Below are 53,260 nucleotides of genomic sequence, written 5' to 3'. Positions count from 1 at the left end.
CGACGTCCCTCCCGGCCCCGACCGGCGCTTAGCCCCTCCCGGCCCGCGGGACACGCGGTCCACAAGCGCCGGACGGGCTGCGAATGCAGCCCGTCCGGCGCTTGAGGACAGCCCCTCAGACCCGCCGGAAGTTGAGCGTCTCGCCCGTGGCGCCCGCGCGCCAGAGGTCCTGGCAGGCTTCCGCCATCTCGTCGAGGCCCTCGACGATCGAGCCCCAGACGATCCCGGGGATCCACCCCGTGTCGCCGTTGACCAGCAGGTTGTTGCGCTCGTAGAACAGCGCGAGGTCGACGACGGTACGGCGGCCCCGGTGCGCGGCCTGCTCCTCGTACCCGTACGACGTGGTGCCGAGCACCGTGTCCGAGAAGGTGAAGTAGCACAGATCACCCGGAATGGGGGTGACCGTCGGGTTCTCCAGCGGGGGCTCCTCGGCGGCGAAGCCGGGCATCAGCGCGTAGATCTCGTTGCGGGCGTACTTCGCGTGGTACACGTCACCGCCCAGCGGCAGCGCCTCCCATACCGCGGCGCAGGTGATCGGGGCCAGGTCATCGAGGAGCTTGGCGGTGCAGCGGACGCCGCGCTTGTCCAGGGACACTTCGATGAAGCGGTCGCTCATAAGTCTTCGCGCCCTTCCGGTCAGTTCGTACAGCCTGTGTCCGGCCATGAATACCCGCACCCGCCGCACGAATGCGGGGCCGAAGGGCCCCGTCTCTCCTAAGTGACGAGTGCACAACGATAGGCATATCGGTCCGAAAATAATCCGCATACCCTCGGTCGTTTCGGGTAGCCGCGCGCCTATGGCTCCACTAAAGGGGAACAACACAAGCACGGGAAGAGGGCTCCGACGGCGTTCGCTGCTCGCGGGTGCCGCGGCACTCGGTGTCGCGGGCGCTGTCGGGGCCACCAGCGGATGCAGCCGCGTGGCCACCGCCGACACCGGGGACGGGGGGACCCTCCTCGATCAGTTGCGCGCCAAGGGGACGGTGCGCCTGGGGCTGGCCGGCGAGCAGCCGTACAGCTACATCGGCAAGGACGGTGAGATGACGGGCTCCGCCCCGGCCATCGCCTCGCGCATCTTCAGGGAGCTGGGTGTGGACAACGTCCAGCCCTTCGCCACGGAGTTCGGTTCACTGATCACCGGACTGAACTCGCTCCAATTCGATGTGGTCGCCGCCGGGATGTACATCAACCCGGAGCGCTGCGAACAGGTCATCTTCGCCGACCCCGAATACCAGATGCTCGACGCGTTCATCGTGCCGAAGGGGAATCCGAAGAATCTCCACACGTACAAGGACATAGCCGACGCCGGCGCCAAGATGGCGACGGGCGTGGGCTACGCGGAGATCGCCTACGCGGAGGAGGCCGGGGTCAAGAGCATCACGACCCTGCCCGACCAGCTGGCCGGACTGCTCGCCGTCGAACAGGGCCGCGTCGATGTCTTCGCCGGTACGGCCGTCACGGTCTTCAACGTCATCAAGGAGACGGACAGCACCAAGGCCGAGGCGACCAAGGAGGTCACACCGATCGTCGACGGCAAGCCCGTCATCGACGTCGGCGGCTTCGCCTTCCGCTCGCCGGAGACGAACCTGCGCGACTCCTTCAACCGCGAGCTGCACAAGCTCAAGAAGAGCGGTGAGCTGCTGGAGATCATGCGGCCCTTCGGTTTCACGAAGGACCAGATGACGACCATCACGGCGAAGGAGAAGTGCGCGCCATGAGTGAGATCACCTGGGGCCTGTGGAAACTTCTCCTTGAAGGCGTCTGGATCACCGTCCAGCTGACGATCTTCAGCTCCGCGCTGGCCGCCGTGGTCGCGCTGGTCGTCGGACTCGCCCGCGCCCACCGTCTGTGGATCGTGCGGTTCATATCCGGGGCCTACTTCGAGATCTTCCGCGGCACGTCCGCGCTGATCCTGATGTTCTGGATCTTCTTCGTACTCCCGCTGGGCTTCGGCTGGCAGCTCGTCCCCATGTGGGCGGCGACGCTGGCGCTGGGGCTCACGTACGGGGCGTACGGCTCCGAGGTCGTCCGCGGCGCGGTGCAGGCCGTGGCTCCGGCTCAGCGCGAGGCGGGGATCGCACTGAGCTTCACGCCCGCCCAGCAGCTGCGGAAGATCATCCTGCCGCAGGCCTGGCCGGAGATGATCCCGCCGTTCAACAACCTGCTGATCGAGCTGCTCAAGGGCACGGCACTGGTCTCCATCATGGGCGTTGCCGACATCGCCTTCGGTGCGTCGCTGGTGCGTAACGCGACGGGGCAGAGCGCGCCCGTCTACACGGTCATCCTGCTGATGTACTTCGTGCTCGCCTTCGTGCTCACGCGCGGCATGCGCGTCCTGGAACGCCAGGCGAAGGCCGGAATCGGTCAGCGCCCCGAGAAGACGCGGGGCGTCGCGCGCAAGCTCGATGTCTCCCGCCGGAACGCCGTTTCGGCGAGCACGGGAGGTGAGAGCTGATGGAGTGGAACTGGTCCGCGGTCGGCGACTTCATGCCGATGTTCTGGGACGGCCTGCTCGTCACGCTCCAGGCGCTGGTCCTGGGCGCGCTGCTCGCCTTCGCCCTCGGTCTCGTCTGGGCGATGGCCCAGCGCTCCAGCCTGGCGGTGGTGCGGTGGCCGGTGAACATCCTCACCGAGTTCGTCCGCAACACCCCGCTGCTCGTGCAGCTGTTCTTCCTCTACTACGTGCTCCCCGAGTGGGGTGTCACGCTCAGCGCCATGGTGACCGGTGTCGTCGGCCTGGGTCTGCACTACTCGACGTACACCGCCGAGGTCTACCGGGCCGGCATCGACGGCGTCCCGGCCGGCCAGTGGGAGGCGGCCAAGGCGCTCAGCCTGCCGCGGTCCCGCACCTGGGGTGCGGTGATCCTCCCGCAGGCGATCCGCCGCGTCGTGCCCGCACTGGGCAACTACGTCATCGCGATGCTGAAGGACACTCCGATGATCTTCGTCATCGGAGTGATGGAAATGCTCGGCCAGGCACGGCAGTTCGCCTCCGAGACCTTCCTGACCGTCGAGGTCTTCACCGTCGTGGGTGTGGCCTTCATCGTCATCTCCTATCCGGCATCCCTTCTCATGCGAGCATTGGAGCGTCGCCTTGTCCGCTGACAGCACTCCCCTCAACACCTCCAAGGAAACGGCCAATCCCGCCGCCGACGGCAGCGAGCTGATCCGCTTCGACAAGGTCACCAAGCGCTTCGGGTCCAACACGGTCCTGGACTCACTGGACTTCACGGTCAACTCCGGCAAACACGTGACGCTGATCGGTGCCTCGGGATCGGGCAAGACGACGATCCTCAGACTTCTGATGACGCTGATCAAACCGGAGGAGGGCACCATCAAGGTGGCCGGTGAGTACCTCACGCACCAGGAGAAGGACGGCAAACTCGTCCCCGCCGGCGAGAGCCATGTCCGTGAGGTGCGCAAGAACATAGGCATGGTGTTCCAGCAGTTCAATCTCTTCCCCAACATGAAGGTGCTGCGGAACGTCACCGAGGCCCCGGTGCATGTGCTCGGCCTGTCCAAGGACGAGGCCGACGAGCGGGCGCGCGGCCTGCTCGACCTGGTGGGTCTCGGGGACCGCTGCGACGCGTACCCGAGCCAGCTCTCGGGCGGGCAGCAGCAGCGGGTGGCCATCGCGCGGGCGCTCGCGATGCGGCCGCAGGTCCTGCTTCTGGACGAGGTCACCTCCGCGCTCGACCCGGAGCTGGTCGCGGGCGTCCTCGATGTGCTGAGGGACATCGCCCACACGACGGACATCACGATGCTGTGCGTGACGCACGAGATGAACTTCGCGCGCGACATATCCGACGACGTACTGATGTTCGACGCGGGCCGGGTCATCGAGTCCGGACCGCCGGAGAAGATCTTCAGCGACCCGGAGCACGAGCGCACGCGGGAGTTCCTGAGCGCGGTGCTGTAGGCGTACGCCCGGCGCATTGCAGGGGCGCCCGCCTCGCTGTATTCGGGGGAACCCGGTCCGACAGAGCGGACCGGGTTCCCCCGTTTCTCCGGCCGGTTCTCTGTGAGAGTCATTGACCCTGGCATATGCCAGAGCGATACGCCCCAGATGAGGCCACTGTGACGGGCGTCATTCTGCTCAACAGCCGCTCCGGAAAAGGCCCTTGGCGGCTATCGTGGTAGGGAAGCTTGCGGTCACAACCTGGTAGGGGGAAACCGTGGCGCTGAAGCCGGAGCCGACCGCGCCGTTCCACTCGGTGCAATACGTCCTGCGTGTCCTCGAGACGGTTTCCAAGTACACCGGCGGTGTCACCGACGTCCAGATCGCCCGCGAGACGGGCCTGCCGACCGGCCATCTCGCCCCGATGCTGGCGATGTTGCGGCGCGAGGGCTATGTGGAGCAGGTCTCGGACGGCGCGTACGTCATAGGTGACTCGCTGGTCCTGCTCGGCACCGGCACCACGCGCGAGGAGGCCCTGGAGGCCAAGCTCCAGGACACGCTCACGGAGCTGCGCGACTCGGTCGGGGCGGCGGTCTACATCAGCCGGTACATCGACGGTGAGGTCAAGATCACGCAGTACGCCGACGGGCCGGACGCGCCCGCGGTCAACGAGTGGGTGGACTTCCGCTCGGCCGCGCACGCGAGCGCCGTCGGCAAGTGCCTGCTCACCCAGCTCGACCAGAACAGCCGCCGGGACCATCTCTCCCGGCACAAGATCGCGCGCCTGACCTCACGGACCATCACCAGCGAACGGGTGCTGTTCTCCAAGCTGGACAGCCAGCCGGCCACGGTCCCGATACTGGACCTCCAGGAGTACGCGGTGGGCACGGTCTGCGCGGCGGTGCCGCTGACGGCGGGTTCGGCGGTGGGCTGCCTGGCCCTGTCGATGCCGATCGAGCACGCGCACCGGCTCCGCTCGGCGGCGGAGACGCTCAACCGGGGCGCCGGGCCGATGGCGCTCTCGCTGGCCTTCTGACCAGGCACTCCGGCCGGCCGGCCCCGCGCGTGCGGGCCCGGAAAGCCCAGGACCGGGCCGTGGTGAGCGGGTTGCGGCACACACCCCGCGCGGACGGCCCGGCCCGGTCAGCGATGAATCAGACCCTCGCCGGTCACATGCTGATGGAACTTGATCGGACTGATCAGAACTTGACGTCCGAGCAGGCGTAGAACGCGTTGGTGGTGTCCGCGACGTTCCAGACCGCCAGGACGATGTGCTTGCCCGTCTTCTGGGTCGGCATGCTGCCCTGGTGGACGAGCGTGGCCGGCGGCTGCTGGTTGCCGTACGGCACGGTCATGAACGGCTGCGGATCGAGGTCCGCGCGGGTGAGCGGCTTGGTCGGGTCCCAGCCGTTCTTGGTGATGTAGTAGCGGAAGTCGGACGTGGAGTGCCGGGCGGTGAACTGCCAGCGGAAGCTGTAGCCCTGACCGGCCGTCACGTTGGTGGCGGGCCAGTTGCCGCCACGCGGGTCGTCGAGCTGCGCGAACTGGCCGTTGCCGCCCGAGCAGATCTTTCCGTCGGCGGGACCCGCGGCCGGGAAGCCCTTGGGCCCCTCGACACTCTGCGGCTCCCACTGGATGTTTCCGCATCCGGTGACGGTGCCGTTCTGACACAGCTTCTGACGGCTGATCGGTGAGTCGGTGTAGCCGTGGCTGCTCGCGCTGCCGGTGGCGAGCAGGGACACGCCCGCCACCGCGAGACCGAGTACCGCGGCGCTGATTCTCTTCTTTCGCATGCTCTCGCTCCTGGGGACCGTGGGGAGTACGTGCGGTGACTCCTGACTGCGCAATCAGGTCTAGACCAAGTGACACAGTATTGACGGACGTTGATCGTGTCCATAACAACGACCAAGAAAGGTCCAGACCAATCAACGGTGCTTGAACATCGGTCAGCTCCCTTCGTTCAGACCGTGTCTGCCGGTGTAGAACGCGACGGTCAGGTCCTTCACCAGCACCTTGCGCTCGTAGTCGTCCAGCTCCACGAGCCCCCGCGACGTCAGCCGGTGCACGGTGTCGTCCACCGCGTCGACCACCGACGTCAGCACGGTGTCCCGGTGCCTGGCGTCGATCGCCGCGATCCGGCTGCGCTGCATCGCCGCCGAGATCTCCGGCGCGTACTCGATCCGGGTCGGCTGCGCGGAGAAGACGTCGAGCCCGACGGGCCGGCACTCGGCCGACAGCATCCGGGTCAGCGCCTCACCGACGGCCTCGGCGTTACGCAGCGTCGGCGCGGTCTCGTGGAAGGCGTCGGCGGGCAGTTGGGAGAGCACGCGCGCCATCGCCGCCTCGACCTGCTCGCGCAGGTACTCCTCGTGGTCGCGCACCCCGAGCGCCGCCCGGACGGTGTCCCTGACCCGCCAGACCACCAGGACGACGACCCGCAGCGCCGTACCGTTCGCGTCGACCGCGGACATCGGCTCGCTGCGCCAGTGCCGCAGCCGTACGTCCACCCGCCGGCGCAGCAGGAGCGGACTCACCCAGAGAAGTCCCGTACGGCGCACGCTCCCCCGGTACTCGCCGAAGAGCGTCAGCACCCAGGCGTGACCGACCCGGCCGCGGCCGAGCCCGCCGAAGGCGAAGAGCGTGAGGGTCACGGCGACGGTGAGCAGCGCCCACATCCCGATGCCGATGCCGTGGTAGTGATTCGAGTCCAGCCCGAACATCTCCGTCAGCGCCTCCGGCACGGCCCCGACCCACCAGAGCACCGTCAGACAGCCGATCAGCCCGGCGACACCGACGAGCGCCGCCGCCCAGCCGGGCAGGGTGGGGCCGGGCCGCTCGACGAGCTTGGCGTCCACGGGCACCGCGGGCCGCGAGACCGAGCTGGGGGCAAGCGCCGGCGATACGACCGGAGTGGGGGCGACGGGCCCGCGCCGGGTCCCGGGGCGCCCGGCGGCCGGGTCGGCCGACTCCTGGTCGCGGAAGAGGAGATGGACGGGGATCTCGTGGGTGGCCTCGCCGACGATGAGCGGGCTCCACCGGTGGCTGTCGAAGGTGAGGGCGGCGCGCGCGGGTACGGCGGAGCCGGAACCGGCCCGCACGGAGACGTTCCACACGGGGGCGGGGATCCCACTCGACGAGCTCGACGCGCTCGGCCCGGCGGAGTCCGCCGGTTCGGCGGGGGCGGTCACGCCCGCGTCGTGCGACGCGTGGTCGTTCTCGGCCGGTGCTGCCGGCGCGTCCGTCCCCGCGTCCGGGGTTGACGGGCCGTCACCGTCCGCGGGCGCGGCGATGTCGAGTGCCTCACCGCCGTCCTGCGCCGCGCCCTCCGCCGCACCCTCCGGACCGTCCTTCGTCGGCATCGCCCACGACTCGCCCCGCGAGTGCGGCACATCGGCGGCCTCGGGCTCCACGACCGGCTCGGGCCCGGCGTACCCGGTGGGCGCCGGAGCTACGGCCCCGTACTCCGGCTCCGCACCGGCGGTGTACAGCGAGGCACCCGCCTCCACCGACGCGGACTCCAGCTCCCGCTCCGGGCGGGCCTCCTGCCCGGCGTACGCGGCCGGGGCCGTGAACAGCGAGGCGCCCGCCTCCACCGGCAGTTCCACCGACACGAACTCCGGCTCGGTCCGCGGCTCCTCCCCGGTCACCGTCCCGCCGTAGCAAGCCTCCGGCCCGGCCCCGAGGCCGGGCTCCGGCTCCTCGGGCCGCTTCGCGAACATGTCCGCACGTCCCGGCGGCTCCCCCTCGTGCGGTGGTCCGGGCTCGGACAGCGGCCCCGTCAGAAGGCGTACGTTCTGGTGCCAGCCCGCCTCGTTCCAGCCGGTCGCCCCGGCTTCCCGGGGCTCCGCCCGTACTTCGGGACCGGGGGCCGCGACGGGCTCCGCCGACTCCACCGGCTCCGTCGACTCCATCGGCTCGGTGGGTTCCATCGGCTCGGTCGGCTCCGTCGGTTCACGCGCCTCGCGTGGTTCCACCGGCTCCACAGGCGGTTCCGCCGGCTCCACCGGCCCTCGTGCCGTCAGCGCGTTGCGTGCCGCCGCCCGGAGCGCCGGAGCGCCCCGCAGCATCTGCCCGTCGCCGTTGGGTTGCGATGTCTGAGTGGTCATCCTTGCCTCCGTCGTCATGCGAAGAGTCGTCGCCAAGTCTCGGGGCCGGGGTACCCGTCGGCCGCGCTGCCGCGCCAGCCCTGCGCCCGTTGGAAGGCCTCGACGTTGCGCCGGTCGGCCTCGCCCCACTTCGGGCCGGGGCCCGAGACGTAGTGACGGCCGTAGCCGCGCTTCACCAGCCGCTTGCCGAGCTGGGTGACGTGGGAGTTCGACCGGCCCGGCCGGAACCGGTCCGCCCCGGGGAACGCCGGCCGCGCTCTCGTACCGCCGGCCGCCCCCGCCTTCGGAATGTCCTTGCCGCGCCCCTTCACGAGGTACCGCCAGGTGTCCGGTCCCGGCAGCCCGTCGGCCTCCGCGCCCCGCCAGCCCTGCGCCCGCTGGAACGCCCTGGTGGCACGCCGGTCGGCATCGCCCCAGCGCGGTCCGGGGCCCACGTCGTAGAAGCGCCCGCCGCCCCGGTCGACGAGCATCTCGCCGAGCCGGGTCACATGCGCGTTGCGGGTGCCGGGCCCGAAGGACTTCGCACCGGGGAAGCCGGCCGCCGTCGACGTGTTCGCCGAACTGCCGCCGGTGCCTCCGGTCACGCCGTTGTAGCGGTACGCCACATAATTCGCGGAATTGTTCCAGTACGCCATCGGCGTCGACTGCGCACGGGTGTTCGGCTTCGTCTGTTCGTACGCGACGTAGTAGTCGTGCGTGTAGTCCGTCCAGCCGCCGAAGATCGTCACGTGCGACCCCTTGGTGGGGTCGGACGGGTTGTGGAACAGCAGGATGTCGCCGGGCTGGAGTTCACTCCTGTCGATCCGGGTGCCGAAGCGGGACAGGCTCCCCGTCCACTCGTTGTCGTCCAGGTTCCAGGCCATCGAGACATAGCCCGAACAGTCCTGGCGGTAGCCGTCGGACCAGTACTTCGTCATGGAGTACGGGACCTTCGCGCTCACCCAGCGCTTCGCGCGGTTGATGATGTCGGCGCGGCTGGTGCTGCGCAGCGTGTCGGCCGAGTGGTTCGACGACGGGCGGTGCAGCGGGCCGCTCGCTCCCTGCGGGGTCTGGGGATCCGGTTTGGCGACCGGCGCCGCCGCGGTCACCACTCCCTCGGCCCGCGCCGTGCCGAGCGCACGGGCGGCGTCCGCGTCGGCCTCGCCCGCGCCGGCTCCGGTGACGCCGAGGGCGACACCGGCGGCGGTGGCCATAACCAGCACACGGCGCGCGCCGTGTGCTGCGGGGTGGCCGCCCGCGCGCAGGGACAGGCCCTGGGCCAGCAGACGGCGCTGCTCGGCGCATCCGCCACAAGGGCAGTCGCAAGCGGGTTCGTACTCCTCGAAGACCGGTACGTTCATGCGATCCCCTCGACTCGACAAGATGCTGTGCCGTGTTGCACGCACGTCAGGAGCCAACAGTCCTGACTAATCACACTTTGACGGATCAAAGGTAAAAAACGACCATCCGACAGGCCACATCACTCATCAAATGGTCGGGAGCACTCCGGAGTGTCGGGTAGAGTTCTCCAGGTCAGCAGGCGCCGCTAGCTCAGTTGGTTAGAGCAGCTGACTCTTAATCAGCGGGTCCGGGGTTCGAGTCCCTGGCGGCGCACGCACGGCTGAGGCCCTCTCGTGATCACACGAGAGGGCCTCACTCGTTCGCCCGTATCACCGCCCGGGAGCGGGCGACCTTCGCGGCAACTTCACAGTCCGGCCACAGCTCCGCCTCCAACAGACCCCCAATGGGGTCATATGACACGCAAGTAGTATCTTTCACTCTTGCGATCATGGCGGGGGTCGTAGAACCTATCCTGAGGCCGACGAGTCCAAGGAAGCACGCGTTGCTTGTAGTTGGGGCAGCTGAAGAGTTTGCTCCGGTTTGCATACCGAGCGGGGTGGGGGTCCCGTTCAGGGGCCGATGCCACGAACGGCGTCATGCAACCGGAACGTCCCGATGCGTGTCTGTACTGAGGGCGGCGCGTGACCAGGCGGGCCACCACCGGGCGGCCCGCCACCGACATGTCCGGGACGGGTGGTCTGCGGGGGCCCTCTCCGGACGAACCGACCGACCAATCACGCAGCCAGCATGCGTGCGGGGGGATGACTGATGACGTCGACGCCGAACGGCGAGCGGCCGAACAACGACGCGTCCCGGACCACTCAGCTCCGGGTTCCCTCGCAGCTCAGGAATGCCAGGGCCCGCCTCCGGCCCAAGGCCGAACTACCCAAGTACGACTACGAGCACTACAGCCGGCTCGCCGGGCCGCTCACCCAGCCGGACCCGAACAAGCCGTACAAGGTGCAGTACCGCTCGCTGCTCTCGCAGGAGCCGCACCGGATCCGGGCCGCCCTGCTGCTCGGCGCCGCCCCGCTCCTCTCCCTCGGCCTCTTCGCCTGGCTGATGCAGCCTCAGCACTGGACCGAGCGCGACCCGAACCTGAAGAACGACACGCTGCTCGTCCTCGACATCGTGATGCTCGTCTCGATCGGACTGATCGAGCTGTTCCGCACGATGAACGTGCTGTCCAACGCGCACGCGACGCTCGTGGCCCGTGACCCGGTCCCCGTCGTACCCGCGAGCGGCACCCGCGTCGCCTTCCTCACCTCCTTCGTGCCGGGCAAGGAGCCCCTCGAAATGGTGACGAAGACGCTGGAGGCCGCCGTCAAGATCCGGCACCGCGGGCTGCTCCACGTCTGGCTCCTCGACGAGGGCGACGACCCCGCGGTCAAGGAGGTCTGCGCCCGGCTCGGCGTGCACCACTTCTCCCGCAAGGGCGTGGCGAAGTGGAACCAGGCGAAGGGCGCGCACCGCGCGAAGACCAAGCACGGCAACTACAACGCCTGGCTCGACGCGCACGGAGACGACTACGACTTCTTCGCGTCCGTCGACACCGACCATGTCCCGATGGCCAACTACCTGGAGCGGATGCTCGGTTACTTCCGCGACCCGGACGTCGGCTTCGTCATCGGCCCGCAGGTCTACGGCAACTACGACACGTTCGTCACCAAGGCGGCCGAGTCGCAGCAGTTCCTCTTCCACGCCCTGATCCAGCGCGCGGGCAACCGCTACGGCTCGCCCATGTTCGTCGGCACGAGCAACGCCGTACGCATCTCGGCGCTCAAGCAGATCGGCGGGCTGTACGACTCGATCACCGAGGACATGGCGACGGGCTTCGAGATGCACCGCGCCACGAACCCGCAGACGGGCAAGAAGTGGCGCTCCGTGTACACCCCGGACGTGCTCGCCGTCGGTGAGGGCCCGACGGCCTGGACGGACTTCTTCACCCAGCAGCTGCGCTGGTCGCGGGGCACTTACGAGACGATCCTCAAGCAGTACTGGCGGGGCTACACCACACTGCCGCCCGGCAAGCTCTTCAACTACACGATGATGATCATCTTCTACCCGATGTCGGCGCTCAACTGGATCCTGGCGGCGCTGAGTTGTGCGCTGTTCCTGGGGATGGGCGCCTCGGGTGTGCAGATCGACCCGGCGATCTGGATGATGCTGTACGGCAACGCGTCGGCCCTCCAGATCGGCCTCTACATCTGGAACCGGCGGCACAACGTCTCCCCGCACGAGCCCGAGGGGTCCGGCGGTCTCGCCGGCATGGCGATGTCCGCGCTCTCCGCGCCGATCTACGCGCGCTCGCTGCTCGACGCCGTACTGCGGCGCAAGAGCGGCTTCGTGGTGACGCCCAAGGGTGACTCGTCCAGTCCGGACACCCTGTTCGGGACGTTCCGGATCCATCTGTTCTTCATTCTCGTCTTCGCCGGATCGCTGATCTCGTCCTTCTTCTTCGGGCACGACCATCCGGCGATGATCACCTGGGCCACGCTGGCGCTGCTGATCACGGCGTCGCCGATCATCGTCTGGCGTCTGGGCATGCGCGCGGAGAAGAAGAAGCGCCGGAAGCACGGGGCGCACCGGGGCGGCGGGGGTACGCCTCCGGGATCCCCGCCGGCCGCTGGACCGTCCCCTCGGTCCCCCCAGGTCCCGGGCGCGTCCCAGACCTCGCAGGTTCCACAGCAGGCGCCCCCCGGGGCTCTCGACCAGACCATACAGATTTCCCTTGGGGGACCTAAGCAATGAGCGCGCTTCCCGTCCGGCCGAACCACCGCAAGAACCGGGCCCGTCGCTTGGCGATAGGCGCCGCGGTGGTCGTCGTGGTGGCCGGGATGAACGGGCCGGCGATGTGGCGGTTCGGTTCGGAGCAGTACCACGATTACAAGATCAACCGGCCTGATTACAAGGCCGCGAACGGCCACTGGGACTTCCTCGACATCCCGGCGAAGTTCAAGATCAATTCGATTCACGCGTCACTTCTGCACACCGGCAAGGTGCTGCTGATAGCCGGGTCGGGCAACAACCAGAAGAACTTCGACGCGAACAAGTTCGAGTCGGTCCTCTGGGATCCGGCGACGAACGACTTCAAGATGATCCCGACGCCCAAGGACATGTTCTGCTCCGGGCACACCCAGCTGCCGGACGGCAAGCTGCTGGTGGCGGGCGGTACGAAGCGCTACGAGAAGCTCAAGGGCGACGCCACCAAGGCCGGCGGCCTGATGGTGGTCCACAACGAGGACCCCGACAAGCCGATGACGCTGCCGGCGGGCACGATGTTCACCGGGAAGAAGAACGGCAAGACCTTCGAGTCCAAGGACCCGGTACTGGTCGAGAAGGCCAAGAAGATATTCGACCCGGCGACCGGCGCCTTTCTGCGGACCGAGCCCGGCCTCGGCCGTATCTATGTCGAGGCCAGGAAGTCCGGGAAGAAGTACGAGACCGGCACCGAGGACAATTACCGGGTGCAGGGCATGAAGGGCGCCGACGCCCGTAACGTCTACGGCATCGCGCAGAAGCTCGCGCTCGACAAGAAGGACTTCCAAGGCATCAAGGACGCCTTCGAGTTCGACCCGATCGCCGAGAAGTACATCAAAGTGGACCCGATGAACGAGGCCCGCTGGTACCCCACGCTCACGACGCTGGAGGACGGCAAGGTCCTCGCGCTCTCGGGCCTGGACGAGATCGGGCAGATCGTCCCGGGCAAGGACGAGATCTACGACCCCGAGACCAAGGAGTGGGAGTACACGGGGATCATCAGGAAGTTCCCCACCTACCCGGCGATCTTCCTGATGGACAACGGCAAGCTGTTCTACAGCGGTTCCAACGCCGGATACGGCCCCGCCGACGTCGGCCGCAAGCCCGGCATCTGGGACCTGGACACCAATAAGTTCCAGAAGATCCCCGGCCTGAGCGACGCGGACACGATGGAGACGTCGGCGACCGTCATGCTGCCGCCCGCGCAGGACCAGAAGTTCATGGTCATCGGCGGCGGTGGCGTGGGTGAGTCCGAGAAGTCCAGCGAGAAGTCCCGGCTGGTCGATCTCAAGGCGGACAAGCCGGAGTTCAAGGACGGCGCCGCGCTCGACAAGGGCACCCGCTACCCCAGCGCGTCGCTGATGCCGGACGACTCGGTGCTGGTCACGGGAGGCGCCGAGGACTACCGGGGCCGCAGCGGCTCCAACATCCTCGAAGCGAGGATGTACGACCCGAAGGCGGGCGAGTACAAGCGCGTCGCCGATCCCCAGGTCGGCCGCAACTACCACTCGGGCTCGCTCCTGCTCCCCGACGGGCGCGTCATGATCTTCGGGTCCGACTCGCTCTACGCCGACAAGGCGAACACCAAGCCGGGCGTCTTCGAGCAGCGGGTCGAGATCTACACCCCGCCGTATCTCTTCCGGGACTCCAAGCCGACGCTGACGGACGGACCGAAGCGGATCGAGCACGGCGAATCCGGGGTCTTCAAGACCGAGGACGCCGCGTCGCTCAAGTCCGCGAAGCTGCTGCGGCCGAGCGCCGTCACGCATGTCACGGACGTCGAACAGCGGTCGATCGCACTGGACATGGAGAAGACGGCGGACGGGGTCGAGGTGACCGTGCCGAAGAACAAGGCGCTGGTGCCGGCCGGTTGGTACATGCTCTTCGTGACGGACGACAAGGGGACGCCGTCCGAGGGCAAGTGGGTCGAGGTGCCGTAACCCGCCTGGTAGCGCACGACTGAACGATGAGGCCCCCGGCTCGCGCCGGGGGCCTCATTCGTTGTGGGTACTACTCAGTCGCGCCTACTACTTGGCGTTGCGGGCCAGTTCGAGGGCGTACTCCGGATACCAGTCTCCGGCCTTGGGCCCGCCCTTGCAGTCGCCGTCCGACTCCCCCGGCCGCTTGACCCACAGATAGGCCTTCACCAGCGGGTCACCGGTCTTGGTGGTCGGCGGCTCGCCGAGCGCGCGGCCGGGCGGGTTGCACCAGTTCTCGCCCGGATCGCCCTCCGTGTAGGGGCCGTTGCCGTTGCGGCTGGTGTCGATCACGAACGGCTTGTTGCCGACCTTCGCCGACAGCTTCTTGCCGAACTCCTGACTCACGTCGGTCGGGAAGAAGTTGGAGACGTTGACCGAGAAGCCGTCCGCCTTGTCGATGCCCGCCCACTGGAGCGGCTCGAACAGCGAGTCGGGCGACTGCCAGCCGGCGTTGCCCGCGTCGAGATAGACCGTGGTGGCCGGCTGCTGCTTGAGCCGTTCGATGGCGCCCTTCAGCAGGTCGTACCGCTCCTCGTGGAACTCCTCGGGTGTGCACCCGTCCACCAGGTGCAGCAGCGCGTCCGGCTCCAGGACGACCGTGGCCCGCCGGTCACCGATGCCCTTGGCGACCTTGTCGACCCAGTCCCGGTACGCGTTGCCGTCCGCGGCGCCGCCCTTGGAGAACTGGCCGCAGTCGCGGTGCGGGACGTTGTAGAGGACCAGCAGGGCGTCCCGGTCGGCCTTGGCGGCGGCTTCCGTGAAACCGCGGGCCTCCTGCTCGGGGTTGTCCGGGCCGATCCACTCGCCGACGGGCTGTGCGGCGATCTTCTTGATCAGGCCGGCGTTCTTGTCGTCGCCGTCCTTGGTGTAGTCGGCGACCTGCTTGGCCGCGTTGCCGTCGGGGTTGACCCAGTACGGATCGGTCGCCTTGGGCTGCTGGCTCGTGGCGGGGTTCTTCTCGCCCTTGTCCTCGCCGTCGGAGGAACACCCCGCGACGAGCAGTGCCGCTCCCGCGGCCGCCGCGCATGCCGTCACTCGAAGACCGCGACCGGAATTACTGCCGTACATCCACTCCCCCTCGGTGCCTGTTCGCCGGTGCCGCCCCCCAGGCGCCCCGCTCCTGCCCTGCCTGCCGCCCACCTGCCCGGACAAGACCGGTCGAATCCATCCTGGCACACGGCCCGGAGCCGTAAGGCCGCCCGCCCGCGTTCGTGTGCGAGCTGTGACAGCGGGGCCGCGGAGACGTTCCGCTGATGCCGGATCAGCCATCGTGACGCGCCTCTTCCACATCGGTGAGGTACGCCGAGACCACCACGTTCGCCGTGTACGTACGGTTCTGACGGTCGAAGGTCCCGCCGCAGGTGATCAGCCGCAGTTCGGCACGGTCCGGCTCGTGGGGGCCGTACACCTTCCGCGCGTCGAACTTCTCCCGCGAGTAGACGCGTACGTCGTCGATGGTGAACTCCGCGACCGAGCCGTCTGACCTGGTCACCCTGACCTTCTCGCCGGGCCGGGCCGCGCTCAGGTCGTAGAAGACGGCCGGTTCGGTCCGGGTGTCGACGTGGCCGACGAAGAGCGCAGTGCCGGTGGCGCCGGGCCGGGCGCCGCTGCCGTACCAGCCGACGGTCCCCGATTCCTCGTACGGCGGCGGCTCGACCGCCCCCGTGACGTCCAGGCCGCGTGAGACGACCGGCGCCTCTATCCCGACGGAGGGGACGTCCACGCGGCGCGGATCGGCGGGCTCCAGCGGGTCGCGGGCCACCGGGCGCTCCGCCATCGGCCGGCCGACAGCGGCGATGTCGCCTGTCATGGGACCGGAGGTGCCGACGACGGCGTCGTGGCCCCAGCCCCAGAGGCCGAGCAGCAGGGCGGCGAAGGCGGCCCCGGTCAGCAGTCGGCCGGATCCGGTCCGGCGGTCGGTGTCGGACATCTCAGCCGTCTCAGTCGGAGTCCCGCGCGGCGGAACGCTTCCGGCGCGCGCTGCGGATGGCCACGGCCACGGCGGCGACGCCGGCGAGGACGAGACCGATCACGGTGTGCGGGGTGCTGGGGCCGGCCTCGTCGGCGGCGGCGGTACTGACCGTCCGGCCGCCACCACCCGCCCGCACCGGCGCGACGGGCGAGGCTTGGCGCCCGCCGGGGTCGGCGTGGGCCTGGGAGGAGCGGGGCTGGGAGGACTGGGGCACCGAGGACTGCGGGTGCCGACCGGTCTGGACGGTCTTCGGCTTGGACTCGGGCCGGGTTTCGGGCTTGGTTTCCGGCCTCGACTCGGGCTTCGATTCGGGCTTGGTTTCCGGCCTGGACTCGGGCTTGGTTTCCGGCCTGGCGGAGGGCTTCACCGAGGGCTTGGCCGAGGTGGACCGCGGCTTCGCCTGGGGCTTGGTGGAGGCCGTGGCCGTGGCCGAAGTCTTGGGCTTGGGCTTCGCCGAAGCCGCGGCGGAGGCCGAGGTCTTCGGCTCGGTCTTGGGCTTGGGCTTCGCGGAAGCCGTGCCGGAGGCCGAGGTCTTCGGCTTCGGCTTTGGCTTTGCGGAGGTCGAGGCCGACGTCCTGGCGGAGGGCTTGGCCGAGTTCTTGGGCTTCGCCTTCGGATTGTGGTCCACCTCGAAGACCGCCGCGCGCCGGTGCTCGTGCCCGTCGCACCAGACGTCGACCGCGTACCTGCCGTCCTTCGCCGAGGACTTGACCTTCGCCTCACCCTGCAACGGCGACTTCCGGTCGCCGCCCCGGCGGGCTTCGAGTTCGGAGTCGGCGACGAAGACGTCCGACCGCGCCGCCCCCGCGCGGGGGTTCTCGCAGCCTGCGACCTTGATCTTCACCTCGCCGCCGGGGCGGACGGGGGACGGCGTGACCGTCGCTTTCACGGAGTCGTGGGCGTCGGCGGCGCTGGTACCGAGCACGGGGACCGCCACCATGGCGGCGACCAACCCTGCGGAACGGAGTGTGAGCAAGCCTGAACGCATCGTGAACCTCCTGACGAAGGAAGCCTCACCCGTCCGGCCGGATCCCGCATCCGCAGGGAGCCCAGAAAACCGTCACATACGGCTTTGACCTGCGACTATTCAGCCAGATCCGGTCAGATCAGATCCACCAGATCGGCGATCGAGTCGACGATCGTGGAGGGCCGGAACGGATAACGGTCGACATCCTCCGGCTTTGTCAGACCGGTCAGTACCAGGAAGGTCTCCATACCTGCCTCCAGCCCGGCCAGGACGTCGGTGTCCATCCGGTCGCCGATCATCGCGCTGGTCTCGGAGTGCGCGCCGATGGCGTTCAGCCCGGTCCGCATCATCAGCGGATTCGGCTTGCCCGCGAAGTACGGGTCCTTGCCGGTCGCCTTGGTGATCAGCGCGGCCACGGAACCGGCGGCGGGCAGCGGCCCCTCGGCCGACGGGCCCGTCTCGTCGGGGTTGGTGCAGATGAAGCGGGCGCCGTCGTTGATCAGCCGGATCGCCTTGGTGAGGGATTCGAAGCTGTACGTGCGAGTCTCTCCGAGCACCACGTAGTCCGGTTCGTGGTCGGTGAGGATGTAGCCGATGTCGTGCAGCGCGGTCGTGAGGCCGGCCTCGCCGATGACATACGCGGTGCCGCCGGGGCGCTGGACGTCCAGGAACTTGGCGGTCGCGAGCGCGGAGGTCCAGATGTTGTCCACGGGTACGGCGAGACCCATCCGGGACAGCCGGGCCTGGAGGTCGCGCGGAGTGTAGATCGAGTTGTTGGTGAGGACGAGGAAGGGCTTGCCGGAGTCCCGCAGCCGCTTGATGAAGGCTTCGGCGCCAGGGATGGGGATGCCTTCGTGGACGAGGACACCGTCCATGTCGGTGAGCCAGGATTCGATCGGCTTGCGCTCTGACATGTGACGGACTCCTGCCGTACGCAGTGTGCTGGTGGCGCCGCGGGCACTGCTCCGTACCGCTCGGCGACTCCAGCCTAATCAGGTACCGATGATCGCGGCTCTCAGGGAGGCGCGGTCGGGGTGCGGCGGCCGGGGCCGGCGGTCGGGAGGGCCGCCATCCTCAGTTGCCGGTGGCCGTCTTCCAGGCGCCGACGTACCCGTCGAGGCCGGGCTCGATCTTCTCCCAGTTGGGCTCGAAGAGTGTGACGCCGTCGATCAGCCTCGCCAGTTCGATGGCGTTCTCGTCGGTGGGTCTGACGTCCGTACGGGCGGGGAAGCCGCCGCCGATGTCGCTGACCTGTCTCTGTGCCTTCTCGGTCAGCATGTAGTCGAGCAGCTTCTTGCCGTTCGCGCTGTGCGGGGCGTCCTGCATGACACCGGCTCCGTAGTACATGGCGAACGTGGTCGGCTTGCCGCCCTCCTTCGCCGGGAACCAGATGGCGATGTTCGACAGGCTCTTGGACTGCTCGAAGTTCGTCTGTACGTCGCCGTTCGCGATGAGGATCTCGCCCTTGTCGACCTTGGGCGCGAGCTTGAAGGTGGAGGGGGTGGGGCCGACGTTGTTCTCTTCGAGCTTCCGCAGATACTCCATCGCCGGCTTCTCGCCGCCGAAGTCGTTCATGGCCTTGATGAGGAGACCCGTGCCGTCGCCCGCGACGCCGGGGGTCGAGTACTGGAGCTTGTCCTTGTACTTGGGGTCCAGCAGCTCCTCCCAGGTGGCCGGAGGGTCCGTCAGTTCCTTCTTGTTGTATATGAAGCCGAAGTAGTTGTTGACGACGGACGTCCATCTGTTGTCGACGGACTTGCCCGAACCGTGCACCCGGTCCGAGCCCTTGGGGTCGTACGACGCCAACAGCCCCTTGCGCTCCGCACGTTGGATGTAGGGCGGCAGAGCGATGATGAGATCGGCTCGGGTGTCGTTCTTCTCGCGGACCACCCGGTCCACCATCTCGCCGGAACCGCCCTCCTCGTACTTCACCTTGATGCCGGTGTCCTTCTCGAAGTCGGCGAAGACCTCGTCGTACCAGCCGTCACCTTCGACGCCCTTGAGCCCGTCGGCGCTGTAGACGGTGACGACGTTCTCGTCGGAGGCGCCCGATCCGTCGCCGCACCCGGCGAGCGAGGCGGTCAGGACGAGGCTGCCGACGACAGCCGTGAGCGGTCTGCGACAGCTTCGAGAGGTGAGGGCGTTACGGGAGTTGAGGGAGTTGCGGGGCATGACGGCTCGTATCTCCTAGCGGGGGGTGGCTCGGGGCGGGGACGGGCTGGGTCCCGTACCTCTGTGCACCGACACGCCCGCTCACCACCCGTAGATCACATAGGGACCCGCGGAAATGGCGATATCGAGGACCACGCACGCGACTTCGTGGGTCGCGGGGATGGTCTGACTCCAGAATCGCTTCGTTCAGGCCCAGGACGAGCATGAGAGTACCGCTCACCACGGGCCCTGGCTGCGCTCGCGCACGGATCGAGACAGGGTCAGCGGCGCTTGCGCGGGCGGCGGAGGCCGACGACCAGAGCGGTACCGGCGACGACGAGTACTCCGGCGGCGATCGCGGGTCCGGCGAAGGATCCGGAACCGGTGTCGGCGAGTGCGCCGATGCCCAGCGGAAGCGAAGAGTCCTTGCGGCTCTGGGAGTTGGGAGTGGAGGTGGGGGCGGGGGCGGGAGTACGTCTCTGCTCACCGGCGCCGGTGTCCTTCCCGCCCTGGTGGCGGGGGTCGGTGCCGGTGTTGCCGGTCTCCGTGCCGGAGTCCGTGTTGCGGTCTGTGTCGGGGGCTGTGCGCGCACCCGTACCGCGTACCGAGAAGCGGTAGTCGTTCGACTCCCCCACCCAGTCGCCGTCACCGCCACGCCGCTGCACCGTCGCCGCGTTGGCCACGACCTTGTTGGAAACGGCGGCGGCCGTGAAGGCCAGCCTCGCGCGGACGGTGACGGTCTGCCGGCCCGGGACCGCGAAGCCGGGGAAGCCGCCTTCGAGGACGGCGATCGTCTCGTCCTCGTCAGACTTCTCCAGCGACATGGTCCGCCAGCGGCCCTTGTCGTCGGTGAGCTGGAGCCGGACATGGGCCGTGGTGAGCGACCGGTGCCGGTCGCTGAGAACGATGACGGGGTGGATGTTGTGGCACGCCTCGTCGGTGCTGTTGGTGAGATCGATGGACCAGGTCTGTGGCGGACCGCCGGGGCGGTACTCGTCCGGGCCGCCGTGGATGCGTGTGTCGATGGGGAAGTCCGGATCGGATGCCCTGCCGCAACTCGGCTGCCGGTCGGCTCCGGGCCCCGACCCCGGCTCGTCCCCCGCGCCCACGCCCACGCCCGCGTCCTCGTCCTCGTCCGAGACGGCGGCGGTCGCGGTCGTCGCGGGCAGCACCGTGGGCACGATGGTGCCGACGGTGACACCGGCAGCTCCGATGGCTCCGATGATTCCGTTGACGAGGACGGGACGCAGTCGCATGGATCGCATGGGTGGGTGCCTTTGCTGATCGCGAAGCGGTCGGGCATGGGGAACGACCCCGACGCTGCCACGGCCCGACGGCCGCCCCATGAAGCCACACCCACCATGATCCGAAAATCACACAACCCCACCCCAACGGCCCCATCGCAAGGCGGAGGACCGTACTCGCACTGGACGTACTTGGACGAGTCCGACAAAGCGGCGAGGTGCCGTGCCAAGCGTTCCGAACCCGCGAAGATCCGGCGGACAGGGCCTGGCAGACAAGCGGATGGAATCGGGACATCGACCGGCGTGCGGAACTGGGCCAAGAGGGGAAGTCCTCTTCCATGAGGAGCTCGCACGGACCACAGCGCCCATCGAGGAGACCACCCGACTCCGACGCCTTCGCTCTCACCGGCTCACCGGGCACGTGTGTCCTTGACCGACCGGGCCGGCGGCAGGTCGCCCGGTCGGCATGACCGCGGCGCGCTGAGTTCGCCGACCCGTCTGCGCCACTCGATACGCGGCATAGAACTGCTCACCAAGTCAGCGACTCGGCACAGGAAAGGACCGGTTTTGGCCAGCGCACCCGGAATCCCGCCCGTAGTCCCAGGGCGCCTTCCCCTCCTCGGACACGGTCTGTCCATGGCAGGGAGCAGCAACCGGCTGAAGTTCATGCGGGACGTCCGCGCCCACGGCCCGATCGTGCGTATCCGGCTGGGTCCCAAGAGCGTGGTTGTCGTGAACGACCCCACCCTGATACACGAGATGCTCACCCGACAGGCGGACGCCTTCTCCAAGGGCCTCCTTCTCGAGGGACTGAAACTTTTCACCAAGGATGCTCTGCCTGTCACCGAGGGCCGCGTGCATCTGGCACGGAGGCGGCAGATGCAGCCGCCTTTCCACAAAGACATGGTCAGGAGCTACGTCGAGAAGATGGTGAGCACCACCGCGCCGACCATCGACTCGTGGGACCCCGCCACGACACTTGACATGAAGACCGAGATGCAGCTGATCACTCAGAACGTGGTCATGTCCGCCCTGTTCTCATCCGTCCCGGCACGCGAGCCCGCACGGGTCATCCTGGAAAGTGTCGACACCGTTTTCCGCGCCGCGCTGCTCAGAGTCCTGCTGCCGATACGTGCGCTGGAGACTCTGCCCACACGCGGAAACCGGAAGATCGCGGCTGCGAGCTCCGCGTTGCGGAACGGAGTCACGGAGATCATCGAGGATCACCAGAGGCGGCCCGACTCGTATCAGGACGTCATCTCGCTGCTGATGAACACTCAGGACGACGCCGGCAAGGCCCTGGACGGCGACGGCATCCTCTCCGAGGTGACAGCGCTGCTCGCGGCCAGCTCCGAGACCACCGCTGTGGTGCTCTCATGGCTGTTCTACGAACTCGGCCGCAACCAGGACCTGGAGCGCCGGCTGCACGAGGAGGTCGACAGCGTGCTCGCCGGCGACGAACTCACCGCCGACCATCTCGGCCGCCTCCCCTACACCGGGCGGCTTGTCCAGGAGACTCTGCGGCTGTACGCGCCGTGGCTCCTCACCCGGCAGGCCCTGCGTAACGTCCGGCTGGGCAAGACCGTGCTCCCGGCCGGAACCGACGTGATTTTCAGTCCCTACGCCGTGCACCGCGATCCGAGCCTGTACGCGAACCCTGACCGGTTCGATCCTGATCGCTGGCACCCGGACCGGCCGCAACCCCCCAGGGACGCCTTCCTCCCGTTCGGGGCAGGCAAGAGAAGGTGTATCGGCGACGTCTTCGCGGAAACGGAGGCGAAGGTCGTCACGGCCCTCATCGCGTCGAGATGGAGACTCAAGGCCGCGCCCATGAGGGGTTCCGTAAGGGCCGTGGGCGAGATGACCACGCAACCGTCACGGCTTCGCATGATCCCTGAGCTCAGGACCGACGCCCCGGATCGGTCTGCACGGTCCGTCCGATGACAGGCATGGGCCGCGGTGTCGCGTACCTGCTGTTGGACGCGCGTAGCTCACGCCCGAATCGACTCCAGCTCCTCGGTTAGACGAAAAGCCCCACCGCGTTTGGGAGTTGGTCTCGCCGTTTCGGTTGGCGTGAGGCGAGTTGCCGGCCTCACGCCAACCGGAACGACAGGCCCTAACCCCCCACCGACACCCGCCCCCGCCCCCGCCCGAAAACCCTCGCGTGACCGAACACCGGGGCGAGCACCAGCTGCGCCGCCCCCTCGGCGACGGGATCCCTCCCGCCGTCAGCCATCACCACCGGCACAACAGGACCCCGCGCCCGCTCCGCGAGCACCGCTCCGACTCCCGACACAAAGCGTTCCTCCGCCGCCGCGACCGCGCGCCCACCGAGCAGCACCCGGTCGATGTCCAGCAGCCCGACGAGATTCGCCGCCCCGGCGCCGAGCACGCGCGCCGCCTCCGCCAGGTCGCCGCGCGCGACCGCCCCCATGCAGAGCGCCTCGATACAGCCGCGGTTCCCGCAGTCGCACGGCGGTCCGTCGAGCTGGATGACCTGGTGCCCGAACTCGCCCGCGCCGGTGCGGTCGCCCCGGTAGAGCGCGCCGCCGAGTACGAGGCCCGCGCCCAGCCCCGTACCGAGGTGGAGGTACGCGAACGAGTCGCCGGGCCCCCGCAGCGCGAGCCCGAGCGCGGCGGCGTTGGTGTCCTTGTCCAGGACCACGGGCAGGCCGAGGCGGTCGGCGAGCGCGTCGCGCAGCGGGAAGCCGTCCCACCGGGGAAAACCGGTGACGCGCCCGAGCACTCCGGTCGCGTGGTCGAGCGGGCCCGGCAGGGCGACGCCGACGCCCAGCAGCCGGCCCGGACTCACCGCGCCCGAGGTCTCCGCGAGGCGCCCCGCCTCCGCCCGTACCGACTCCACCTGTCCGGCCGCCGTCTCGACGACCTCGGCCGCCCCGGCTCCCAGGTCGAACGGCGCCGTGCGGACCGCGACCGGGGCGCCCGCCAGGTCGACCACGACGGCCGTCAGCTCGTCGCGGTCCAGATGCAGGCCCACGGCGTGCGCGGCGGAGGGGACCAGACACAGTACGGTCCGGGGTTTGCCGCCGGTGGACGCCCGTTGGCCGGCGCCGGCGGCCAGTCCCTCCGTACGCAGCCTGGCCGTGATCTTGCTGACCGCCTGGGGGGTGAGGCCGGTGGATTCGGCGAGTTCCAGGCGGCTGATACCGCCCTCCCCCGCCGTACGGAGCAGGTCGAGTACCAGCGCGGAGTTGTGGCTGCGCAGCGACGGCAGGTTCGCACCGGTGTGCGGGCTCGGGTTCACGCCGGTACGGATACCCGCGGGTACACCCGCCCCCGCTTCCGCCCCTGTTTCCGCCGTCACCTCCGGCTCCGCCACCACCCGCGCGCTCCCCTGTCCGCCGTCGCCGTCTCTGCTGTCACCACTGTTGCCCACGGTGTCATTGTCCCGCGCGCTTGCACTATGGCAACACCGTTGCTTAAGTGGAACTCATGACTGGCACCGGTACCCCTCTGCGCGTCGCACTCGTGGGCTACGGCCTCGCGGGCTCCGTCTTCCACGCCCCGCTGATCTCCGCGACCGAGGACCTGGTCCTCGACACGGTCGTCACCTCGAACCCGGAGCGTCAGGCGCAGGCGCGCGCCGAGTTCCCCGACGTCCGCTTCGCGGTGTCGCCGGACGAGCTCTGGGAGCGGGCGGACGAGCTGGACCTGGTCGTGATCGCGTCGCCGAACAAGACGCACGTCCCGATCGCGACCGCCGCCCTGAAGGCGGGTCTGCCGGTCGTCGTGGACAAGCCGATCGCCGGCACCGCCGCCGAGGCGCGCGCCCTCGCCGCTCTCGCGGAGGAGCGGGGCCTGCTGCTCTCCGTCTTCCAGAACCGCCGCTGGGACAACGACTTCCTCACTCTCTCCCGCCTCGTCGCGGGCGGCGAGCTGGGCGACGTACAGCGCTTCGAATCGCGGTTCGAGCGGTGGCGGCCACAGACCAAGGGCGGCTGGCGCGAGTCGGGAGTACCGGAAGAGATCGGAGGGCTGCTGTACGACCTGGGCAGCCATGTCGTGGACCAGGCGCTGGTGCTGTTCGGTCCTGCGGCGCAGGTGTACGCGGAGTCCGACGTACGCAGGCCCGGTGCCGCGGCCGACGACGACACGTTCATCGCGCTCACGCACACGAGCGGTGTGCGCTCGCATCTGTACGTCAGCGCCACCACGGCCCAACTCGGCCCGCGCTTCCGGGTGCTGGGCTCGGAGGCGGGTTATGTGAAGTACGGCCTGGACCCGCAGGAGGCCGACCTGCGCGGCGGCAGGCGTCCCAACACCCCGGAGTCCGCCGGGAACTGGGGTGTGGAGCCCGAGTCGCTGTGGGGCCGCATCGGGGCCGGTGAGTCCCCGGCGTCGGGTGGCGGCCACCCGGTGGAGAGCACGCCCGGCGACTACCCGGCTTTCTACGCGGGGGTCGCGCGAGGGCTTCGCGACGGTACGCCGCCGCCGGTGACCGCGCACGAGGCGGCCGCGGCGCTCGACGTCCTGGAGGCGGCGCGCCGCTCCGCCCGCGAGGGTGTCACGGTCACGATCGGGGCCTCGTCATGACGGCGGCCCAGGACCGTCCCTTCCCGACGGTGGCCGAACTGGAGGCGCAGGAGGCCCGGTTGGTCCTGCCGCACTTCACGTACGACGACGCGTGGGCGCTCGGGAGCCTGCTGGTCGAGCTGTCGCGTGAGCGCGGGGCGCCGGTCGCGATCGACATCCGCCGGGGCGCTCAGCAGCTGTTCCACTGCGCGCTGCCGGGCTCGTCGGCGGACAACGACGCCTGGATCGACCGCAAGCGGCGGGTGGTCGAGCGGTACAGCGAGAGTTCGTTCCTGGTCGGTTCGCGCTTCCGCGCCAAGGGCGGCACGTTCGAGGACTCCTCGCGCCTGGACCCGGACCGGTACGCGGCCCATGGCGGCTCGTTCCCGATCACGGTGCGGGGAGCGGGAGTTGTCGGCACGGTGACGGTCTCGGGGCTCCCGCAGGAGGAGGACCACGCGCTGGTGGTGGAGGCCCTGGAGCGGACGCTGGCGGGGTACGGGAGCTGACGTAGCGCCAACTCGTGCACTCCCGCGACTCGTTCAGCGCCCTGTTCAGCTCTTGATCTCGCGGAAGCCCGGCACGCTCGCGACCAGGAGCGTGCCGTCCCACAGTCGCAGCGCGTCCTCGGGCCCCGGCGTCTCGGTGACGACCGGGCCGAAGAACGCGTGCCGGGAGCCGGAGGGGTGGGTGACGGCGAGGACCGGCGTACCCACCTCTCCGACGACCAGGCTCATCGCTTCGTCGTGCGAGGCGCGCAGCGCGGCGTCGTGCTCGGTGGACAGGCCCGCCTCGGCCAGTGCCACCGGCAGCTCCGCGGCGCTCAGGGCCTCGGCGATGTCACCCATCCACTCGCGCCGCCCGCCGTCCCCGGCGGTCCACAGCGCGTCGTAGAACCTCCCGAGCGCCGCGTGCCCGTGCGCCGTCTGGATCGCGGCACAGACGCGGGCGGGGATCCAGAGGTAGCCCTCCTCGTCGCCCTCGGGGTCGACGTCCTTGCCCTCGTTCAGCACCGAAAGGCTCATCACGCGCCAGCGGATGTCGACGGGGCGCTGTTCGGCGACGGCGACGATCCACGTCGCGGTGACCCGGCTGAGCGGGCAGGCGGGGTCGAACCAGAAGTCGACGGTCCGTCGCTCCGTGGCCATCCGGGTGCTTCCTCTCGTCGGTCCGACCCCGCCCAAGGCCCGCTGGGTTACGCGTCCTTGAGTTCCTGGCGCTGCCGCCCGAGCCCGTCGATCTCCAGCTCGACGACGTCCCCGGCCCGCAGGTACGGCTTCGGCTCCGGCTGCCCGAGCGCGACGCCCGCCGGCGTACCGGTGTTGATGACGTCGCCCGGGTAGAGCGTCATGAACTGGCTGACGTAGCGCACCACTTCGGCCACCGGGAAGATCTGCTCGGCCGTCGTCCCGTTCTGCTTCCGCTCGCCGTTGACGGACAGCTTCAGCGACAGCGCCTGCGGGTCGGGCACCTCGTCGGCGGTCACGAGCCAGGGGCCCAGCGGGTTGAACGTCTCGCAGTTCTTGCCCTTGTCCCACTGGCCGCCGCGCTCGATCTGGAACTCGCGCTCGGAGACGTCGTGGGAGACGGCGTAGCCCGCGACATGCGTCAGGGCCTCCTCCGCGGAGTCCAGATAGCGGGCGGTACGGCCGATGACGACGGCCAGCTCCACCTCCCAGTCCGTCTTGACGCTCTTGCGCGGTACGAGGACGGTGTCGTCCGGGCCGACGACGGTGTCCGGCGCCTTGAAGAAGATGATCGGCTCGGTCGGGATGTCCGCGCCCGTCTCGCGCGCGTGGTCGTGGTAGTTCAGCCCGATGCACACGATCTTGCCGATCCTGCCGACCGGCGGTCCGGTGCGCAGTCCTGCGGAGTCGACGACGGGCAGCTCGCCGGACGCGGCGGCGGCCCGGATCCGGTCGAGCGCGGCCTCGTCGGCGAGCAGTGCGCCGTCGATGTCCGTGACCAGTCCGGACAGGTCCCGGAGGTTTCCGTCCTGGTCGAGCAGTGCGGGGCGCTCCGCGCCCGCCGTACCGACACGCAGCAGCTTCATGGTTGTTCTCCCTCTGGTCGAGCGGATCGACCTGGTCGAGCGGGGGCCCGCCGACGGGTCGCGGCCATCGGCGGATCGGCCGATCCTCCAAGACATCGGATCACTCCGCAAGACCCCGTTCACACCCTGGACCGCGCCCGCCTCGTCGCGGCGACCGCCGCGCGTCGTCCGGGTGACCGCCGCGCTACCTCCGGGTGACCGCCGCGCTTCGTCCGGGTGGCCGCCGCACTTCATCCCAGTGGCCGCCGGTCCACGCCCGCGTCACGCCGCGGTGGCCAGCGCCCCCGCCGGAACATCCCGGTACAGGTAGGCCCGTTCCACGGCGGTCCAGGTGGTGCTCGTCACTACGTACAGCGCGGCGGCCAGCGGTACCACGCCCACCGTGATGAGCGTCGCGAAGGACATCAGCGGCATCAGTTTGGTCATGGCCCCCATCCCGGGCATCTGCTGCCCGTCCGCCCCTGCCGTCGGCATCGGCATGGCGGCCATCTGCTGCTTCGTACGCCGGTAGTTGAAGGTGGCGACGGCCACGACGATCGCGAACAGCGCGACGTACACCAGGCCCGCTCCCCCGAAGATCCCGCCGTCGGCGAGCGCGTCCTTCCAGCGGTCGCCGAGCGGCGCGGCGCCCAGGGAGTGGCCGAGCAGTTCGTTCGGCCGGCCGCCGATCTCCCGGCTGGAGAAGAGGTGGTACATCAGGAAGAACGCGGGGATCTGGAGCAGGCTGGGCAGGCAGCCCGCGAGCGGGGAGACCTTCTCCTTCTTGTGCAGCTCCATGATCGCCTTCTGGAGGCGTTCGGGGTTCTTGGAGTGCTTCTTGCGCAGGGCGGCGATCTGCGGCGAGAGCTTGGTGCGGGCCTTCTGGCCCCGGGCCGCGGCGCGGGAGAGCGGGTGGACCGCGAGCCGGACACAGGCGGTGAACAGGATGATCGCCACGGCGGTCGCGCCGCCCTGGAAGAGGGGCTGGAGCAGGTCGGCGAAGTGCCCGACCAAGGAGGCGAAGCCGGACAGGAAGACGGACATGGGTGAGCCCTCCGAGGGTCTCGTCGTGCCGGAAGGAAGGCGCGGCGCGGGTGCTTGGGCGCGGCGCGGTTCGGCATGACGACCCGCGTGGGGGTCGATCGCTCAGGAGATGGGGTGGCGAAGGCCCTACGCGGTCGTCAGGACGGGACGACCGGGCGCTCGGGGCCTGGTGCGGCCTCGGGCGTCGGGATCTCGCTGCGGCAGGAAGGCCGTTCGTTGCTCGCGGTCGCGGATCGCCGTACGGACCCGGGTGGGCGGCACGGCGGGCGCGCACCGGGCCGAGATGACGGCGGAGGCGGCGAACGCGGTGGAGGCCGCGGCGGTCGCGGCGAGTGCGACGGCGGCGGAGAGGCTGCCGGCGTCGACGAGGAGGATCTGGGCGAGGCCGAAGAACAGGAAGAACAGCGGGGCGGCGGGGCGGGGCAGCCGGGTGGCGCGTCGTAGGGCGCGTCGGATCATGGCCTGTTCCCCTCCTCGCTGTCGTGCCGGCGGTCTTCTCGGGGCTTCGGGGCCCTCCAGCCGTTATACACGATCCGTTTCGACGGGCAGAAGCAGGCGTCGGGGCGCGAGCAGCGCCCGGCTCACCGGATTGTCAGGGTCCGGATCGAGTCCGCGCCCCGGCAGCATCTCCACGTCGTGCGGCGGTACGGCGGTGCCGCAGGCCGGGCACTCTCCGTAGGAGCCGAGTTCGGTCCCGCAGGCGGCGTGCGTGAACACCCGCATCGGGAGGACGCCTTCGATGTGTTCGCGGCCCCAGAGGCCGAGGGAGCGCAGTACGGGCCAGAGCGCGAGGCCGCGCTCGGTCAGGACGTACTCGTCGCGCGGCGGCGACTGCTGGTAGCGCCGCTTCTCCAGGACGCCGGCACTCTCCAGGCTCTTGAGGCGGGTGGCGAGGACGGCTCGGGGGACGCCGAGGTGGGTGAGGAAGTCGTTGTAGCGGCGTACTCCGTAGAAGGCGTCGCGTACGACGAGCAGTGTCCAGCGCTCGCCGACGACCTCCAGCGCGCGGGCGATCGAGCACTGCTGGGTGGAGTAGTCCTTGCCGAGGGCCATGGGAGCACCTTAACAAAATCCAGGTTCAATGAATGAACCCACCATGCTACGGTCGGGTCCACCCCTGGGTTCATTCACCGAACCCTGGCCATCGAACCCGAAGGGTGTCGCCCCGCCATGTCCCCAGCACCCGTCTCCGCGAGCCCAGCGGCCTCCCCCGCCCGCGCTTCCGGCGCTCGCCACCGCGCCGGGGCCACGCTCGCGGTCACCAGCGCGGCCACGACCGTCGCGCTCATGAACTACACCGTCCCGATGCTCGCGCTCCCGGATCTGACCGCCGAATTCGGCACCGCGATATCGGCGCAGGCCTGGCTCCTCAACGGCGCCCCGCTCGGCCTCGCCGCCCTGCTGCTCGTCGCGGGCAGCCTCGCCGACGACTACGGCCGCCGCAGACTCTTCCTCGCGGGCACCCTCGGCCTCGCCCTCACCACCGGACTCGGCGCACTCGCCGGCTCCACGCTCACCTTCACCCTCGCCCGTATCGCGCAGGGCGCCTCCAGCGCCGCGATCATCGCCAGCAGCCTCGGACTGCTCGTACACGCCTTCCCGCCGGGCCCCGGCCGCATCAGGGCGACCGGCGTCTGGGGCGCGTTCGTCAGCGCGGGAATCGCCGCGGGACCGCTGCTCGCCGGCGGACTGGGCACGTACGGCTGGCGGCTGCCGTACGTCGCTCTCGCGGTGGCCGCGCTCGTCATCGCCGTCCCCGCCTTCCGTACGCTCGGCGAATCCCGCGCGCCACGCGGCGGCCGACCCGACCTGGCGGGCGCGGTCGTACTCTCCCTGGCCATGACCGCGCTGCTCAGCGCCCTGACGCTGGGCCGCGACGGATGGCTGCGTACGCCCGTCGTCCTGCTGCTGGTGGCCGCCGCCGTACTGACCGGCGTCTTCGCCGCCGTGGAGCGGCGCGGCGGCGCCCCGCTGATCGATCCGCGGCTGGTGGGCCGGCGGCCGTTCCAGGCGGCGACGTCCGGCGCGCTGTTCACGGGGCTGGCGGTGATCGGGCTGTTCAGCTACCTGCCCGCGCTGCTCCAGCGGACGCTCGGCATCTCCCCGATGGGCGCGGCCTGGCTGTTCGTGCTCTGGTCGGGCACGGCCTTCCTGGTCGCCCTCCAGGCCCGCCGCCTCGCGGGCCGCGTGGCCGCCCGCCACCAGCTCGCACTGGGCTTCGCCCTGCACGCGGCGGGTGCCCTGTCCATGCTCGGCGCGGTGGGCGCCGGGTCGTGGGAGCGGCTGGTGCCGGGACTCTTCGTCGCGGGCGTGGGCAGCGGCCTGCTGAACGCCGCCCTGCCCCGTCTGTCCGTCGAGTCCGTCCCCCAGGAACGCGCGGCGATGGGCTCGGGCGCGAACAACACGGCCCGCTACATCGGCTCGGCGGCCGGAGTCGCCCTGATGATCGCGGTGGCGACCTCGGCGGACACCCCGGAGCACGGCACGGACCTGGCGATCCTGGTGTCGGCGGGGGTGACGGTGCTCGGGGCGGCGCTCGTACTGGCGCTGCGCGACAGGACGGCGGCGCGGAGCTGAGCGACCGCTTACGTACGGCCGGGGCCCGCCCTCACCTCTGTCTCGAACACCCGCCGCCCCGACGGACGTACAGCAGTACGGTGTGGACCATGCGCCCCGACATCCCTGCCGATCACACTTCTGAAGCCGAGCGCCTCCTGCGCACAGCTGCCCAGTACCCCGAGGACCGCGAACCCCTGCTGCTCCAGGCCGCGGCCCACCTGGAACTGGCCGGCGCCCGCGACCGCGCCACCGGCCTCTACGACGACCTCCTCACCGGCGCCCCGGACCACCCCCACCTGGTGAAAGCGCTCAAGGCCGCGAACCTCTGGGAGTACGGCCACGAGGCGGAGGCCCGCGCGATCATCGAGGGCCTGCGCATCGCCGAACCGCTGGAGCCGGCGCCGTGGGAGATCGTGGCGGAGACGCTGGAGGCCCACGACGAACTCGAAGCGGCCCACGACTCCTACACCACAGCCCTGAACCTGCTCCTGACCCCGGGCGAGGAGGTCCCGTACTCCGCGGGCTCCCTCCTCCTCGGCCGCCACCGCCTGCGCCGACTGCTGGGGCTGGAGCACGACGACTGGGACGCCCTCGGCGACCAGGTGAACAAGACGACCGTCCCCCTCGACGAACTCCACGACCCCAAGCGCATCTGGGCCCTCGGCTCGGACAACCCGGCCGAACTCCAGGCCGAGATCGCGCGCCTGCGCGCCGAGTTGGGCTCGTACCGCTCGGCCCTCTCCCGCCCGTTCCCGGTCGCGGTCCTGCACTGGCCGGCCGCGGAACTGACCGAACTCCTCACGGCGTACCCGGGCCTGCGCACCGAGTACCCCTCCCGCGAGGCGCACCTCGCCCAACTGGAGTCGGCCCTACGCGAACTCGCCGCCACGGGCACCCCGAACCTGGGCATCGTGACGGGCACGGTCCCCTCCTACGAGGCCTTCGCCGCCTCCGAGGGCACCTCCCCCTCGGACCCGAACCTGCTCCCCCAGTACGCCACGACCCTGGCCGCCCGCGGCCGCGCCACCTCCTGGCCCCCGGCCCGCAACGCCTCGTGCTGGTGCGGCTCGGGGGTGGCGTACAGGGACTGCCACGGGGTGGGTTGACCTCTTTGCTGGGACCGCACTGCAAATGGTGGCGGCGAGACGTCCTGGAAGCACACACACGGGAGGGATCCGGGGCCACACCCGGCAGAAGATGGCCTCGACCCTCAAGCAAGAAGCCGCAACCGAGACTGGTCGCCAGTGCCTTAGCTTCGATCGGGTTAACCCAGGCATGAACGTCAGTCAACGCCGTCACTGTTGGCCCGACTCACGTCCCCCGTGATGGAACTATCCGTGCCAGGTCAGGCGACCGACCTATGAACGTGAGCGTCTCGACAGAAAACCCGTGATGGGCCGGGCGCCTGACCTGCCCATACGACCGCGTCCGGTGCGCATGCACGAGACACCGAGCACTGCAGCTAGCAACTAGCTGACCAGTTGCTTCAGCCTTGGACCAGATCAATGCATTCAGGTACGTAGCCACGCGAATCCCAGTATGCTCCATTCAACCGATCAAGTGACAATAGCTCAACTACCTCCTAGGGAAAGCTGATTAAGTGACTAATTCTTCGGCACAGTTCAAACGCTCCACCACCACGCAAGCTGCCGGTTGGTTTCTCGACCTGCAATCCTCCGGTCGACTCGACTTGAACCCGCCATATCAGAGGCGCAGCGTTTGGAACTTGACTTACAAACAGTTCTTCATCGACTCGTTGATCCGAAACTATCCAGCGCCTACCATTTTCCTCCAGGTTGATGTCTCGGTCGATCGCCCTATGACCTACCGCGTGATCGATGGCAAGCAACGACTGAGCGCACTTTTCGAGTTCCAAAGAGATGAGTTCACCACAGCCGAGGATTTGAATGATCTAGATCTCGGAAATAAGTACTATTCCGAGCTTCCGGAAGAGGTGAGGCTTGCACTTCTTGACTACGTTTTCAATGTTGAAAATATTAGGGGAGCTTCAGTCGCCGAGTTGAACGACGCTTTTGACAGACTCAATAGAAATGTTGCACGGCTCAACAAGCAGGAGTTGCGTCACGCCAAGTTTGATGGCGCATTCATTCGCAAAGTTGAGCAGTTGGCCGAGCACCCTTTTTGGACGGAAATCGGCCTCGTTACACCTGCACGTACCCGTCGCATGCAGGACGTAGAATACGTGTCCGAAATGTATATAATTTCGATGGATGGAATTAAGGAGGGTAAAGACTATCTCGATGACTATTACGCAGAGAATGACAGGGAAATCAAGAACGAGACAGACTCAGATGAGCACTTCATCGCCGTTCAAGATTATTTGAGGGACGTTAATTCATCGAGCCCTCTTCGAGGTAGCCGTTTTTCCAACGTGGCCGACTTCTACTCCCTGTGGGCTGCAATTGGTGATCTGCATCACGATGGTGAACTGCCGCAGCCAGACGAAGCTGGCGCTCGTTTGGAAAAATTCGCGGCCGAGATCGAAGATCAAAAAACGCGACGCTCTGTGCAGTATAGGATCGCCGCCGTGCAGGGATCCAACAAGAAAGCCAATAGAGAATCTCGAGCCAAGGTACTTCGCGACGTACTGGCAGGACTCTAATGCGTGCCGTCGTGTCTGCCTCCTTTCGAGGAACGTATAGCGAAATCGAGCAGTCTCTGGAAGTTGGCGCTGAATGGCTAGAAGCACGCCTTAAAGCAGATCTGCATGAATTCCGACCTGTAACTATACAGGTACGCGTCAAAGCAGCGGACTCAATATTTGCCAAATTGCAGAAGGGTGATTACGAGCGAATCTGGGACGTAGAGGACCTTGTGGCAGCTCGCGCCGTATTCCTTCACCCTTCGGATATTGCCTCCGCCATTGACTCTATCGAGGATAAATTTCCGACATTTGAGACCAAGAACGTGCAGGCCGGAAAACCTAACGATTTCAGGTATCAGCAACCCCATTTGATTGTTGGGTTTCCTCTGGACTACGTGGAGCGGCATCCAGAGCTGTCGGATGTAAAGATTGAATTGCAACTCACAACCTACATACAGCACGCATTGCAAGAGTCGACGCACGATGTCATCTACAAAGGCGCTCGGTTCTCTTGGAGAGAAGCTCGACTGGATGGTCGCTTGCGCGGATTGCTAGAAATCGTTGACGACGTGCTCGCCAACATTTCCAACGTGGCCCAAGTACACGAGGATCCCACATATGAACTTTTCGATAGGCGAAACGCTATTATTGACGCCGCACAGGGACTGTGGCAGCCAGAGCAACTTCCCACCGATATGAGGCGTTTCGCTATCACCATCGAGGGATTGATTGTGGCCGCTGGTGTCAGCGTCGACGAGCTTACTGAAATGGCAAAGTCCCATTCGGACCTCGTCGGCGCTCTGTCTCTTAATCCGATAGACAAGATCGTCGGCATCTTGTTGCGGGAGCGATTTGACAACCTGTTGCGGGGAATAAAAAGTCGCAAGCTCCTAATCTCTAGCGAACTCGAAGATATGGTGACCGAGGCCGGCAAGTGGCCTACACAAAAGCGAGTAATGCTTTCGTGACCGCGTGAGTTCCCGTTACCCAGCCTCGGCGACGTGCCCACCTGTCGGCGCTTGATTTGCGTTCGCCCGGCCTGCCTCTCGGCCTACGGCCAGGGCACTATCGCTAGTAGCCGCTCAGGGTCGACAGGGACTTCGATGAAGGGTCCCTACGGCTGCAACGCTGGAAGGTGAGAGCGTATTGATCCTCAATCTCGCTCATTACACACGCAAGCAAACTTCCTAGAAAACCTACCCGACCATTCCCCACCTATTAGCAGAGGGTGATCCATCCCAACCACTCCGGGTCTGCCATATCGACGCGATCCCCCGCTGTTCCAAATAACCCGAGTAGACACCTACATCTTCAGTGAAAAGACCTATGAGGTGAGGTTCGGGACGGCCTCGCTCTCGGTACAGGAAATGACTGTACTCGAAGAGCTGACCAACGGCATGACGAACCGCGTCGGTGGGGTTACCATCACGAACAACCTTCGCCTCAACGAGCCACTCATCGCCAGCACCTCGTTCTTCGTTCTGACGACGCAGAACGAGGTCTCTCGGGTGCATCAATCTGGTAGTGGGTGCGAAGCCGCGCGACGCGATATGAAGACCGAACGCAGCAATAAGTGCCTCATGATGGCGTCTCTTTATCTGCTGTTTAGCAGCGATTTTCGCGATGTAGTCAAAGCTATCTTTGGGTTGAAATCCGGCAAGCGGATCTTCCGGGCTCTCTACGTGACCATTAGATGCGTAACTCACTTCAAGCTGACTTTCTACTTCCTCGAACCACCACAGACGCTCAGCCACGGACGTGCGCTTGAGCGCGTCTGCGGCGTACACAAGATCGTCTCCCAGAACAGATTCCAGAGGTAGATCAGCCACGTCATATCGACGTGCAATCACACTCGCGGCTTCATAGGCTTTCGGTCGAGCAGCTCCGTGCCGTAGCTCGGGCTCGTCGACCCAATCGTTTCTGCGTCGCATAGCCACAGCCCGACGCAGTCGCGTCGCTTGACGCCGAAGGTGATCCTGGCGGGCTTGGCCCTTCCCGAGCCGGTGCTCAAGGTGAGTGATGCCCTGCTGAAGAGTGAGCGATACGGTCCGCAGATCGGCGCTGAAGATATAGGCCAGGTACAACCCTTCGCGAGCGGAACTGTTGATCTCAGGATCGAACACTCCAATCCAGGGAGTTGCGGCGGCGCTCGTTTGGCCCCCATAGCCCTTAGCGAACAGGGCTGTCGGCAGAGGCAGATCAGTTCGACTCTCAACCTCACGCAGCACACGTTGGCCAGCGACGTCCACCCTTGTCCCCTCGCTCGCGTCGTATGTACGAGCAATCTCTAGCAGCAAGTCACGTATCCCCATGCGGCAAATTTACGGCATGCAAGGCTCTGGGAGTTGCTAGTTGAACGCGCTGCGGGAGTCGGGCCGTTAGCCAGCTTCTAGCTCTGCCTCAAAGCGCGTCTGAGCTCGATCCAGGCTTTCGTCCGGGTCGCAGCCGTGGGCGCGGAGCCAGTGGAGCACGTCGGCGATCAGGTCGATCGCTGCTTTCTCGGCCACCGCCGCCGACAGCGGGGTCACCACTTCCGTCTCAGAGTTCTGAGCTGAGCCGTGACGGACGATGCTCATCTCAGCCTGCGCGACACGCGGGTTCTGCGGGCGCTCGTTCGACAGCTCCAGTCCCGTGGCCAACTCACACCACACCACCTTCGAGTCAGCGCGAGAGATGACACCCCAGCGGTGGGCCACCGCATCGAGGATCATCAGGCCCCGCCCCGACTCAGCGCCGGATGTGGGAGCGAGGAGCGTGGGCATCGCCCGCGTATCCGGGTCGCTCAGCTCAATGCGGAGGTGGGCGCCGTCCGTTGAGACCGCGAGGGTGACCGGAGTTCCAGGGCCGACGTGGTTGATTACGTTCGCCACCAGCTCCGATACGCAGATCTGAGCCACATCCTCCAGGTCCGACAGGCCCCACAGCGAGAGATGCAGTCGCATCGCCCGGCGCACTCGGGCGACCACGCGCGGCTCCGCCGTGAACGGCACCTCCCACGGTCGCCGCTGCACGCAACCACTCTCCTGATAGATGGCCATACCCCTGCTCCTCCCGCCGGCGACCCACGTCGTCGCACTCGATTGAGCCAGTCGTGACGTTCCGTCACTCGCCATGACAGAATGACAGCGAGTATCCCGCCATGCAATGTGCACGAGGGGATTAGCTCGAACGAGTGATTGGCGTGAGCGCTCGCTTCCTATGGGATAGAACCCCCGTTACCTCAAGAGGAGTTGAAGTGGCCGGATCACCCACCGCACGACGTCGGCGCCTGGCGATCGAGCTCAGGAAGTTGCGCGATGAGAGCGGGATGACCTGCAACCAGGTCGGCAAGGAGCTGGACTGGAGCGGTTCCAAGGTCAATCGCATGGAGACGGGCCAGGGGCGGGTGCAGCCCTCGGATGTGGAAGCGCTGTGCCGCTTCTACGGGACGTCGGACGAACTGCGGGAGTTGCTGAAGGGGCTCGCCAAGGAGTCGAAGATCAAGGGTTGGTGGCACGCGCACGGTGATGCCGTGCCCTCGTGGTTCTCGGTGTACGTGGGACTGGAACAAGCGGCCAGCAACTTGCACACCTACCAGGGTGAGTTCATCCCTGGTCTGTTGCAGACACCTGAGTACGCCACCGCCCTGAGCCGGGTAACGCCCGACCAGGACCATGACGAGATTCCACGCCAGGTCGACGTACGCATGCGCCGCCAGCAGCTGCTGTCGGAGAGCAAAGCTCCCGACTTCTGGGCGGTGATTCACCAGAGCGCCCTCATGCATGTGATTGGCGGTAGACAGGTGATGGCAGGCCAGCTCGAACGTATGCTGGATATCGGGCAGCAACGGAACGTGACGGTGCAGGTCCTGCCGTACGACGCGGGCGCTTACCCGACCACCGGCCCCTTCACCGTCCTTGGCTTTCCTGAGCAGGAGGATCCAGATGTGGTGTATCGAGAGGGTCTGACCGACTCGGTGTACCTCGAACTCCCAGCGGACGTACGGATCTACACGAAAGCCTTCGACCACTTCAGGGCCCTCGCCCTGAGCCCTCAGCGATCAGCCGCATTGATCCGTTCAGCCTTGGAGGAGCACTCCCGATGACTTCGTCCCCCGCCACACCTCAGTGGCGAAAGAGCAGCTACAGCAACGGAGCCGGCGGCGAGTGCGTCGAGGTCGCCGATCTGGCCGGTATAACCGCCGTACGTGACTCGAAGGTGCCCGCAGGGCCTCGGATCGCCATACGGCACGCCGCGTGGGCCGGCTTCGTCGGCGCGCTGCGTACGTCCCGCCTTTCCTGACCGAGGTCGCCTTCGGCACTCCCGGTAAGCACGACTCCGGTCGCCGTGGTATGCGGCACGTTTTAGCCTGGATGTGATGACATCCGTTCGCTTGGCTGAGAGGAGTGATCGCCATGACGGGCCGGAGCCGGAGCGAGGTCGAGTCGGAGATCAAGGAGACGCTCGGTCTCGTGCCGCATTTCTTGGCTCAGATACCCGAGGAGATGCTGGACGCCGAGTGGGAGATCTTCAAGAGGATCGAACTCGGCGAGACGCTTATCCCCAACAAGTACAAGGAGCTGATGGGGATAGCGTTGCACTCTGAGACGAAGTGCCGTTACTGCACTCTCTTCCACACGGAGGCCGCGAAGATGTTCGGGGCCACCGACGAGGAGATTCAGGAAGCGGTCCTCTTCGCGAAGAACAGCGTCGGCTGGAGCGCGTACCTCAACGGTAGCCGTCAGAACTACGACCAATTCGCGGAGGAACTCGGGCAGATGAAGGACTACATGGCTTCGAAGGGTTGAGACCATGCGTCTTGAGTGGGCCCGGCCGGGTGTCGTGCGGGCGACCGCGCACGCTTACGAGCTCGCCGCGCTGGTGTCCGCCGCGCGGCTGGTTGCCGAGTCCGCGTCACCCGAGATTCCTCCGGGGACGTTGGAAGATCTCCGTCAGATTCTCGATGACTACGACGCCCAAGTGGCGCGTCTGCGTGAAGCGCCGTTCCCTGGGGACGGCGCCTGAGCGCAGGCGCTCCCGCGAGTGACAGGTGCCGTTGCCAAAGTGGCTGCGGCATCTGATGTCGGCGCAGGCAGCGATTTCAACCGCCGACCCGAGGAAGCACGTTGTCAGCACGGCACGACATGGACGTGGAACGTGAGCTGTGGAATACCTACGCCGAGAGCAGCGCCAAGGGCGATGTGCTCGACGGTGAGCCAGTCTTTCGCTGGACTCAGTACGCCGGTCACGGGCCGGGAGTTGAGTTGTTGGGAGAGCCCGAATCCGTGCTTGAGCTCGGTTGTGGCACGGGGCGTGCCGTGGCCTTTCTCGCTCAGCGGGGTGTGAAGGCGACCGGGGTCGATCTCTCCCCCGTCATGGTCGAGCGTGTCGCTGTGCGCTGGGGGCATACGGGCGCGCGGTTCATCTGTGCCGGTGCTCTCGATCATCTTCAGGAGAGTGCGGAGACTTATGACGCCATCTACTCGATCTTCGGGGCTGTCTGGTTCGCCGATCCCGTACGGCTGCTTCCCCTGATCGCTCAGCGTCTCAACCCGGGAGGGGTTCTCGTCTTCTCGCATCCCCCGGCCATCCCCGGAGCCTACGGAGCTCAAGGGATGTACAAGGGCGGCTTCGCCGGCAAGGCGATGTTCACCTATCGGTACAGCTACACACCTCGAAAGTGGCTCAGTCTGCTCAGCCGGAGCGGATTCGCGCATGCCGAGGCGGAGGTCCTGGATGCTCCGAAGCCCGGTCACATCGGGACGCTCGTCGTACGCGCCGCGAGGTGTCAGCTGTAGTCGTCCGGGTGGTCCTGCATCCAGAGGTTGATCTTGTCGCGGGTGCTGATGAGTTCCGTGCGGTGTTTTTCCAGGTTCGGCGTGGATGTGTCGTCGGCCAGGGTCTTCCAGAGCTTGGACGTCAGTTCCAAGGGCTCCTTGAAGTGGCCCGGTCCCTTCGGGTCCGCCTTCATGGCCGCGTCGAGGCCGGTCAGTTCGTCGTGGACGCGGCCGAGGAAGTAGTCGCAGTCGCCCGGGGCGCAGTTGTCGTCCAACGTGGCCTGGAGCGTGGCGAAGGCGTCGCGGACCGCCTCGACCGGGGGTGTCGTGGCGTCGGGCGTCGGTTCGGCGTTGGCGGGGTCCGCCGGGGCCGTCCGGGGTGGGGAGGACGCTCCTGCGTCTTTGCGGGGTGGGTCCTCGGAGCTGGAGCAGGACAGCAGCGTCGCCGCCAGGAAGACAACCAGTGCGGCGGCGCCGCGACCTCGGCCTATGAGCATGTGGGCCCCCCTCGGGCTCGATCCGGTTGAGCTTAGCCATCACGGCATCTCAGCGGCGGAGAACGACTGTTGGCCGGGTCGGGCCCGTGGTGGCGAGGTGGAGTTTGGTGAGGACCGCGGAGATCAGTTCCTGTGGGTGGTCGCGGACCAGGGACGGGGTCACGCTCAGGACCGATACGCCGTGGGCTTCCAGAAGGAGGCGGCGGCGGAGGGTGGCCCGGTATTCCGTGATGCCCAGGTGGTACTCCGCCGAGTCGACCTCCAGCGCGACGCCCTCGTAGGGCCAGTAGGCGTCCGGGCGGGCCAGGAAGCTGCCGGTCGGGGTGTGGAGGGTGGGGTTCCAGAGGGGGTCGGGGATGCCGGCGCGCAGCAGGGTGTCGCGGGTCTCGCCCTCGGCGATGGAGCGGATGCCTACGCGGAGGTCGTCCAGCACCGCGCGGACCGCAGGGTTGCGCAGGGCGTGGGACGCGTGGAGTTCGGCGCGGAGGTCGTCCGGGTGGCAGCGGCCCTTCTGGACCGTGCTCACCAGGAGCGCGCGGACGCGGTCGGGTGAGGGCTCGTGCGCGGCGAAGTCGGAGGCCGCTCTGACCGCGCGGACGCAGGGGATGCCCTCGCCGCGGAGGGTCGGTGGCCAGCGGCGGGTGGGGTGGAGGCGGACGTACGACCGGTCCCGGAGCCGGCGGCCCGCGTCGACCAGGACGTCGGCCCGGTCGGCGCGGGCGCCGCGTACGCCGTAGATGGCCAGGACCGCCTCGCCCGTCAGGACGGCCGTACGGCCCGACATCACGGACGCGCCCCGCGCCGCGAACAGGACGGCCGCCAGCAGCTGTTGCCAGACGTCCGGCTTGCCCGTCTGTATCAGGACGACCCCGGGCAGCAGCCTCTGCCAGCTGCCGCCCGGTGCGCAGCGGCGGGCCGCCGTGCTGGTGGCCAGGCCGGTGGCGCGCAGTTGTCCGGAGGTCGCCAGCCGCATCTGCGTGCGGGCGAGGCGGTCGATGGCCGCGGTGTCTGCTGTCGTGGGTGTCGGCATGGGCGAGTTCTGCCCACTCGTGACTCTGCGTAGCGAGAATCGCGGAATGTTGTTGCTTTGTGTGGTGTGGGGCGCGTTCAAGGCCCGTTCAAAGCCCGTTCAGTGCAGGAACTCCGCGATCAGCGCGTGCAGTTCCGCCGGTCCGTCCAGGTGTACGTCGTGCCCCGCCCCCGGCACGGCCGCGACCCGCGTCCCCGCCGGGCGGCGTACCCGCATCTCCTCGGCCTCCGCCGCCGGCATGGCGCCCGCCTCACCCCGCACCACCAGCGTCGGGCAGCGCACCTGGTCCCACTCCCGCCAGAACGAACGGACGGCGCTCTCCGCCACGCAGCCCACCATCACGTCCCGGTCGACACGCGGATACAGACCGTCGGGACGGACCTCCAGGCCCGCCGCCCAGGCCAGGCCCGCCGGACCGCCGCCGAAGAAGCGCACCGCCTCGTCGGCGGAGGCGAACGGGACCGGCCACGAGTCCAGCCAGGTCCCGATCTTGCCGGGCAGTTCGGGGGCGGGGCCCCTCGGCCCGGCCTCCACCAGGACCAGCGCGCGGACGAGATCCGGGTGGGCGGCGGCGGTGAGCAGGGCCGTGAGCCCGCCGAGGGACTGGCCGATCAGGACCGGGCGGTCCAGGGCCAGTTGCTCGACGACGGCTACGACGTCCCGTACGTGCGCGGCGCGCGACACATCCTCAGGAAGGCGGTCGCTCGTGCCGTGCCCACGCGCGTCGTAACCGACCATGCGGTGGCCGGGGCCGAGCAGGCCCGCGAGTACGTCCCACTCCGCCGTGTGGCCCGCGAGGCCGTGGAGCAGCAGGACGGGGACGGCGGGCTCGGTGGGTCGCGCGGAGGGCTCCCGCCCGTACTCCGTACAGGCCAGCCGTACGCCGTCGCCCGTCGTGATCGTCGTGTGGCGCGCTCTCGGCAAGAAGTTCACCCCTTCGCTGAACGCCTCCGTACAACAGTGCGTATTAGAGAGCACTCCCCCATGGTTGCTGGGTGTGTGGGCCGGACAAACAGGGTCCGGTTCACACACCCAGCTCTGTCCGGCCCAGTGCCGTGACCGGCAGACATCGCCGGGAGGGGCATTAGGTCAGCGCGTGCGAGATCGTGTAGATCAGCAGGCCCGCCAGGGCGCCCACGACCGTGCCGTTGATGCGGATGAACTGGAGATCGCGGCCGATGTGCGCCTCGATCTTCTTGGACGTGTGCTTGCCGTCCCAGCTCGCGACCGTCTCGGAGATCAGTGACGTGATCTCGCCCCGGTACGTCGTCACGACGTAGTCCGCCGCGTCCTCCACCCAGCCCTCCAGCTTCCGCTGGAGCCGGCCGTCCGTCGCCAGGCGGGCGCCGAGCGAGAGGAGGGAGGCGCGGGCGCGCAGGCGCAGTTCGCTGCGGTCGTCCTCGGCCGCGGCGATGATCATCGCGCGTACGGAGGACCACGCCGACGCGATGATGTCCTGCACCTCGGGGCGGGCCAGCAGGTCCGACTTGAGGCGTTCGACGCGGGCCCGGGTCTCCGTGTCCGACTGGAGGTCGGAGGCGAAGTCCCGGAGGAAGCGGTCGATCGCGCCGCGCGCCGGGTGGGTCGGCATGTCGCGCATCTCCGTGACGAAGCGCAGCAGTTCCTTGTAGACGCGGTCGCCGATCCTGCGGTCGACGAAGCGCGGTGTCCAGCCCGGCGCGCCGCCCTGCACCGCGTCCATGACCGAATCGCCGTGCTCGACCAGCCAGTCGTGCCCGCGGGCGCAGATCAGGTCGACGGCGCGGTGGTGGGCGCCGTCGTCGACGACGCGCGCCAGCATCTTCCCTATGCCGGGGGCGATCTCGGCGGCGTCCGCGCGGCGGGTGATCGCCTCGCCGACGACGGCCTGGACGTCGCTGTCCCGCAGGACGGTCAGCGCGCCGCGCAGAGCCGTGGAGAGTTCGGCGGTGACGCGGTCCGCGTGGGCGGGCTCGGCGAGCCAGGCGCCGAGCCGGCCGCCGATGCCCAGCCCGCGCAGCCGGGTCCGTACGACGTCGGAGGAGAGGAAGTTCTCTCCCACGAACGAGCCCAGCGACGCGCCGAGTTGGTCCTTCTTGTTCGGGATGATCGCGGTGTGCGGGATGGGCAGGCCGAGCGGATGGCGGAACAGCGCCGTGACGGCGAACCAGTCGGCGAGCGCACCCACCATGCCGGCTTCGGCCGCCGCCGCGACGTAGCCGGGCCAGCCGGTGACGCCCGAGTTCTCCGCCCAGGTGGCGAGGATGTAGATGACCGCGACGAACAGCAGCAGGCCGGTCGCGGTGGTCTTCATACGGCGGACGCCGCGCCGCTTCTCCTCGTCGGCGGCGGTGAATCCGAGGGAGCCGAGCGGGGAGAACGGCGGGCGCTTTCCGGGGCCGGAGCCTGAACCGGGGCCTGAGCCGCCAGAGCCGGAGCCGGAGCCCGAACCGGACCCGGACCCGGAACCCGCACCCGTACCGGAGGAGCCTGAGCCCTGCTCGGGGCCCGGAGGGGAAGTGATGGCCTTCGCCGACCTGCCCGCGCGAGCGGGCTCGGAGGAAGCCCCCTCCGTACGAGCGGCGTCACTCCCCGCCGCGTCCGCATCGGCGCCACCGACCCCGGGCACGGACCGTTCGGGCGCGGACCGCTCGGGCGCGGACCGCTCGGGCGCCGACCCGTCCGCGTCCGCCCCCGTACCTCTCGCCCTGTCCGGATCAGCCGGATCGCGTCGTTCCATTCAGTCCACCCATCCACATACGTGCCGCCGTGCCGCTGTCCCACCGAGCCCTCGTCGCGTACCCGAATCCGGCCCGCCGGCGGACCCTTGCCCACCCGTACGCATTGTCCCTACCTCTGGTACTCCCGGGGCGCATCCCGAGTTCCCGCGTCATGCCGGATGATGTCCTTTGTACGTAGGTGAGGGAGACACGGGGGACATGAACAGACAACGGGGATTCGCCCTGCTCGCGGGCCTTCTGGCGGTAGTGGCGCTGGTGTGCGCCACGATATTCGTCGGGGTCGGCGCGCTGGGCGGCGGCGGGGGCCGCGACGAGAGCAGCAGTGACCAGGCGGCCGCATCCGGAAACGGGGCGGGCGGACGCGGCCGTACGTCCGTGGGATCCGCCGCGCCCGCGTCCGCCGACGCGTGGGTCGGGACCTGGGCCGCCGCGCCGGCCGGGATCGAGCCGGGCGTACCGAACGGCCACGTCGGCCGTTCCATCCGTAACGTCGTGCACACGAGCATCGGCGGCACCGCCGCCCGCATCACCCTCTCCAACCTCTTCAGCCGCGAGGCCCTGCTGATCGGCCGCGCCTCGATCGCCGTCGCCGAGCACAAGGAGGACGCCGGGGCCGCCGTCGGCACCATGCGTCTCGTCACCTTCGGTAAGAGGACGTCCGTAGTCGTCCCGCCGGGCGGGCGTGTCGTCAGCGATCCCGTACGGCTCCAGGTGGCGCCCGACACCGACCTGCTGGTGACCGTCTACACGCCGGCGCCCGGCGGCCCCGTCACCTACCACCCGCGAGCCCTGCGGACCTCGTACACCGCGCTGGGGGACCGTACGAGGGACGTCAGCGGCACCGCGTACATCGAGCGCGCCTCGGTCTGGCGCTACCTCACCGCCGTCGACGTGCTCAACCGGCAGGCGCGGGGCGCGGTCGTCGTCATCGGTGACTCGATCACGGACGGCATCGGCTCCTCGTACGACACCGACCGCCGCTGGACCGACACGCTGGCGGACCGGGTGCGCGGCAGCGGTCTGGGGGTGCTCAACGCGGGCATCAGCGGCAACCGGCTCCTGCGGCAGAGCCTCGCCGTGGGCAAGGGGCCGAGCGGCGTCTCCCGCTTCGGGCGCGACGTCCTGGACCGGGCGGGCACCGAGGCCGTCTTCGTCGAGCTGGGCATCAACGACATCATCCGGGAGCCGCACGAGATGGATCCGGACCGGATCACGGCCGGTCTGAAGGCCCTCACCAGGCAGGCGCACGCCCGGGGGCTGCGGGTCGTCGGGTCGACGCTCACGCCCTTCGGCGGCAACCCGCGCCACACCGACGAGCTGGAAGCCGTACGGGACCGGGTCAACGACGCCATCAGGTCGGGCGACGTCTTCGACCGGACCGTCGACTTCGACCGGCTGCTGCGCGATCCGTACGCCCCCGACCGGCTGCGGCCCGAGTACGACTCCGGCGACGGTCTACATCCGAGCGACGCCGGCTACCGGGCCATGGGGCGCTTCGTGAAACTGGGCGATCTGGTCGGCAAGGAGCCCGCCCAGCTCTGAGCCGGGGAGGCCGGAGGCAGCAGATGGGAGACGGGGGCGGGGGGACGGGAACGAAGCCTGGTCGCGCGGCTCGTGGGCCGCGCTCGTCCTCAATCGCCGGACGGGCTCGGAAGCCCGCTCAGTCCAGTTCCTTGCGGAGCCTGTTCTTCTCCAGCTCCGCCTTCTTGCGCTCCTCCTTGAGACGGCGCTTCTCCGCCGCCCTCATCTTCCGCTCCACGCCCACGCCGCCCATCATCGAGAACCCGGTGATGATCACCCGAGGCGATCCGGGACTCACGTCGGTCGCCTCGCCGCTCTCCCCGAAGCCGCCCATGATCCCGAAGCCGCGCACCGTGACATCCATGTCCGGCGGTACGGTGACATGGACACCGCCCATCAGCGTGAAACAGCGGATGACCACGTCACGCTGCTCGAACTGGGCCTCGCGCAGATCGATCTCGCCACCGCCCATGCAGACCGCCGCGACGAACTTCGGGCCGACCGTCCACGAGCCCTTGCGGTTGAATCCGCCCCAGATGGCGAGGGCCCACTTGGACGTCGCGGGGCCCCGGCCGACCTTCGCCGCCCACCGCCCGCGCCCGTCACCGTCGTCGGTCCGCGCCAGACCGGTCGTCGTCGCGCCCACCGCGGGCAGGTCGCGCACGAGCGGCTCCAACTCGCCGTGCGTACGGGCCTTGTACGTCGCGTCGAGACGGGTGTCGAACTCCGCCATGTCGATGCGCCCCTCGGCCACGGCCTCGCGCAGCAGTTCGGCAACGCGCTCGCGCTCGGCGTCGGAGGCGCGCATCTCGGGAAGTTCACTCGTCATACGCTCAGCCTAGTCAAAGGTGAGTCGGACGTCACAGGGCTGTGCCCGTACCCCCACAGACCGCCACAGCGCCGCCCCTCACAGCGCCGATCGCTCCGCGGGCTCCGGGACCTTCCTCCTGGAGAGCATCTTCGCGATGACGGACTCGATGTCCGGCTCCCGCACCGACAGGTCCATCAGCGGATACTCCGCCGCGATCCGCGCCACCAGCGGCGCAGCCGACTCCGCCGCCGGGAAGGCCAGCCACTGGCGCGGCCCCTCCACCTTCACCACCCGCGCCCCCGGCAGCTCGACCGGCGGCAGCTCCCGTTCGAGGTCGACGACCAGCGTCCGCTCGCTCGCGCCCACCTCGTGCAGTCCGGCGAGCGCCCCGTCGTACATCAGCCGGCCGTGGTCGATGACCATGACCCGCTCGCAGAGCTGCTCGATGTCGGTGAGGTCGTGCGTGGTCAGCACCACCGTCGTACTGCGCTCCGCGTTCAGATCCCGCAGGAACTCGCGGACCCTGGCCTTGGAGATCACGTCCAGGCCGATCGTCGGCTCGTCGAGATACAGCACCTCGGGGTCGTGCAGCAGCGCCGCCGCGATGTCGCCGCGCATCCGCTGGCCGAGCGAGAGCTGCCGTACGGGGACCTCCAACAGCTCGCCCAGTTCGAGCAGTTCGACGCAGCGCTCCAGATTCTCCCGGTACCGCCTGTCCGGGATGCGGTACATCCGGTGCACCAGCCGGTAGGAGTCGATCAGCGGCAGGTCCCACCACAGGGTCGTGCGCTGGCCGAACACCACGCCGATCCGGCGTGCCAGCGTCGTACGCTCCCGCGACGGGTCGATGCCGGCGACCCGCAGCCGGCCCGCGCTCGGCGTCAGGATGCCGGTGAGCATCTTGATGGTGGTGGACTTGCCGGCGCCGTTGGGGCCGATGTAGCCGACCATCTCGCCGCGTGCCACGCGGAAGGTGATGCCGTCGACCGCGCGCACCTGGTGCTTCTCGCGGCGCAGCAGGCCCGCCCTTCGCCGGACGTCGAAGACCTTCTCGACGCCGTCCAGTTCGATGAGGCCGGAGCCGTCCGAATCCATGTCCCTCACGTATCCCTCTCCAGTCCGAAGTGCCGCCCCGCGCCTGCTGCCCGTCGCCCCTCGCCCCTCGCCTCAGCTTCCTGTGCTGCGGTACGTACGCAGCCCCACCCGCCACGCCAGTCCCGCCAGCACACAGCACCCCACCGCCACCAGCGGCGGCAGGAACGCCACCCAGTCCGGCAGCCCCAGCGGATCCTCACGGTCCATCACGTACAGCGCGGGCAGCCAGTTGACGAAGGCCAGCGGCACCATGAACGTCACCCCGCGCACCAGGTCCTTCGCGAAGACCGTCGGCGGGTACTGGAGCAGCGTGGTGCCGCCGTACGTGAAGGAGTTCTGCACCTCGGCCGCGTCCTGCGCCCAGAACTGGAACGCCGCGCCCGCGACGAACACCGCTGCGAAGATCGTCGCGCCGCTGAGCAGCATCATCGGGATCATCGCGATCTTCAGCGGCGTCCAGGCGATGTCCAGTGTCGTCAGCGCGTATCCGAGCACCAGCAGGCCCTGGGTGATGCGGCCCAGCCGCCGCAGCGCGAAGCGGTCGGCCGCGACCTGCGCGAGCACCGGCACCGGCCGGACCAGCAGGGTGTCCAGGGTGCCGTCCCTGACCCGGCGGCCCAGCCGGTCCATGGAGCCCATGCACAGATCGGCCAGGCCGAAGGCCGCGCCCGCGGAGCCGTACAGGAAGGCGACCTCGGGCAGCGAGTAGCCGCCCAGCTGGTCGACGTGGGAGAACATCAGCAGGATCGCGACGAAGTCGAACGCGGTCGCGGCGAAGTTCCCGAAGGCCGTCATGGCGAACGACGCGCGGTAGGTCATCGTCGACCGCACCCACATGGCCACGATCAGACCGTACGCGCGCAGCCCCTCCCACAGGAGCGAGCGCGACCACTCAACGGTGGCCGTCTCCACGCTCCGGGCGGCCACATCCGTACCCACACCGTCGTCAGCCACCCTGCACCACCACCCGTCGTGTCGCCACGGACTGGATCAGCCGCCCGAGCGTCAGCAGCGCCAGCGCCCAGCCGGCCTGGAAGGCGAACGCCCCGAGCAGCCCCCACCCGGTGTGACGGCCGAGGAGGACGTCCGCCGGCACCTGGAGCAGCGACGACCACGGCAGCGATCTCGCGATCTCGCCGAGCAGACCGGGGAAGAGCGTCAGCGGCAGCAGCATCCCGGAGAAGAACAGCCCCACCAGGAAGGTGATCTGCCCCACGCCCGCGCCGTCCATCAGCCAGAAGGCCGACAGGGCGACCAGGAAGCGTACGGAGAAGCTGACCACGACCCCCAGGAACACGGAGAGGAGGAAGGCGAGCCACGTCAGGGGGTTGTCGGGCAGCGCCAGGTCGAAGGCGAGCGCGCCGAGCGCCATCGGTACGATCCCGCGCCCCATCAGATGGAAGGCGGCACGCCCCAAGTCGCTCGCCAGCCACCACAGTTGGAGATCCGCCGGCCGGTAGAGATCGATCGCGATGTCGCCGGTGCGGATGCGCTCCATCAGCTCGTCCTCGAAGCCGCCGCCCATCATGGCGCAGGTCATCAGGAGCGCCTGGCCGAGCCATACGTAGGTCAGGGCCTGCGAGAGGTCGTAGCCGCCGAGCTGTGGCCGCTGTTCCCAGAGGGCAGTGTAGGTGTACGCCACGATGAAGCCGAAGACGGTGTTGGTGAACACCCCGGCGGCCGTGGCGGTCCGGTATGTCGCATGGCGGCGGAAGCCACCCGCGGCGACGACCGCGTACAGACGCACGTCAGCACTCCCCCTCAGGCCCGTTACGTGTGATGTCCCCGCGCCGTTCCCGCTGTACGGCACCAAAGCGCACGACCCTAGCCCAAGGGGGTCAGCCACCGCGAGCGGTTATCCGGTCGGCGGCCTCGCGCCGGTCCGACCGTGTTTCATGGTGCCTCAGATGAATCACCCGAATAACCCGTAACGCCCGATATGAAACCCGGTCGAGGAGCCTCCGTACACATGAGCGACGCGCAGCAGCAGGGCTGGTCCCCGCGCGACCCGACGGACCGCGGCTCCGGCACGGGGGCCGGGGGCCCCGGCGCCCGCGACGGCAGGGGCGCCCGCCCGGGGGCCGGCCGCAAGGGGCGCAAGGGGCGCCGCAGGCGCACCGGCTGGCGCCGGATCCTGCCCACCTGGCGGATGCTGCTCGGCACGTTCCTGACCTGCGCGTTCATCCTCATCGGCGGTTTCATCAGCGGCTACACCCTCGTCAAGATCCCGCCCGCCAACGTCGCGGCCGTCGCCCAGTCCAACGTGTATCTGTACGAGGACGGCAGCCAGCTCGCACGCGACGGCGAGGTCAACCGCGAGAACGTGCCCCTCTCCCAGATCCCGTCACACGTCCGCCGCGCCGTACTGGCCGCCGAGGACCGGGACTTCTACAACGAACCCGCCGTCGACCCCCAGGGCATGGCCCGCGCCGCCTGGAACACGATGACCGGCAAGGGCACGCAGGGCGGCTCCACCATCACCCAGCAGTACGTGAAGAACTACTACCTCGCCCAGGAACAGACCGTCGTGCGCAAGGGGAAGGAGTTCTTCATCGCGATCAAGCTCAACCGCGAGGAGAGCAAGGCCCAGATCCTGGAGGGCTATCTCAACACCAGCTACTTCGGGCGCAACGCGTACGGCATCCAGGCCGCCGCGCATGCCTACTACGGCAAGGACATCCAGGACATCGACACCGCCGAGGGCGCCTTCCTGGCCGCGCTGCTCAACGCGCCCAGCGCGTACGACGTGGCCGTGCACCCGGAGAACAGGCCGCACGCGGAGGGCCGTTGGAACTACGTCCTGGACGGCATGGTCACCGAGAAGTGGCTCTCCCCCGCCGACCGGGGCGCCCTGGCCTTCCCGATGCCCGGCGAGGCCAAGCCGTCCACCGGTCTCTCCGGACAGCGCGGCTACATCGTCCAGGCGGTCGAGGACTACCTCACCAAGAACAAGATCATCGACGACAGCACCCTCGCCAGCGGCGGCTACCGGATCACCACCACGCTCCAGCGGCCGAAACAGAACGCCCTCGTCGAATCCGTCGACGAACAGGTCATGTCGAAGGTCGACGCCAAACGCGCGGCCGACCGCAACGTGCGGGTCGGCGGCGTCTCCATCGACCCCGCCACCGGCGGGGTCGTCGCCATGTACGGCGGCGTCGACTACACCCGGCAGTACGTCAACAACGCGACCCGCCGCGACTACCAGGTCGGCTCCACCTTCAAGCCGTTCGTGTTCACCGCCGCCGTCGAGCACGACTCGCACACCCAGGACGGCGAACAGATCACCCCCAACACCGTCTACGACGGCACCAACAAACGCATGGTGGAGGGCCCCGACGGGCCGACCGGCTACGACCCCGCCAACGAGGACGACGTCAGTTACGGAGACGTCACCGTCAGCGAGGCCACCGACAAGTCCGTCAACTCCGTGTACGCGCAGATGGCGCAGGACGTCGGCCCCACGCGGGTCCGCAGCACCGCGGTCGACCTCGGCATCCCCGACGACACCCCCGACCTCACCGCGTCGCCGTCCATCGCCCTCGGCCCGGCCACCGCGAGCGTGCTCGACATGACGGAGGCGTACGCGACGCTCGCCAACCACGGCGCGCACGGCACGTACACGATGGTCACGAAGATCACCAAGGACGGCAAGACCGTCGAACTGCCGCGCCGGAAACCGGGACAGGCCGTCAGCCGCCAGGCCGCCGACACCACCACGGCGATCCTCCGGAGCGTCGTGGAGGACGGCACGGGCATGGCGGCCCAGTCCGCGAACCGGCCGGCGGCGGGCAAGACGGGGACGGCGGAGGACGACAAGGCGGCCTGGTTCGCCGGCTACACGCCCGACCTCGCGACCGTCGTCGCGATCATGGGCGCGGACCCCAAGACGGCCCAGCAGAAACCGCTGTACGGCGCGCTCGGTCTGACCCGCGTCAACGGCGGCGGGCCGCCCGCGCAGATCTGGGGCCAGTTCACGGCGGCGGCCCTCGAAGGCACCGAGGCCACGGAGTTCGAATTGACCCTGGAGGACGGTGTGGAGGACATCTCCCCGCCGGACGACGAATCGGGCTCGCCCGAAGAGCCGTCGTCGCCGGGGCAGTCGGAGGACCCCGGCGAATCGGGTGAGCCCGACGCACCGGGCGGGCCCTCCGGACAAGACGCGGGCGCGGCGCAGGGACAGAACGAAGGCGCCGACACGGGTGGGAACCAGGGCCAGTCGCAGGGCCAGACGCCGGGTGGCACCAACGGCGGCGGTACGGACGGGGGCCAGGGCGACGGGGGGACGCAGGGTCAGGACCAGGGGCAGTCGAACGGTCTGACCGACGGGCTCATCGGAGGCGGCGGCGGAGCCGACAGCGGGGGCGGTGCGGCGGACGGAGGCACGGGCAACGGCTCGCCCCGCGCCCTGCGCCCGCGACAGTGACGCCCGAGCCGCCCCGATGGTCCGGTTCACCCTCGATCGCCGGACGGGCCGCGCGGCGGCCCGCCCGACGATCGATACCGGGCTCGGCCCAAGAGCCGCGCTGCCCGGCCAACGTTTCCGGCGCAGGACCTAGGGTCTGTCGTTCGGATCTTGCCGGGCTCGCGGCCCCTGGCACGCACACCCGCCGCGTTGCCGTCGGTCGCCAACGCTCCGCGTTGTCTCCCTCCTCCGCCTTGCGACCGCACGCACCAACGCGGACATCAGCCGCCGGCGCGGCGGGCACTCCCTGATCCGGCCTGATCCAAACGACAGGCCCTAGTGGCCCGATGTCGCCTTCAGGCCCACCACGGCCACCAGCAGCAGACAGACGAAGAAGATCCGCGCGGCGGTCGCCGGCTCGCCGAGTGCCACCATGCCGACGACAGCCGCGCCGGCCGCGCCGATGCCGACCCACACGCCGTACGCCGTACCGATCGGGAGCGTCTTGGCGGCCTGCGAGAGCAGCACCATGCTGACGACGATTCCGGCACCGGTGAACAGGCTCGGCCACAGCCGGGTGAACCCTTCGGTGTACTTCATCCCGATCGACCAGCCGACTTCGAGCAGACCGGCGATTATGAGCAGGACCCAGGCCATGACAGCACCTCCGAGCGAAACGCGAACAAGGGGTGCGTCGTCTTTCGATTGACCCGGTACGGCGCGTCTCGTCGGGGTCCCTCAAACGTAGCAAAGAGACGGCGGAAGGGCCCGGTGACTATGGTCACCGGGCCCTTCCGCCGTCTGCCGTGTTCGGTCCTCTAGAGGTACAGCCCCGTGGAGTCCTCCGACCCCTCGAAACGGTCGGCCGCCACCGCGTGCAGGTCGCGTTCCCGCATGAGCACGTAGGCCACGCCCCGCACCTCGACCTCGGCACGGTCCTCGGGGTCGTACAGCACCCGGTCCGCGGGCTCCACCGTCCGCACGCTCTGGCCCACCGCGACCACCTCGGCCCAGGCGAGGCGCCGTCCGACGGCGGCGGTCGCCGGGATGACGATGCCGCCGGACGAACGCCGCTCGCCCTCGGGGATGTCGGTCCTGACCAGCACCCGGTCGTGCAGCATCCGGATGGGCAGCTTGTCATTGGAGGTGTCGAGGGAGTTGTCGCTCACGCCCACGAACCTACCCGCCCGAACCCCCGCCCCACGACGGGCCCCGGCTCAGAGCCGGCGACGGCGCGCCGACATCGTGAGCAGGCCGACCACACCGACGACCACCAGAGCGATCGGGACGAGCCGCTCCAGCCGCGGAGCGCCGTCGTCCGAGACGAACTTGTGCTTCACACCCGTCACCGTGCGATTCACCGCGACATACGCCTTGCCCGCGGTCTGGTCCACCCGGGAAACCAACCGGGCCTTCGCGTCGCCCATGATCGTCTGCGGGTGCACCCGCACGCCGATCTCGTCGAGCGTCTCGGCGAGCTGGTCGCGCCTGCGGACGATGTCCGCCTCGATCTGCGCAGGGGTCCTGGCATCCGACACCGCGCTGCCTCCGTCGTCGTGTCCGGTTGGTTGATCCTTCGATCCTTCGCTTTCACCGACAGTCTGTCAGCTCGGCCGCTCTCGCACCCCGCGGCGCCCCTACTACGCTCGGCCCGATACACCTGGGCGCCCTGCCCGCCCCCGTACCGAGGAGAACCATGAGCGAGCGACTTCAGCCGGGCGACACCGCCCCCGCCTTCACCCTGCCCGACGCGGACGGCAACGACGTATCGCTCGCCGACCACAAGGGACGCAAGGTCATCGTCTACTTCTACCCGGCAGCGCTTACCCCCGGATGCACCAAGCAGGCCTGCGACTTCACCGACAACCTCGACGTGCTGGCCGGCGCGGGCTACGACGTCATCGGCGTCTCGCCCGACAAGCCCGAGAAGCTCGCCAAGTTCCGCGACAAGGAGAACTTGAAGGTCACCCTGGTCGGCGACACCGACAAGGCCGTCCTCACCTCGTACGGCGCCTTCGGCGAGAAGAAGCTCTACGGCAAAACGGTGACGGGCGTCATCCGCTCGACCGTCATCGTCGACGAGGAGGGCAAGGTCGAGCGCGCGCTGTACAACGTCCGGGCCACCGGCCATGTCGCGAAGATCATCAAGGATCTCGACATCTAGGGCCTGTCGTTTGGATCAGGCCGGATCAGGGAGTGGGGTCTGGTGCGTGCGAGCGCAAGGCGGAGGAGGGAGACAACGCGGAGCGTTGGCG

Annotated in this window: 51 protein-coding genes, 1 tRNA gene, 1 pseudogene and 1 riboswitch; of the genes and pseudogenes, 24 read left to right on the top strand and 29 right to left on the bottom strand. The window is 68.5% G+C overall.

Features of this window, described 5'->3' with window-relative positions; all coding sequences use genetic code 11:
- Nucleotides 1-115: 115 nt before the first annotated feature.
- Nucleotides 116-616, bottom strand: coding sequence for a DUF3830 family protein (locus ACFWHU_RS37040; protein WP_387230573.1), 501 nt, complete (start codon nucleotides 614-616; stop codon nucleotides 116-118).
- Between the two features lie 181 nt (nucleotides 617-797).
- Between ACFWHU_RS37040 and ehuB the strand changes: the two genes are divergently transcribed.
- The 5 genes from ehuB (at nucleotide 798) to ACFWHU_RS37015 (ending at nucleotide 4,934) form a co-directional block, all read left to right on the top strand.
- Nucleotides 798-1,718: an ectoine/hydroxyectoine ABC transporter substrate-binding protein EhuB gene (ehuB, locus tag ACFWHU_RS37035; RefSeq protein WP_385803381.1), complete on the top strand. Its 921-nt coding sequence runs from the start codon at nucleotides 798-800 to the stop codon at nucleotides 1,716-1,718.
- Entirely contained in the window at nucleotides 1,715-2,455 is a 741-nt protein-coding gene (gene ehuC / locus ACFWHU_RS37030) for an ectoine/hydroxyectoine ABC transporter permease subunit EhuC (RefSeq protein WP_385803379.1), read from the top strand. The genes ehuB and ehuC overlap by 4 nt, the downstream gene beginning before the upstream one ends.
- Nucleotides 2,455-3,105 carry an ectoine/hydroxyectoine ABC transporter permease subunit EhuD gene (gene ehuD, locus ACFWHU_RS37025; RefSeq protein ID WP_385803378.1) on the top strand — a complete coding sequence of 217 codons (651 nt, stop codon included), beginning with the start codon at nucleotides 2,455-2,457 and terminating at the stop codon, nucleotides 3,103-3,105. Before ehuC ends, ehuD begins: the two co-directional genes overlap by 1 nt.
- A complete protein-coding gene (gene ehuA / locus ACFWHU_RS37020) occupies nucleotides 3,095-3,919 on the top strand; it encodes an ectoine/hydroxyectoine ABC transporter ATP-binding protein EhuA (protein ID WP_078077195.1) in 825 nt (274 codons plus the stop codon). The genes ehuD and ehuA overlap by 11 nt, the downstream gene beginning before the upstream one ends.
- 256 nt (nucleotides 3,920-4,175) lie before the next feature.
- A complete protein-coding gene (locus ACFWHU_RS37015; RefSeq protein WP_387230569.1) occupies nucleotides 4,176-4,934 on the top strand; it encodes an IclR family transcriptional regulator in 759 nt (252 codons plus the stop codon).
- 163 nt (nucleotides 4,935-5,097) lie between these two features.
- Here ACFWHU_RS37015 and ACFWHU_RS37010 read toward each other — a convergent pair whose 3' ends face one another.
- The 3 genes from ACFWHU_RS37010 to ACFWHU_RS37000 all read right to left on the bottom strand — a co-directional run bounded on the left by ACFWHU_RS37010 (nucleotide 5,098) and on the right by ACFWHU_RS37000 (nucleotide 9,344).
- A complete protein-coding gene (locus tag ACFWHU_RS37010) occupies nucleotides 5,098-5,691 on the bottom strand; it encodes a lytic polysaccharide monooxygenase (RefSeq protein ID WP_147875442.1) in 594 nt (197 codons plus the stop codon).
- Nucleotides 5,692-5,844: 153 nt separating this feature from the next.
- Complete coding sequence (locus ACFWHU_RS37005; protein ID WP_387230567.1) at nucleotides 5,845-8,004, bottom strand: SPFH domain-containing protein; 2,160 nt, start codon at nucleotides 8,002-8,004, stop codon at nucleotides 5,845-5,847.
- A 14-nt stretch (nucleotides 8,005-8,018) separates the two neighbouring features.
- Nucleotides 8,019-9,344, bottom strand: coding sequence for a peptidoglycan-binding protein (locus ACFWHU_RS37000; RefSeq protein WP_387230565.1), 1,326 nt, complete (start codon nucleotides 9,342-9,344; stop codon nucleotides 8,019-8,021).
- A gap of 179 nt (nucleotides 9,345-9,523) precedes the next feature.
- On the opposite strand from ACFWHU_RS37000, the gene ACFWHU_RS36995 reads away from it, so the two are divergent.
- From ACFWHU_RS36995 to ACFWHU_RS36985, 3 genes are all read left to right on the top strand, one after another.
- Nucleotides 9,524-9,597 (top strand) — tRNA-Lys (locus ACFWHU_RS36995).
- A 495-nt stretch (nucleotides 9,598-10,092) separates the two neighbouring features.
- Nucleotides 10,093-12,075 (top strand): glycosyltransferase family 2 protein, encoded by a 1,983-nt coding sequence (locus ACFWHU_RS36990; protein WP_385803369.1) that lies wholly within the window; start codon nucleotides 10,093-10,095, stop codon nucleotides 12,073-12,075.
- A complete protein-coding gene (locus tag ACFWHU_RS36985; protein ID WP_387230563.1) occupies nucleotides 12,072-14,024 on the top strand; it encodes a galactose oxidase-like domain-containing protein in 1,953 nt (650 codons plus the stop codon). The genes ACFWHU_RS36990 and ACFWHU_RS36985 overlap by 4 nt, the downstream gene beginning before the upstream one ends.
- 87 nt (nucleotides 14,025-14,111) lie before the next feature.
- Here the strand turns inward: ACFWHU_RS36985 and ACFWHU_RS36980 are convergent, their stop codons facing one another.
- The 6 genes from ACFWHU_RS36980 to ACFWHU_RS36955 form a co-directional block, all read right to left on the bottom strand.
- On the bottom strand, nucleotides 14,112-15,131 hold the full coding sequence (locus tag ACFWHU_RS36980) for a glycoside hydrolase family 6 protein (protein WP_385803364.1): 1,020 nt from the start codon (nucleotides 15,129-15,131) through the stop codon (nucleotides 14,112-14,114).
- 193 nt (nucleotides 15,132-15,324) lie between these two features.
- On the bottom strand, nucleotides 15,325-15,993 hold the full coding sequence (locus ACFWHU_RS36975) for a class F sortase (RefSeq protein ID WP_387230561.1): 669 nt from the start codon (nucleotides 15,991-15,993) through the stop codon (nucleotides 15,325-15,327).
- Between the two features lie 10 nt (nucleotides 15,994-16,003).
- Entirely contained in the window at nucleotides 16,004-16,960 is a 957-nt protein-coding gene (locus ACFWHU_RS36970) for a hypothetical protein (RefSeq protein ID WP_387230559.1), read from the bottom strand.
- A 176-nt stretch (nucleotides 16,961-17,136) separates the two neighbouring features.
- Nucleotides 17,137-17,916 carry an HAD-IIA family hydrolase gene (locus ACFWHU_RS36965; protein WP_385803358.1) on the bottom strand — a complete coding sequence of 260 codons (780 nt, stop codon included), beginning with the start codon at nucleotides 17,914-17,916 and terminating at the stop codon, nucleotides 17,137-17,139.
- Nucleotides 17,917-18,076: 160 nt separating this feature from the next.
- Nucleotides 18,077-19,174 carry a 2-aminoethylphosphonate ABC transporter substrate-binding protein gene (locus ACFWHU_RS36960; protein WP_385803356.1) on the bottom strand — a complete coding sequence of 366 codons (1,098 nt, stop codon included), beginning with the start codon at nucleotides 19,172-19,174 and terminating at the stop codon, nucleotides 18,077-18,079.
- A 260-nt stretch (nucleotides 19,175-19,434) separates the two neighbouring features.
- Nucleotides 19,435-20,418, bottom strand: coding sequence for a hypothetical protein (locus tag ACFWHU_RS36955; RefSeq protein ID WP_387230557.1), 984 nt, complete (start codon nucleotides 20,416-20,418; stop codon nucleotides 19,435-19,437).
- A gap of 402 nt (nucleotides 20,419-20,820) precedes the next feature.
- On the opposite strand from ACFWHU_RS36955, the gene ACFWHU_RS36950 reads away from it, so the two are divergent.
- On the top strand, nucleotides 20,821-22,341 hold the full coding sequence (locus ACFWHU_RS36950; protein ID WP_387230555.1) for a cytochrome P450: 1,521 nt from the start codon (nucleotides 20,821-20,823) through the stop codon (nucleotides 22,339-22,341).
- Between the two features lie 172 nt (nucleotides 22,342-22,513).
- Here ACFWHU_RS36950 and ACFWHU_RS36945 read toward each other — a convergent pair whose 3' ends face one another.
- Nucleotides 22,514-23,662: an ROK family protein gene (locus ACFWHU_RS36945; RefSeq protein ID WP_387230579.1), complete on the bottom strand. Its 1,149-nt coding sequence runs from the start codon at nucleotides 23,660-23,662 to the stop codon at nucleotides 22,514-22,516.
- Nucleotides 23,663-23,850: 188 nt separating this feature from the next.
- Between ACFWHU_RS36945 and ACFWHU_RS36940 the strand changes: the two genes are divergently transcribed.
- The gene (locus ACFWHU_RS36940; protein ID WP_387230553.1) at nucleotides 23,851-24,951 is read left to right on the top strand and encodes a Gfo/Idh/MocA family oxidoreductase; all 1,101 of its coding nucleotides are present in this window, start codon (nucleotides 23,851-23,853) and stop codon (nucleotides 24,949-24,951) included.
- The gene (locus ACFWHU_RS36935; protein WP_387230551.1) at nucleotides 24,948-25,439 is read left to right on the top strand and encodes a heme-degrading domain-containing protein; all 492 of its coding nucleotides are present in this window, start codon (nucleotides 24,948-24,950) and stop codon (nucleotides 25,437-25,439) included. Before ACFWHU_RS36940 ends, ACFWHU_RS36935 begins: the two co-directional genes overlap by 4 nt.
- A gap of 45 nt (nucleotides 25,440-25,484) precedes the next feature.
- Here the strand turns inward: ACFWHU_RS36935 and ACFWHU_RS36930 are convergent, their stop codons facing one another.
- From ACFWHU_RS36930 to ACFWHU_RS36910, 5 genes are all read right to left on the bottom strand, one after another.
- Nucleotides 25,485-26,078 (bottom strand): disulfide bond formation protein DsbA, encoded by a 594-nt coding sequence (locus ACFWHU_RS36930; protein WP_387230549.1) that lies wholly within the window; start codon nucleotides 26,076-26,078, stop codon nucleotides 25,485-25,487.
- A 47-nt stretch (nucleotides 26,079-26,125) separates the two neighbouring features.
- Nucleotides 26,126-26,983: a fumarylacetoacetate hydrolase family protein gene (locus tag ACFWHU_RS36925; protein ID WP_385803345.1), complete on the bottom strand. Its 858-nt coding sequence runs from the start codon at nucleotides 26,981-26,983 to the stop codon at nucleotides 26,126-26,128.
- Between the two features lie 261 nt (nucleotides 26,984-27,244).
- Nucleotides 27,245-28,006 carry a YidC/Oxa1 family membrane protein insertase gene (locus ACFWHU_RS36920; RefSeq protein WP_385803343.1) on the bottom strand — a complete coding sequence of 254 codons (762 nt, stop codon included), beginning with the start codon at nucleotides 28,004-28,006 and terminating at the stop codon, nucleotides 27,245-27,247.
- A 126-nt stretch (nucleotides 28,007-28,132) separates the two neighbouring features.
- Nucleotides 28,133-28,465 (bottom strand): DUF6412 domain-containing protein, encoded by a 333-nt coding sequence (locus ACFWHU_RS36915; RefSeq protein ID WP_385803341.1) that lies wholly within the window; start codon nucleotides 28,463-28,465, stop codon nucleotides 28,133-28,135.
- Nucleotides 28,466-28,528: 63 nt separating this feature from the next.
- Complete coding sequence (locus ACFWHU_RS36910; protein ID WP_385803339.1) at nucleotides 28,529-29,059, bottom strand: winged helix-turn-helix transcriptional regulator; 531 nt, start codon at nucleotides 29,057-29,059, stop codon at nucleotides 28,529-28,531.
- 117 nt (nucleotides 29,060-29,176) lie between these two features.
- Between ACFWHU_RS36910 and ACFWHU_RS36905 the strand changes: the two genes are divergently transcribed.
- From ACFWHU_RS36905 to ACFWHU_RS36885, 5 genes are all read left to right on the top strand, one after another.
- A complete protein-coding gene (locus ACFWHU_RS36905) occupies nucleotides 29,177-30,583 on the top strand; it encodes an MFS transporter (protein WP_387230545.1) in 1,407 nt (468 codons plus the stop codon).
- Nucleotides 30,584-30,672: 89 nt separating this feature from the next.
- Nucleotides 30,673-31,671 carry an SEC-C metal-binding domain-containing protein gene (locus tag ACFWHU_RS36900; RefSeq protein ID WP_387230543.1) on the top strand — a complete coding sequence of 333 codons (999 nt, stop codon included), beginning with the start codon at nucleotides 30,673-30,675 and terminating at the stop codon, nucleotides 31,669-31,671.
- Between the two features lie 494 nt (nucleotides 31,672-32,165).
- Nucleotides 32,166-33,188, top strand: coding sequence for a DUF262 domain-containing protein (locus ACFWHU_RS36895; protein ID WP_385803334.1), 1,023 nt, complete (start codon nucleotides 32,166-32,168; stop codon nucleotides 33,186-33,188).
- Nucleotides 33,188-34,138, top strand: coding sequence for a hypothetical protein (locus tag ACFWHU_RS36890; protein WP_385803332.1), 951 nt, complete (start codon nucleotides 33,188-33,190; stop codon nucleotides 34,136-34,138). Before ACFWHU_RS36895 ends, ACFWHU_RS36890 begins: the two co-directional genes overlap by 1 nt.
- Nucleotides 34,139-34,537: 399 nt before the next feature.
- Nucleotides 34,538-34,990 (top strand): hypothetical protein, encoded by a 453-nt coding sequence (locus tag ACFWHU_RS36885; RefSeq protein WP_387230581.1) that lies wholly within the window; start codon nucleotides 34,538-34,540, stop codon nucleotides 34,988-34,990.
- A 21-nt stretch (nucleotides 34,991-35,011) separates the two neighbouring features.
- Here the strand turns inward: ACFWHU_RS36885 and ACFWHU_RS36880 are convergent.
- Nucleotides 35,012-35,482, bottom strand: a pseudogene (locus ACFWHU_RS36880) (MrcB family domain-containing protein); the annotation flags it as partial.
- Between the two features lie 66 nt (nucleotides 35,483-35,548).
- Nucleotides 35,549-36,208 carry an ATP-binding protein gene (locus ACFWHU_RS36875; protein ID WP_385803330.1) on the bottom strand — a complete coding sequence of 220 codons (660 nt, stop codon included), beginning with the start codon at nucleotides 36,206-36,208 and terminating at the stop codon, nucleotides 35,549-35,551.
- Between the two features lie 197 nt (nucleotides 36,209-36,405).
- Between ACFWHU_RS36875 and ACFWHU_RS36870 the strand changes: the two genes are divergently transcribed.
- The 5 genes from ACFWHU_RS36870 (at nucleotide 36,406) to ACFWHU_RS36850 (ending at nucleotide 38,947) form a co-directional block, all read left to right on the top strand.
- Nucleotides 36,406-37,254 (top strand): helix-turn-helix domain-containing protein, encoded by an 849-nt coding sequence (locus tag ACFWHU_RS36870; RefSeq protein ID WP_387230541.1) that lies wholly within the window; start codon nucleotides 36,406-36,408, stop codon nucleotides 37,252-37,254.
- A complete protein-coding gene (locus ACFWHU_RS36865) occupies nucleotides 37,251-37,451 on the top strand; it encodes a DUF397 domain-containing protein (protein WP_385803326.1) in 201 nt (66 codons plus the stop codon). Before ACFWHU_RS36870 ends, ACFWHU_RS36865 begins: the two co-directional genes overlap by 4 nt.
- Before the next feature lie 113 nt (nucleotides 37,452-37,564).
- Nucleotides 37,565-37,957, top strand: coding sequence for a carboxymuconolactone decarboxylase family protein (locus ACFWHU_RS36860; RefSeq protein ID WP_385803324.1), 393 nt, complete (start codon nucleotides 37,565-37,567; stop codon nucleotides 37,955-37,957).
- 4 nt (nucleotides 37,958-37,961) lie between these two features.
- On the top strand, nucleotides 37,962-38,174 hold the full coding sequence (locus ACFWHU_RS36855; RefSeq protein ID WP_385803322.1) for a hypothetical protein: 213 nt from the start codon (nucleotides 37,962-37,964) through the stop codon (nucleotides 38,172-38,174).
- A 119-nt stretch (nucleotides 38,175-38,293) separates the two neighbouring features.
- Nucleotides 38,294-38,947 carry a class I SAM-dependent methyltransferase gene (locus ACFWHU_RS36850; protein ID WP_387230538.1) on the top strand — a complete coding sequence of 218 codons (654 nt, stop codon included), beginning with the start codon at nucleotides 38,294-38,296 and terminating at the stop codon, nucleotides 38,945-38,947.
- Here ACFWHU_RS36850 and ACFWHU_RS36845 read toward each other — a convergent pair.
- The 4 genes from ACFWHU_RS36845 to ACFWHU_RS36830 form a co-directional block, all read right to left on the bottom strand.
- On the bottom strand, nucleotides 38,938-39,423 hold the full coding sequence (locus tag ACFWHU_RS36845; protein WP_387230536.1) for a hypothetical protein: 486 nt from the start codon (nucleotides 39,421-39,423) through the stop codon (nucleotides 38,938-38,940). The two genes, ACFWHU_RS36850 and ACFWHU_RS36845, sit on opposite strands and share 10 nt — an antisense overlap.
- Nucleotides 39,424-39,472: 49 nt before the next feature.
- Nucleotides 39,473-40,453, bottom strand: a complete 981-nt coding sequence (locus ACFWHU_RS36840) for a hypothetical protein (RefSeq protein ID WP_387230534.1) — start codon at nucleotides 40,451-40,453, stop codon at nucleotides 39,473-39,475.
- 99 nt (nucleotides 40,454-40,552) lie between these two features.
- Nucleotides 40,553-41,377, bottom strand: coding sequence for an alpha/beta fold hydrolase (locus tag ACFWHU_RS36835; protein WP_387230532.1), 825 nt, complete (start codon nucleotides 41,375-41,377; stop codon nucleotides 40,553-40,555).
- A gap of 160 nt (nucleotides 41,378-41,537) precedes the next feature.
- The gene (locus ACFWHU_RS36830) at nucleotides 41,538-43,172 is read right to left on the bottom strand and encodes a DUF445 domain-containing protein (protein WP_387230530.1); all 1,635 of its coding nucleotides are present in this window, start codon (nucleotides 43,170-43,172) and stop codon (nucleotides 41,538-41,540) included.
- Between the two features lie 199 nt (nucleotides 43,173-43,371).
- Here ACFWHU_RS36830 and ACFWHU_RS36825 point away from each other — a divergent pair, with 199 nt between their 5' ends.
- A complete protein-coding gene (locus ACFWHU_RS36825; RefSeq protein ID WP_387230528.1) occupies nucleotides 43,372-44,715 on the top strand; it encodes an SGNH/GDSL hydrolase family protein in 1,344 nt (447 codons plus the stop codon).
- 118 nt (nucleotides 44,716-44,833) lie between these two features.
- Here ACFWHU_RS36825 and ACFWHU_RS36820 read toward each other — a convergent pair whose 3' ends face one another.
- The 4 genes from ACFWHU_RS36820 to ACFWHU_RS36805 form a co-directional block, all read right to left on the bottom strand.
- Nucleotides 44,834-45,523 carry a DUF1707 domain-containing protein gene (locus ACFWHU_RS36820; protein WP_385803311.1) on the bottom strand — a complete coding sequence of 230 codons (690 nt, stop codon included), beginning with the start codon at nucleotides 45,521-45,523 and terminating at the stop codon, nucleotides 44,834-44,836.
- Between the two features lie 78 nt (nucleotides 45,524-45,601).
- Nucleotides 45,602-46,600, bottom strand: coding sequence for an ATP-binding cassette domain-containing protein (locus ACFWHU_RS36815; RefSeq protein ID WP_387230577.1), 999 nt, complete (start codon nucleotides 46,598-46,600; stop codon nucleotides 45,602-45,604).
- 72 nt (nucleotides 46,601-46,672) lie between these two features.
- On the bottom strand, nucleotides 46,673-47,527 hold the full coding sequence (locus ACFWHU_RS36810) for an ABC transporter permease (RefSeq protein WP_387230575.1): 855 nt from the start codon (nucleotides 47,525-47,527) through the stop codon (nucleotides 46,673-46,675).
- 19 nt (nucleotides 47,528-47,546) lie between these two features.
- Nucleotides 47,547-48,347, bottom strand: coding sequence for an ABC transporter permease (locus ACFWHU_RS36805; protein WP_387230526.1), 801 nt, complete (start codon nucleotides 48,345-48,347; stop codon nucleotides 47,547-47,549).
- 222 nt (nucleotides 48,348-48,569) lie between these two features.
- Between ACFWHU_RS36805 and ACFWHU_RS36800 the strand changes: the two genes are divergently transcribed.
- On the top strand, nucleotides 48,570-51,026 hold the full coding sequence (locus ACFWHU_RS36800; protein WP_387230524.1) for a transglycosylase domain-containing protein: 2,457 nt from the start codon (nucleotides 48,570-48,572) through the stop codon (nucleotides 51,024-51,026).
- A 315-nt stretch (nucleotides 51,027-51,341) separates the two neighbouring features.
- On the opposite strand, the gene ACFWHU_RS36795 is transcribed toward ACFWHU_RS36800, so the two are convergent.
- The 3 genes from ACFWHU_RS36795 to ACFWHU_RS36785 all read right to left on the bottom strand — a co-directional run bounded on the left by ACFWHU_RS36795 (nucleotide 51,342) and on the right by ACFWHU_RS36785 (nucleotide 52,543).
- Nucleotides 51,342-51,662 carry a DMT family transporter gene (locus tag ACFWHU_RS36795; protein WP_387230522.1) on the bottom strand — a complete coding sequence of 107 codons (321 nt, stop codon included), beginning with the start codon at nucleotides 51,660-51,662 and terminating at the stop codon, nucleotides 51,342-51,344.
- 31 nt (nucleotides 51,663-51,693) lie between these two features.
- Nucleotides 51,694-51,765, bottom strand: a riboswitch (guanidine-III (ykkC-III) riboswitch).
- A gap of 58 nt (nucleotides 51,766-51,823) precedes the next feature.
- Nucleotides 51,824-52,126, bottom strand: a complete 303-nt coding sequence (locus ACFWHU_RS36790) for a co-chaperone GroES (RefSeq protein WP_189107154.1) — start codon at nucleotides 52,124-52,126, stop codon at nucleotides 51,824-51,826.
- Between the two features lie 96 nt (nucleotides 52,127-52,222).
- Nucleotides 52,223-52,543, bottom strand: coding sequence for a DUF3618 domain-containing protein (locus ACFWHU_RS36785; protein WP_387230520.1), 321 nt, complete (start codon nucleotides 52,541-52,543; stop codon nucleotides 52,223-52,225).
- 158 nt (nucleotides 52,544-52,701) lie between these two features.
- Between ACFWHU_RS36785 and bcp the strand changes: the two genes are divergently transcribed.
- Complete coding sequence (gene bcp, locus ACFWHU_RS36780; RefSeq protein WP_385799543.1) at nucleotides 52,702-53,169, top strand: thioredoxin-dependent thiol peroxidase; 468 nt, start codon at nucleotides 52,702-52,704, stop codon at nucleotides 53,167-53,169.
- Nucleotides 53,170-53,260: the final 91 nt, after the last annotated feature.

Origin of the sequence: Streptomyces sp. NPDC060366 (genome assembly GCF_042725135.1) — a bacterium.
Taxonomy (GTDB): Bacteria; Actinomycetota; Actinomycetes; order Streptomycetales; family Streptomycetaceae; genus Streptomyces.
This window is presented reverse-complemented; position numbering and strand designations above follow the sequence as displayed.

Coding starts and splice junctions, on each gene's coding strand:
- ACFWHU_RS37040 (WP_387230573.1), bottom strand. CDS start 616: ATGAGCGACCGCTTCATCGAAGTGTCCCTGGACAAGCGCGGCGTCCGC.
- ehuB (WP_385803381.1), top strand. CDS start 798: ATGGCTCCACTAAAGGGGAACAACACAAGCACGGGAAGAGGGCTCCGA.
- ehuC (WP_385803379.1), top strand. CDS start 1,715: ATGAGTGAGATCACCTGGGGCCTGTGGAAACTTCTCCTTGAAGGCGTC.
- ehuD (WP_385803378.1), top strand. CDS start 2,455: ATGGAGTGGAACTGGTCCGCGGTCGGCGACTTCATGCCGATGTTCTGG.
- ACFWHU_RS37010 (WP_147875442.1), bottom strand. CDS start 5,691: ATGCGAAAGAAGAGAATCAGCGCCGCGGTACTCGGTCTCGCGGTGGCG.
- ACFWHU_RS37005 (WP_387230567.1), bottom strand. CDS start 8,004: ATGACCACTCAGACATCGCAACCCAACGGCGACGGGCAGATGCTGCGG.
- ACFWHU_RS37000 (WP_387230565.1), bottom strand. CDS start 9,344: ATGAACGTACCGGTCTTCGAGGAGTACGAACCCGCTTGCGACTGCCCT.
- ACFWHU_RS36990 (WP_385803369.1), top strand. CDS start 10,093: ATGACGTCGACGCCGAACGGCGAGCGGCCGAACAACGACGCGTCCCGG.
- ACFWHU_RS36985 (WP_387230563.1), top strand. CDS start 12,072: ATGAGCGCGCTTCCCGTCCGGCCGAACCACCGCAAGAACCGGGCCCGT.
- ACFWHU_RS36980 (WP_385803364.1), bottom strand. CDS start 15,131: ATGTACGGCAGTAATTCCGGTCGCGGTCTTCGAGTGACGGCATGCGCG.
- ACFWHU_RS36975 (WP_387230561.1), bottom strand. CDS start 15,993: ATGTCCGACACCGACCGCCGGACCGGATCCGGCCGACTGCTGACCGGG.
- ACFWHU_RS36965 (WP_385803358.1), bottom strand. CDS start 17,916: ATGTCAGAGCGCAAGCCGATCGAATCCTGGCTCACCGACATGGACGGT.
- ACFWHU_RS36960 (WP_385803356.1), bottom strand. CDS start 19,174: ATGCCCCGCAACTCCCTCAACTCCCGTAACGCCCTCACCTCTCGAAGC.
- ACFWHU_RS36955 (WP_387230557.1), bottom strand. CDS start 20,418: ATGCGATCCATGCGACTGCGTCCCGTCCTCGTCAACGGAATCATCGGA.
- ACFWHU_RS36940 (WP_387230553.1), top strand. CDS start 23,851: ATGACTGGCACCGGTACCCCTCTGCGCGTCGCACTCGTGGGCTACGGC.
- ACFWHU_RS36935 (WP_387230551.1), top strand. CDS start 24,948: ATGACGGCGGCCCAGGACCGTCCCTTCCCGACGGTGGCCGAACTGGAG.
- ACFWHU_RS36930 (WP_387230549.1), bottom strand. CDS start 26,078: ATGGCCACGGAGCGACGGACCGTCGACTTCTGGTTCGACCCCGCCTGC.
- ACFWHU_RS36925 (WP_385803345.1), bottom strand. CDS start 26,983: ATGAAGCTGCTGCGTGTCGGTACGGCGGGCGCGGAGCGCCCCGCACTG.
- ACFWHU_RS36920 (WP_385803343.1), bottom strand. CDS start 28,006: ATGTCCGTCTTCCTGTCCGGCTTCGCCTCCTTGGTCGGGCACTTCGCC.
- ACFWHU_RS36915 (WP_385803341.1), bottom strand. CDS start 28,465: ATGATCCGACGCGCCCTACGACGCGCCACCCGGCTGCCCCGCCCCGCC.
- ACFWHU_RS36910 (WP_385803339.1), bottom strand. CDS start 29,059: ATGGCCCTCGGCAAGGACTACTCCACCCAGCAGTGCTCGATCGCCCGC.
- ACFWHU_RS36905 (WP_387230545.1), top strand. CDS start 29,177: ATGTCCCCAGCACCCGTCTCCGCGAGCCCAGCGGCCTCCCCCGCCCGC.
- ACFWHU_RS36900 (WP_387230543.1), top strand. CDS start 30,673: ATGCGCCCCGACATCCCTGCCGATCACACTTCTGAAGCCGAGCGCCTC.
- ACFWHU_RS36890 (WP_385803332.1), top strand. CDS start 33,188: ATGCGTGCCGTCGTGTCTGCCTCCTTTCGAGGAACGTATAGCGAAATC.
- ACFWHU_RS36885 (WP_387230581.1), top strand. CDS start 34,538: ATGACTGTACTCGAAGAGCTGACCAACGGCATGACGAACCGCGTCGGT.
- ACFWHU_RS36875 (WP_385803330.1), bottom strand. CDS start 36,208: ATGGCCATCTATCAGGAGAGTGGTTGCGTGCAGCGGCGACCGTGGGAG.
- ACFWHU_RS36865 (WP_385803326.1), top strand. CDS start 37,251: ATGACTTCGTCCCCCGCCACACCTCAGTGGCGAAAGAGCAGCTACAGC.
- ACFWHU_RS36860 (WP_385803324.1), top strand. CDS start 37,565: ATGACGGGCCGGAGCCGGAGCGAGGTCGAGTCGGAGATCAAGGAGACG.
- ACFWHU_RS36855 (WP_385803322.1), top strand. CDS start 37,962: ATGCGTCTTGAGTGGGCCCGGCCGGGTGTCGTGCGGGCGACCGCGCAC.
- ACFWHU_RS36850 (WP_387230538.1), top strand. CDS start 38,294: ATGGACGTGGAACGTGAGCTGTGGAATACCTACGCCGAGAGCAGCGCC.
- ACFWHU_RS36845 (WP_387230536.1), bottom strand. CDS start 39,423: ATGCTCATAGGCCGAGGTCGCGGCGCCGCCGCACTGGTTGTCTTCCTG.
- ACFWHU_RS36840 (WP_387230534.1), bottom strand. CDS start 40,453: ATGCCGACACCCACGACAGCAGACACCGCGGCCATCGACCGCCTCGCC.
- ACFWHU_RS36830 (WP_387230530.1), bottom strand. CDS start 43,172: ATGGAACGACGCGATCCGGCTGATCCGGACAGGGCGAGAGGTACGGGG.
- ACFWHU_RS36825 (WP_387230528.1), top strand. CDS start 43,372: ATGAACAGACAACGGGGATTCGCCCTGCTCGCGGGCCTTCTGGCGGTA.
- ACFWHU_RS36820 (WP_385803311.1), bottom strand. CDS start 45,523: ATGACGAGTGAACTTCCCGAGATGCGCGCCTCCGACGCCGAGCGCGAG.
- ACFWHU_RS36815 (WP_387230577.1), bottom strand. CDS start 46,600: ATGGATTCGGACGGCTCCGGCCTCATCGAACTGGACGGCGTCGAGAAG.
- ACFWHU_RS36800 (WP_387230524.1), top strand. CDS start 48,570: ATGAGCGACGCGCAGCAGCAGGGCTGGTCCCCGCGCGACCCGACGGAC.
- ACFWHU_RS36795 (WP_387230522.1), bottom strand. CDS start 51,662: ATGGCCTGGGTCCTGCTCATAATCGCCGGTCTGCTCGAAGTCGGCTGG.
- ACFWHU_RS36790 (WP_189107154.1), bottom strand. CDS start 52,126: ATGCTGCACGACCGGGTGCTGGTCAGGACCGACATCCCCGAGGGCGAG.
- bcp (WP_385799543.1), top strand. CDS start 52,702: ATGAGCGAGCGACTTCAGCCGGGCGACACCGCCCCCGCCTTCACCCTG.